Source organism: Nodularia spumigena CCY9414 (genome assembly GCF_000340565.2).
Classification (GTDB): Bacteria; Cyanobacteriota; Cyanobacteriia; order Cyanobacteriales; family Nostocaceae; genus Nodularia; species Nodularia spumigena.
In genome coordinates this window covers 3,775,651-3,833,321 of record NZ_CP007203.1, presented here as the reverse complement: position 1 = coordinate 3,833,321, position 57,671 = coordinate 3,775,651, and the positions used below count along the sequence as shown (strand labels likewise).

The following is a 57,671-nucleotide window of genomic DNA, read 5'->3' as shown; positions in this document are numbered from 1 at the left end:
CCTATCAACTTATTCCCAATTTTAAAGGCAGGCAAGATGCCTGCCCCACAAGAGAATACAATTAATTCAAGGCTGAGTGCAAATCACTGTGCCGGAAACTTACTCGCATCGCGTCCGCCGGCTTGGGCTAAATTAGGTCTCCCTGCAATTGAATTGCATCGACGCGCAAACATTAAATGACCCCTAACTGTTGATTTACAACAGGCGATCGCCAAAAAATGGCCGAAATAACTCGCAGGCGAGACTTGACATTTTACCATGCAAATGCATTAACCCCATCTTGTACAACTGAGAGGCTTGCACCGCCTCAGAATATACAAGATTTGATTGCCTGACGATTTCTGTAAACAATGGTAATAAATCGGGATAGCGTTGCAGGTTCCACCATTGTTGTTCTAGATGCTCTGCATAGATGGTAGTGGTGAATGCAGAATTTTCTAACAGTTCTTCCAGGGTTATTGTCTGCTGATGTAGGTGATAAAAAGCCAACTGCAAGCGATAGGGATGTCCTCCCAAAAGGGTAATCAATTGCTCAATTTGTTGCACCGTCATTTCCTCTCCCCACCGATTTGCCAATTCCTGCACCTGAGCCGGGGTAAACTCAGGTAACTCAATAACCAGCCCAGTATTCAATAGTGAGGGATTGATCGAGGGAGGCATCAGGATTTCAGTAGAATGAACCGTCACCAGTCGCAGCCTGTGCCAAGGATTAATGTCTGCATCGCTTTCTTTGGCTCGCTCAGACCAGGTTCGCAAAAGTAGGAGAAATTCACGAGCAATGTCCGGGTAGGCAAAAAGCTCGTTGAGTTCATCGATGGCAATCACCAGGGAGCGATTCTCTCTTGGAGACCCTGCGCGATTGAGTTTGGCTAAGAGAATCTCCTCTAAGTAGTCCGTGGCGTTGGATTTGCTACCCAAGGAGTTATCCCAAAAAGTTGCCATTGAACAAAGGGCAATGGCAACTGGCAAGTCTAACTGCTTGCTGGCTCTGACACAGAACCATTGTAGGAAGCGTTCTAGGTTCTGTAAAATCTCGTCGTTGGCAAGTTGCAAATTCAGGGAAACAGTGCGATTGCCCAGGGAGTTACAGTAAGCCAGGATGCTGGTCATGAGGGAGGTTTTGCCCATTTGCTTGGGAGCGCGGATGTTGACCAGCGCACCAGGTTCCTGGATGGCTTCATAACAGAGGGATTCGAGGATGGGACGGTCAATGTAAAAGACAGAATCCAGGGGCATCTGCCCTCCTGGTACGGTTGTGGGACGAAGTTGCAGATCGTCAGGCGTTCGGCTCTGCCGTCCCTTCGGGAATCGTTCCACTCTGTGGGTTTGAGGGGGATTGGTGCGAGAATCGCAGACTGGTTCGATGGAACAACAGTTTTCATTGGTGGACATTGAGCCAATCTTGCCAAGATTGTCTTTATCTGACTCCAGGTAGAGATAATCGTCCTTTAACAAAGTTAGATTAAAGGCATTGAAGCAGCACTCCAAGGTTCGCTTATCGACTCCAGTTGCGGAATTAAAGACCTTGCTGAGGGTATTGGGGGTTAAACCTGTTTTTTCACTGAGGGCTTCGAGAGTGTATCGCTTAAAGTTTTGCTGAATTTCTACCTCAGCTTTTGCCTGATTGAGTTTCTTGAAGCCTTGAGCAGTTAAAGTCGCACCCCGCCGCCGTAGTTGATTTTTTGATTGTAATTGCATTTTGAACTCTCAAATAAAGTATAAAATATGCTTAGTAATCTGCTTAATAGTTATGGGTGAATACTGTTATTAGTTATGCACTTTACAAATTTACGCAGCATAGCTACAAATACTATGGATGCGATTCCCTATCCGAAAAGTTTATTTTGAACACGCTTATACTTGACAAATACAAAAAATTTCTATATTGTCAATACTCCTAAATACATAAATATATAAGCTTTGAATTGAAGTTTTCTATGGTAAAGGTAAACGGAAGGATAGCTCTTAAATTGGGGTTTTTTCCAAAGTTAAGAGCTATGTTAACTAATGGTTGCGAGATTCTTAAATTTTCGGTAACTGAAACCAATATGGGGAATTGGTTTGGGGATTTGCTGGTGCTAAATCCTTAACTTTTTTCTTAAAGTTGCAAACTTTGGTGGCTTGCTTTTGGTTGACAAAGATATCATCAGAGAGTCAAGGCGCTTCTAAACGATAAGTTCGGCAGAAACGTTCTACTTAATAAGAGGTAATGAGTAACATGGCAACGAACGATCCGACTCCAAATCCTCAGATTTCAGATATCGTTAAACTCGTTAATCTGGAAGATGAAACCGTTTTAATCGCTAAACTAACTGTACCTCCAGGTAATATCCCTTCAGGTACAAAAGTTAAAGAGATTAGTATTACACTAGATCCTCCTCTTCCTGGTGGTGGCTGGTGCGTAATTAATATCTGATAAATTTTGCTTAGGTACTTAGCTCTCTTCTGTTACTTGAGGAAATTTTAACGAAAGCAAGCCATTTCAGCCAACGAACAATCAGAGATTCACCTCACTCTGACAGAAGAGAGTTAATTCCTTTCGTACACGAAATGGAATTTAGAAAACATGGAGAATTTAATAATGTTGCAACGTTCTCATTACAATTACTTTGTTAAACGTCAAGAGGGGGTAATTGGTTACAATGCCCGAAAAGGCGTTTTTGCTTTGCTTTCACCACATATTGCTGAACTTTTGCAGGGCAATGAGCCAATTACAGAAGTACGTAATGAGCAGGAGTTTGTAACCATGGGATTTCTCCATTATGGAGATGAAGTTGAGCAAATTATCTCTAAGTTTGAGAATGCTAGACGCAAAAAAAATATCCTCAACTTTACAATCTTACCGACACTTGCGTGCAACTTTTCTTGTGATTACTGCTTTCAGGGAGACCACCAGCATGGGCAGTTTATGTCACCTGAAACTCAATCAGCAACCATTCGTTATATTCAATCTCTCATAGTAGAAGAGAACAGAGTATTTGATTGTAAGTGGTTCGGGGGAGAACCTCTACTAGCCAAGGAAACTGTGCTTAATATGTCTCGTCAGCTTAATAATTTAGCTGATGCAGTGGCAGTACATCCTCCGGGTATGCAGATTATTACAAATGGGATATTACTCAACTCTAATGCGGCTAGAGAGCTTTCCGAAGTAGGTATTAATTCTGCCCAGATATCATTCGATTCCCTTGTTTTTAAGAGCAGTAAAAAGCGAGGGGTAATGGATGCCACTGGAGAACCCTCTATAATTTTGAAAAACATTATAGCTGCTCGTGAGCATTTAACGGTACTTATACGCATTAACGTCTCATCTGAAAATTTACACGAAGTACCCCAGATGATCGAATTTCTCAGCAAGCATGGGATTAGTAATGTTTATGCTGAGAGAATCCATGCTAATGAAAGTGAGTTTGGCTCGACTAATAGCCCTGATTGCACATCAGGTGCTTGTGGAGCGTGTGACTCCAAAGAAACGGTAGATGCTCAGTTTTCTAGTAGTTTAAGTCGTTCAGACTATGCAAGTTTTGAGAAAGAACATTTCTTGAATCGTCTCTTGGATCGTCCAGAAACTTTAAAGGATCTTGTAAAGAAGCTTGTACCCAAAACTCATGTTTGCGGCGCTACACTTGGCAATATGCACGTTATCGATCCAGCAGGATATGTGAGTCGTTGTTGGCATAGTGCTGGTTCGCCATCCGAAGCTATGGGAAATATTCATGAGATGAATCATTCCATAGATAGTTCAGATATAGCCCAACGTTGGCAAGAATTTTCTCCTTTTGCCTATCCAGCTTGTAAAAATTGTAATGTTTTGCCGCTATGTATGGGTGGATGCTCTCACCCGCGAGTTTTTATGGATGCGACTGAACCTCCATGCGATTCTATCAAGCAACAAATTCAATTCTGTGTTGACCAAGTAGGAGAAGTTATTCAAGTCCCTACAGAAAAACAAGAGCTTGTATCAAGATAAAAATAGGCAAGGAGATTTATCAACCATGGGTATTAAAGACGAACAAATAAAGCAAATTACATTTTTTCAACAAGAAAAGTTTAACTTCTGTGGTCCAGCTTGTAGCCAAATGTTTCTTTCTCACTTTGAGATAACGAATACTCAACAAGATACAGCGTATGAAGAAATACAGAAACTAAATACTGAAAATAATCCTGTAGCATTTTACTCCAGCCCTGAAGGTCTCAGTGATTATTTAGATAAAATCATCCCAGATAATGTATTGGGTGACATAGATGTTTTTTCTTCAGATACATTGCAAGAAAATTTAGATAGAATTTATAATACAATTCGTTTTGCCCAAATACCTTGTATTAGTCTCGTTAATAAAGGCGCTCACTGGACTGTGATCGATGGAATTCGATTTAATGAAGGAGAAGATGGAAAAATAGAAATTACAGCAGTTCATTATTTAGATCCTTCTGATAAATCTCCTAGTGAAGGATATAAATTTATGGCTGCCCTTCAACAACAATTTTTCTTGCCAAATACATATGGAAACAAATGGAAAAACAAATTAGTTGTTTTATCTAAGAAAACAGACGAAAAATTTAAACCAATCCAAACCGAAGCTAAAACATTAACTATTCAAGGCGGTGGGACTGGAACCCCGATAGATATAGCTTTAGCCAACCTAGATATTTATGGTTTTAATGATATACAAAAAATTCCTGACATAGGCGGTGGTGCGCCCGTCACCGAGCCTATATTTATTACAGGCTTAGATGGAGCTTCAAACTTTACGATTGTTCCTCTTGATGCTAAAGCAACAAAAGAATTTCAAGATTTTATTTATGTTGCGGTTGAAGAGGGAACAAATAATTTACTAGAAATAGCAAGCTTCTCCAAGGTATTACAAATTGATAATGACCAAGAAATGGAAACAAAATTACAAGAAAATTTCCCAGGAGCATCATTTGAAATCATACCCGGATATTTTTGGAAACAGTGTTTTGAATTAAGAAGTCGTTTAAGTGTCGCACGCCAATTCAGATTGGAAAACAAAGAGATGTTTTTGCTTCCCAATGGAAATGTCACCGATCTCTTAACTGAATCTCTTGTTGGAGGAGGATAGTTCTCTAAAGATAACTTACTGAGATATTAAAAATGAATATGGTAAACATTGCCATAGATTGCTTAAAAAATCAAGGCTTTGAAAACATTAAAGCTATTGATCCTGATACAACTGATGTTCCTGTCTCAAAGCCTATATATGTTACAGATTTAGATGGGAATTCAAACTTTACTATTGTTCCTCTTGATGCCAGTGCAACAAAAGAATTTTACGATATTATCTACGTGGCAATTAAAGGGGATACAAATGAATTACTAGAAGTGGCAAGTATATCAAAATCTCCCAAAATATATAATGACCAAGAAATTAAGTCACAATTAAAACAAAAGTTCCCAGAAAATTCGGTTGAAATTATACCAGGATATTTTTGGAAATCAGAAATAAGAAGTTTTTTAAGCACTGTGCGCTGCTTCAAAACTGGTAATAAAGAGATGTTTCTCCTTCCAAATGGAAACACAACTGATGATTTGAATGAATCTACTATGGGAGGATGAAAGTGTCAGTGCGATCGCTCTTTTGTAGAGACAATCTTAAAATGAATGCGATCGCTTTTTGGTATGGGTTGTGGAGTGCGATGTTTGTTCTCAAGAGTGCGATCGCTTCACTTGTGGTTATAATCTATTCTTTTCCGAGTAACTCAAAGAACATTTCTTTATCAATACCAATATCTTGAATCATACCCATTAGAGTCCCTTGTTTTAGGTCTTTTCCCGAATGTATAGGAATTACAACCCTTTGTCCATGACTATCTTTATAAATAGCATGACTCCCCTTTTGACGGTCAAAATAAAAACCTAATTTTTCGATTACTTTTATAAATTCTTTAGCTTTGACACTGGGAAAATTACTTATGCTAAGATGCTTAGTGGCTTAACAATTAAATTTTCTCTAGGAATTGACAGATTATCAGCCTTTAAGCTTTCAATATATAATTCAATTGCTTCTGTGATATTATCAATGGCTTCTTCAAAAGAATCTCCTTGAGAATGACAGCCTTTTAGGATCGGACAAAAAGCATGATAACCTCCATCTGATTCTTTTTCTAGAAGAACTGTGTAATTGTAAATTTGCTTATCGTTGTTGTTCATATATTTCCATCTTGTTTACGCTCTATCTACTTTTAACTTACGACTTATCCCATAATAAAGACTTTTAGGTGATGTTGGTTAAATAGTGCGATAATATTGATTTAGTCAGTCGTTGGATCGGGAGCAATCGTGGTTACACAATTCAACATCAATAATACATTGTTACAAGAGGCACTTGCCCTGGACGACCAGATAACCGTTGATGTCCTGGTCGAAACTGCACTACGCGAATATATCCAACGTCGCAAGCGACTCAAAGTGTTAAACCTCTTTGGCACTATTGATTATGACCCAGACTACGACTACAAACAGCAACGTCAGCAAGCATGAGCGTCATAAAAGTCTTGTTCTGATTAAAAATATCAAAGGCAGGCAAGATGCCTGCCCCACAAGAGAATATAATTAACTCAGTGCTGACTGTAAATCACTGTGCGCCTTGGCTAAGGCTTCTGGTAACTTATTCGCATCACGTCCGCCGGCTTGGGCTAAATTCGGTCTTCCACCACCGCCACCGCCGCAAATTTTCGCTACAGCACCGACAAATTTACCCGCTTGCAGTCCCTTTTTATTCACCTCTGCACTGAAGGCTGCAACTATACTTACCTTCCCAGCTTCCGGAACCGAACCCAGCACCACAGCACCGTTACCGATTTTTTGCAGTAGCCTTTCCGCCGCAGTTTTCAATGATTCTGGGTCAACATCTTCCATTTGCGCTACCAAAATTTGATACTCGCCTACAGATTCTACTGTTTGCAGCAAACTGTCAGATTTAGCGATCGCCAATTGTGATTTCAGTGTGGCTAATTGTTTCTCACTATTTCTCAGTTCAGTTTGCAGAGTGGTGATTCTCTCTGGTAATTCTTCGGGTTTAACTTTAAAGCGATCGCTTAAATCCTTAACTACTTTATCGCGAACATTGAGATAATCCAAGATCGCCGGACCAGATACAGCCTCAATGCGTCGCACCCCAGAAGCCACACCCGCCTCAGAGATAATTTTAAAGATGCCAATTTCCGCAGTATTACTTACGTGAGTTCCACCGCAGAGTTCCATTGACACACTAGGGAAATCAATCACCCGCACTTCTTCACCGTATTTTTCCCCAAACATCGCCACAGCACCCCTAGCCTTAGCCTCTGCTATAGGTAATACTTCTATGTTTGCAGTATGTGCTTCAGCAATCCAAGTATTTACCTGTGCTTCAACTTGTTCCACTTCTGCTGCTGTCAAACCACGGGGACAGTTAAAGTCAAAACGCAATCGATCAAAGGAAACCAAAGAACCGGCTTGAGATATACTATCATCCACAAGTTTCTTTAACGCCGCTTGCAATAAATGGGTTGCAGTATGATTCGCTTGGGCGCGACGACGACAAGTCCGATCAATTTGAGCAGTCACAGAATCTCCTACTCGGATTGTACCGCGTTCGATGCGTCCAAAGTGGATAAAAAAATCAGATTCTCTTTTCACATCTTCCACACGCACCAATACCCCATCACCGGAGATATAACCTTTATCCCCAATTTGTCCCCCAGACTCGGCATAAAATGGGGTTTGATTGAGAACAATTTGAATTTCTGTCCCCGCTTCTGCTTCCTCTTGGGCAATGCCATCTATTAATATGGCTTCTACATTTGCTGTCCCCACAGGTTGGGTATAACCGATAAATTCCGTCGCTTGGATGTGTTCGGCTAACTTATCCAGGGAACCTTGCACAGTTAAATCAATGGTTTCGTGGGCAGCTTTGGCACGTTCCACCTGCTTTTGCATTTCGGTGTTAAATCCGGCTTCATCCACAGTTAGCTGATTTTCTGCCGCGATTTCTTGAGTCAGTTCTAGGGGAAAACCAAAGGTATCGTATAAAGTAAAGGCACTTTCACCGCTAATAGAGGTTTTGCCTTGCTGTTTCACCTCTTGGATGATTTCTTCTAAAAGTTTCTCGCCTCTATCCAAAGTTCTGAGGAAATTGGCTTCTTCCCGTTGCAACTCCGCTTTAATTGCGGCTTCCCGTTGCCTAACATTAGGGTAAGCTGATTCTGACAGGGAAATTGCAGTTTCGGCAACTTGGGTAATAAATTCGCTGTTAATTCCCAATAATCGCCCATGACGTACCACCCGCCGAATTAATCGCCGCAATACATAACCCCGTCCCACATTGGAGGCGCGAATTTCATCGGCGATCATTTGTACCACAGAACGGACATGATCACCAATAACTTTTAATGAAACTTGGGTGGTTTCGTCGCTTTTGTGGTAATCAATGCCGGCAATTTCGGCTGCTGTCTCGATAATCGGGAAAATTAAGTCAGTTTCGTAGTTATTCGGCACTTGTTGGAGGATTTGTGCCATCCTTTCCAAACCCATCCCGGTATCGATGTTTTTGTTTTGCAGAGGTGTTAAATTTCCTTCTGCATCCCGGTTATATTGCATAAACACGAGATTATAAAACTCGATAAACCGGGTATCGTCTTCTAAATCAATGTTTTCATCTCCCAATTCTGGGTGAAAATCATAATAAATTTCCGAACAAGGACCACAGGGGCCTGTGTGTCCAGATACCCAAAAGTTATCATCTTCGCCCATGCGCTTAATTCTGGCTTCGGGTACGCCAATATCATCGCGCCAAATATTATAGGCTTCATCATCATCTTCAAAGACGCTGACAACGAGCTTTTCTGGTGGTAAGCCGAAAACTTGGGTGGATAATTCCCATCCCCAGGCGATCGCTTGTGGTTTAAAATAATCACCAAAGCTGAAGTTACCCAACATCTCAAAAAATGTATGATGGCGTTTGGTGCGTCCCACGTTTTCGATGTCGTTGGTACGGATGCACTTTTGCGATGTGGTGGCGCGATTAAATTCTGCTGTGCGTTGTCCCAGGAATATCGGTTTAAATGGTAGCATCCCCGCAATAGTCAGCAGCACAGTGGGGTCTTCGGGGACGAGGGAGGCGCTGGGGAGAATTTGGTGTCCTCGTTGGGCGAAGAAGTTAAGAAATATGTCGCGAATTTCGTTACCGCTCAGTTTTTGGGGATTTTCAGGCATGGGTTGAAAAGTTAGTTTCAATAATAGTCGTTTTTACAGGAAAAGTATGCCCCAGGATAGGGTGTCTATGCCATAGGTTGGAAATCAAGAGATCATTAACCACAGATGGACACAGATAAACACAGATAACTCTTTAATTTATCTCAATGAAAGCTGCTGTATCTCTATTTTGGCATTTTGTTGGAGTTTCCTGCCAGCCATTTTTGCCCGTGGGGTATTATGTGCAGCCATTAGACATCAGTAGAGACGTTCCATGAACGTCTCTACAACGGTATTGATTATCACGCATATTTTATTTTTTCCAGACATTGATTGTCTACGTCTGTGTCTGTGAATTCTACGTTTACCTAACTTTAGTCGGATGTGCGATCGCTATCTTCAGTCATAATTAGGACTTACGCAAGAACTCTCTGAAACCTTCTTAACTTCGTGTCCTTCTCCCTTGGCGCTAGCCTCTCCCTTTTGGGAGAAGGGGAGAGGCTGAACGCKTCTYAACTTCGTGTCCTTCTCCCTTGGCGCTAGCCTCTCCCTTTGGGAGAAGGGGAGACGCTTCGCGAACGTGGTTCGTTTTTCCATAATTTTGCGTAAGTCCTGATAATATTGGTTTAATCAACAAAAATCAAATTCCTAACTAGGAGAAAGGATTTTCTCCACTTTATATTGAAAACATACCGGCAATTTTACAAAACAACATAAATATTTATATTAGGTTTTAAAATTTGTTATTTTTAAATATCACGTAATAATATGATATTTATAATTGTGATATTATTGTAGTTAATTCCTGTCCATAAATTAAACTTTTTAGCTGGTGTAAAATATCGGATATTTGCCCTTTCAAAAATTAATAAACCTAGCCGGGATTTATGAGTAATCAAAGTTATCCAAGTTAAATTAAATCAGTGAACAGTTATCACGCCGATTTAGTCAGGGATTTAACCCAATTTTGTCTGATAAGGGCTTACTCGAAATAAATTATCCGGCTTAACGAACCGCAGAGGCGCAGAGGACACAGAGGAATCAGGGTTTGGGAGCTTTTTTGCGTTAGGTGATTTCGTATTTTTTTATTTGGAAGTCCCTAACTGATAAATGATAACTCTTAAAAATCGGGTAATTTGCCTGTGACATAAATAGTGACTATTCCGCCTCTGTTTCCCATCTCAAAGCAGTCTCTTGATAAAAATTATCAAAAGAGACGCGGTGCATCGCGTCTGTACAAAGGGTTCATGCAGCAGTATGATCAATCATACGCTGACAATCGCTCACAGAGACGCGTTGTTGCATGGATTTAACTAAAGCTTCGTAACTAGACCAATTTTCTTGTAACAAAGTTTTGGCTTGGAGAAAATGAAACTTCTGTTTCTGCAAAGCAGCTGATTCAGAAAAACCCAAACCTGCTAAAACTCCAGCTAGCTTGTTTTTATCATCAGCCCCACCTTCAGCATGATTAAAAACTAAAGTTTCCGCCACAATACCCGCCATCCAAATTGTACAATAGCGGTCGATGATTTGGGTGCTGATTGTCCCCTGTTCTAATTGAGTTGCTAATTCTCCATCATCAAAGCTAACACCACCTTGTCCGGGTTGCCCTTGTTTCCAAGCTTCCCAAGCGCTGAGTGTATAGCCAGTTACAGGAATATCTAGTAGATACGCTGTGAGAAAATGACCCGCTTCATGGTGGATAATGCGATCGCGGTGTTGGGGAGAAAAACCCGCAATCCAATCTAAAATTATAGTACCGCCTTGCCCTTGCAAACTGAAATTATCAAAAGTGGCTATTCCCAAAATAGTCACCGTAGCAATGGCTGGTACTGCTGGAGACAAATGAATTAATGGTCCCAACAGCACCGATAAAGTCATAAGAAAGATCGATATTGCAACTAAATTTAAAGCAGTTTGACTCATGCGTTGTTTTTGAATGCAGCTTAATCTTTCTTCATTTTGACACTTACAGGAGTTTTCGGTTAATTAGACCACAGTGTAGGGACGTTGCATGCAAGGTCTCTACAGGGTTTTAACTTCTGTTGTGTGTGTCATGGCGTGTAATTGTCTGAGTTCTTTGCACTTAGCCTCTGCCGCCTGATAAGCTGCTAAATATGCAGCACCACCCAACATGACATCACCGTAATACTCATAAGGTGCATCACCATAGATGGGTAAGGGATCATCTTCGGGATAATCTTCTTTTGATTCCTCAATAATCGCTTTGAGTTGCTTAATCGTAAAGCTTTGGGCGGCGAAGTACCAAAGTTCTTGCGAAGTTTTGTGCAGGTGTGGTAAACTGGGGTCAATAATACTCACAATAAAATCACTTTCAGTTGCTTCGCTTAATTCTATCCAGCCATGTTCAATGGGTTGGTATGGCATTTGGGCAACAGCTAAAAATCCCTGGACATACTTGGCTTTTTCTGTGGCTAATACTGCTTTGTAAGCATTCTCAAATGGCTGATTAGCTTTGCTTTTTATGCTTTGGGCAATTAAGATTGAAAGCGTTTCATTCAATGCTTTGTTCATCTAGGGCGGGGATTAGAGCAATGACTAGAATATATTATCACGGTTGATAGCATCGGTTTCTGCGGGAAAGGTGCAGATTAAATGCGATCGCATATTCTCCCATCCCAAACGGTCTCTGCTGTCTGGGTTGAGGCTATTAAAAGGGACATTTCTCTGAATGAGGGTAGTTTAGTTAGGAGCCACCCTAGACTGAGAGAAAATCATTGTTAATCGGAACTGTTTTGCTCACTAGGCTCAGGGGTATTAATGATACTTTGTTCCGGTTCTAATTCTATTTCAATTTTATTTTCTATTTGAATATCTACCTCTTGAATATCTATCTGTTGGTTGACAGATTCAGGAGGAGATGGCATTTCTGTTTCTTGGGCTATAACCTTAGTGGGATTTAAGGCTGTAACTGATATAGTTCCAAATAGTAGGGCTAAAGCGACATTTCCTAAAGGCTTCATTAACTTACCTATGGCTAACGCCACGCTCCGCTATTATAAGTTGTCTATAATATTGTCAGCAATTTACAAATGGTAGTTCTCCAACTCAAGTTAGAACAGCAAAAATCTTGAGTTGGAGTTTCGTTAGGTGCTGCTAATCGGAACTATCTTCCTCCATAGACTCTGGAGTAGTAGTAATACTTTGTTCAGGCTCTAATTCTACTTCCTTTTCCTCTTCTATTTTAATCTCTACCTCTCCCATATCTATCCGTTGGTTAGTACCAGGTTCAGGAGGAGATGGCATTTCTGTTTCTGGGGTTTCTGGGGCTTCTTGAGCTATAGCCTGAGTGGGATTTAAGGCTGTAACTGACATAGTGCCAAATAGTAGCGCTAAAGCGAGATTTCCTAAAAGCTTCATATACTTACCTATGGCTAACGCCACTCTCCGCTTTGAAGTTGTGGTTTTATTGTCAGCAATTTTAAAATGGTAGTTCTCCAACTCAAGTTAGAACAGCAAAAATCTTCAGTTAGATTTTGATATTAAACTTAAATCAGTAAACAGTAAACAGTTATCAAGACCTATGGATTTAGACCCGCCACCAACGCCAGATATAGTAGGGGAATTAAACCCAATTGTGTCTCTTAACTGATAACTGATAACTGATCACTGATAACTGTTAAAGCTTGACCTCGATGGCTAATTGAGCCTTTCAATTCCCGCGACATCTGTGCAAAAGTCAATTGCTTTTCTGGGACATAAAATATCGGGTCGTAGCCAAAACCACCTTCGCCACGGGGTGCATGAAGAATTTCGCCGCGACATATGCCTTCGGATTCTAAAGCTATTGTACCATCAGGACGAGCGATCGCCACGGCACAGACAAATTGGGCTTGGCGATTGGTGGTGTTACCTAATTCTCGCAATAACCGAGCAATGCGGTCTGAGTCGCTGCTACCATAACGTGCCGAATATATTCCGGGTGCGCCATTTAGGGCATCTACTGCCAAACCCGAATCATCTGCGATCGCCCATTGTCCTGTACCTTGAGCAATTTGGGAAGCTTTGAGACAAGCATTAGCGGCAAAGGTTTCGCCTGTTTCTTCAACTTCTAATTCTGCTGGTTTGAGCGTTAATTCCCAACCAGAATTAGCCAGATAAGCTTGCAGTTCCCGCAATTTACCGGTATTTCCTGTAGCTACTACGAGTATTTTATTCATATTTGCAGTTATCAGTTATCAGTTATCAGTTATCAGTTATAGCAATTCCCATTCCAGTGAGGTACAAGCAGTAATAATTAAACGCAGATGGACGCAGATAAACGCAGATAATTTTGTACTTTATTAGACTAGGAAATGCCTGATCACTGACAACTGTTAACTGAGATTATTCTGCCCAATTTTTCGCCCAAGCCAAGGTTTGATGCACTTGTGCAATTGTCGCTGCTTCGCAATATAGGCGTAATACTGGTTCTGTACCGCTAAACCGAATCATTAACCAGCTGTTGTCAGCTAGGCGGAATTTATAGCCGTCGATGGTTTGACAATCAATGACGGTTTTACCGGCAATTTCGGTTAATGGTTGGGTTTGCAGTTGTTCTAAAAGACGCGATCGCACATCCATACTGGCTAAGGGTAAATCAATGCGATCATAAGCTGAGGTGAAACCTGTTTTTTCTTGCAAAGAGTGATAATAATCGCTTAAATCTAACCCAGATTCCACAATCGCCTCTAGAACATACAAGGCTGATAACAGTGCATCACGTTCGGGAATATGGCTACCATAACCGATTCCTCCTGATTCTTCCCCACCTAATAATACATCTGCGGTTAACATTCTATCAGCGATGTATTTATATCCGACGGCAGTTTCAAAAAGTGGCAAGTTATGCAATGCGGCGACACGGGGAATTAAATCAGAACCACTGACAGTTTTGACGATTTCACCACTAAAGCTGCGCCTTTGGGTTAAGTGGTCGATTAAGATGGGAATTAAGATTTGGGAACTCAAAAAGTTAGCGTTACCATCCACTGCGGCGATGCGATCGCAGTCACCATCGAATACTAACCCCACGGCTAAACTTGATTTATCTGTTTGTCGGTAAGTTTTGATCGTCGAGAATAAACGAGATAGGTATTTTGGTAATGGTTCGGGCGCACCACCTTCAAATAAAGGATCGCGATCGCTGTTAATTTCTTGGACACCATCCCCCAGTAATCTCCCTAATCCCCCTGCTGCTGCACCGTGCATGACATCAGCAAATAATCTCAGTTTACCAGAGGCGATCGCTGCTTGAATTTTGCTAATATTAACTTTAGCTTTTAGGGCTGTAGTGTAACTCGGCCAGGGATTCAAGGGCTGTTGTTTTCCAGGGGTAGCCACTGGCTCAGGTACACCCGCAGATAATAATGCTTCTATTTCTTTGGTTACTTCTGAGGGTACTGAACCACCAAAAGCACCCTTGACTTTTAACCCTAAATATGCTCCGGGGTTATGACTAGCTGTAATTACCAGCGCTCCTAAAGCATTCAGGTCTTTTGCAGCCCAACTAAAAGCCGGAGTTGGTGCAAAGGTTTCGCTGAGTAAAACATCAAACCCGATAGCGGTGACAGAATCCGCCACAGCACGGGCAAAGTCTTCTGCCATAAATCGGCGATCGTAGCCGACAATAATTGTTTTGTTACCAACTGTCGAATAATATGTAATATACAATACTTGGGCGGCAACTGGCGCGACTAGGGCTAGGCGTTCAAAGGTGAACTCATCACCAATTATGCCTCGCCAGCCGTCTGTACCAAATTTAATCGATTTAGCAGCAACTGGCATTGAGGTATCCTCTCTGTTTACGTCAGGATTTTAGCATTTATTTCATAAATTCCAGGAGTGGCGGAATTAATCCACTGGTTCAATATTAGGAAGAAACGAACCACAGAGGACGCAGAGTACACCGAGTCATGAGAGTTTGAGAGGTTTTTACGTAAGTCCTGCATAAATAAATTAATTATGGATTTCTTCTAGTTACAATTGAAACTTTCTACGGTTAAGTGGTATTAAATATTTCTCAATATAGTGTTTCCGGATTTAATATGATATAATTACCAAGCTTTAATTATTTATACCGATAATGGGTAAGGTGATTACAAATTCGGTTCCTTCACCGAGTCGAGAATTGACAACCAGTGAACCGTGATGTTTTTCTTCGACAATTTGACGGGCGATCGCCAGTCCTAATCCTGTACCTTTACCCACTGCTTTAGTAGTAAATAAATGGTCAAATATTCGCTGTTTCACTTCTTCACTCATGCCAATTCCATTATTAGCAATGGCAATTTTTACTTGCTGATCTATAATTAAGGTTTTGATAAAAATATAAGGAGGATGAGCTTGAATCTCTGCAAAACTGCGTCCTTTATTCGATTCTTCTAATGCGTCAATGGCATTGGCTAAAATGTTCATAAATACCTGGTTTAATTGACCAGGAAAACATTTAATCTCCGGTAAATTACCATATTCAGTTATCACTTTAATTGCGGGACGCTGTTCATTGGCTTTGAGACGATGTTTTAAAATTAAAATTGTACTATTAATGCCTTCGTGGATGTTAAATGGCACTTGATAAACTTGATCAGCACGGGAAAAAGTGCGGAGACTGGTGCTGATATTTTTGAGGCGATCGCTAGCCATGATCATCGAGTCAATCATCTTGGGCAAATCTTTTAAACTATAATCCAAGTCAATTTCTGCTGCATGGTCTAGAATTTCCGCCCCTGGCTCTGGTAGTCTGGCTTGATATAGTTGCAAATGTGTGAGCATCTCTGCAAACATCGGTTTAATTTGTTGCAGAGTCCCACAGATAAACCCCAAGGGATTATTCATTTCATGGGCGACACCAGCGACTAAGTTACCCAAGGCGAACATTTTCTCACTTTGCACCAGTTGTAATTCTGCTTGTTGTAAATTTTGTAATGCTTGTCCAGCTTGTTGATAAAGTCGGGCATTTTCTAAGGAAATAGCAGCTTGAGTACAGAGAAAATTGAGAATAAGAATGCGATCGCTCGTAAACACCCCACTGGTGGAGCGATTATGTAAATACAAAATCCCAATTAATTTTCCTTGATTGAGAATCGGCAAACACAGTATACTTTTTGGTTGCTGTTGGATTAAATATTCATCAATCACAGGTAGCTCCGTTTCCAGATTATTAATCACCACTAATTCTTGAGTGTTTTTCACATACTGAATCAGCTTCACAGGCACATGGAGATTGCCCTCTAAAGGTTCAGAACAAAGTTTTTTGCTATCCGGTGTAGCCATAGCTTTCACCCGCCAGTTACCATCACTATAGGGCAGAATTAAGGCACAGCGATCGCCCCCGGAATTTTGCAAAATAATCTCAGTTAGTTGGTGCAGCAGTTCATCCAGTTTAATCGTACTAGAAAGACTTTGAGAAGCTTTGATAATCGCTGCAAAATCTAGCACCGTATTCATGTTATAATTGGAAGAAATGCTCGCTGTTGTAGAAGCGTGAATCGAGATAATTAATTCTGTCAGAGAATGCGATCGCTCTGTGGGACAATTCAACTTATCAGCAACCAACTGATTTGTATCACCGAAGCTCAGGGGGAGGAGGGTAATGGTATTGACAATCTTGCCAGTTTTCTTCAGTTCCTCCACCGTCAATATAAATGGGTGGGTAGCTTCTACCTCATTATCTCGATAAGCGCCCAACAACAGCAAATAACTCTGCTCTTCCATCAGCAGTTTGATCAACTCTAGGGAAGCAAAATCCGCCCACTGTAAGTCATCGAGAAACATCACTAACGGATGTTCTGCGGTGCTGAATACTGCAATAAACTTTTGGAATAATAAGTTAAATCGGTTCTGTGCTGCTGTTCCCGATAGTTCTGGTGTCGGGGGTTGTTTGCCGATAATTCTTTCTAGTTCGGGAATCACCGAAATTAAAACCTGTCCATTGTCTCCCACAGATGCGAGAATTTTGCCTCGCCATTGCGCCAATTGCGCGTCAGATTCCGAGAATAATTGCCCGATTAAATCCCGCAGGGCTTGTACAAAGGCAGAGAAGGGAATATTGCGATTAAATTGGTCAAATTTCCCTTTAATAAAATAGCCTTGCTGACGAGTAATTGGCTTGTGGATTTCATTGACAACGGCGGTTTTACCAATACCTGAAAATCCTGCCACTAGCATGATTTCGGTTGTACCGTTTGCTACCCCTTCACAGCCATTTAGTAATGTTTTAACTTCCGCTTCTCGCCCATACAGTTTTTCGGGAATCAGAAAGCGATCGCATAAATCCTGCTGACCAATTTCAAAATCTGTAATTTTCCCAGTATTCTTTAATTCATACCAACACTTGTTTAAATCATGCTTTAATCCCAAAGCACTCTGATATCTTTCTTCGGCGTTTTTCGCCATTAATTTCATCACAATATCCGAGACTACCTGGGGAATCTCTGCTGTGTTGCCGATTGCCGATTTCTTGTTTACCAAAGGGGTGGGCATTTTCGCAATATGACCATGTACCAATTCCATCGGGTCATCAGATATAAATGGTAACTCTCCTGTCAATAATTCATAAAATGTCACCCCCAGAGAATAAAAATCGCTGCGGTAGTCTATGCCTCGGTTCATCCTACCAGTTTGTTCCGGTGAAATATAAGCGAGTGTTCCTTCTAAAATATGAGGATTTTTGAGTTCTTGGGTTTCTTTAGAAAGTAATGAAGCGATACTAAAATCAATAAGTTTAACTGTTTTGCTTTCTGGATGAATGAGAATATTTGCAGGTTTAATATCTTTATGAATAATATGGCTGATAATCAAATCATCAATAATATTAGTTAATTGAATAGCAATTTCTAAAAATTCCACAAGGGAGATAATATTGGTTTTGATGTATTCTCCTAAAGAAATCAACCCTATATCTTCCATCACCAAAATGTAAGCATTACCATAGGGTTCTAATGATAAGGGCTGAATGATACCGGGAATGTTGAGATTTTTGCTAATAGTATATTGGTTGCGAAATTGCAACAATTCGTTAAAGCCGGGATATTCAGAGGTAAGCAGCTTAATCACCACTGGGAGTTGATCTTGCTCTCGGATAGCTCGATAAACTACAGTTCTGTAGCCTGCGTACAGTTGAGAGTTAATTTTATATCCGGGAATGATGGGGGTGCAGTCCGCAGTGGTCATTGATATCTACCTCATGGTGCAAATTCGTTTTTGCTTCATTCATAGTATTCCCTTGACACTCCCCGATCTAAAGGTGCGGGGATTCTTGGTTCAACGAGTCCACTTAGATTAGACTCCTTGCGGTATCTAACCCAGAGGTGGTTCTCTCCCCCGACGCGCAGCCATGCCCGAAGGGCTTTAGCGTTAACTTTCCCCCGGCGGGCGAGGTAGTTGCGTTACCGCAAATTTTGTTTGAGTTAAATTCTGTGTCGTCTAGTACCTGTAAATCTTTTACCTACTTCCAGGTGATACTAGAACTACGAAGTAGAACCCCATAGATTTATTTGTCTTGGCGAAGCCTCTCCCTTTGGGAGAAGGTACAGATTGCCGTGAGGCACTTGGGTTTTTATACAGGTTAATTACCGTTCCTGTGACAATTATTTTACCACAAAGTCACCGAGGCGTAAACGCCTTAGCCGGCTTCCATCCCTTGTCTAAAGCACGTTTAAGTTTTTCCGCCATGCTCCAAAACTTAACCTCAAGGGTTTTCAGCCTGTTTTCTTATAATCGGACAAGGACTTCAGGTATCGATTGAATGCGTAGCACCTTTAGGTACAGTATATCTTTTTTTACAGTTAACAGTTATCAGTTATAGCAACGGACAGGGCGCTTAGGACATGACAAAATTCTCAAACAAATTCACAGCAAGCATTTCACTGATTTCATTCCTGCAATGCTTGATGCAATTGCTCTGCTGATAAAGATTTTAACAGACTCAGATTCAGAGGTGCTTGACTGAGATATTGAGCATAAGAGGGTTGTAAATAAGAGGCGTATTCGGGGCGGTTGAGCAGGTGTGTTTCCCAAAAAGCCACGTTTAAAGCTTTCAGATAAGCATAAGCCGGCGCACGGTTGGGGCCTAGTAAAGCTGATGGTATCGGTAACACGTCATTTCCAGAAGTTGCTTCGGTCAGTACACTGAAATGAGTCCCGTTTTCAATTAATACCAAATACTTATTAGGGGTAGTAAGCCAGGTGAAAGGGCGAACCTGCTCGGATACTATTGGGGTAGCAATATCCTGACTATTTGCAACTAGCATTACAGGAACTTGAATTTGGCTGACCTCACTTTTGCCAAAAATTGAGCTAGATAAAGGATTAATAGCCAATACTGCTTTAATGCGCTCATCTTGGAGTTGGTAATCTTTGGCTTCTAACTCAGTGACTTGACACTGCAAAAACAGCGACAAATTGAAAGAGGACATATTGGAATTACAGTCTTGTTGCAGTTGCTCAAAATTTATCTTAGCTCCTGCCAAACTTAAAACAGTATAACCACCAAAAGAATGCCCAATTGCCCCAACTTGCTCAAAATTGAGTTTTCCTTGGAGAGCAGGATTGAATTTTTCCATGATTTCCAGTTGATCAAGCAGAAATTTAATATCTAAAGGTCGGTTGACAAATTCTTTTGCTTCTAATGGCCCAGCTAAACCTGTTAAGTAGCGCTCAACGCGTTCCGCATTACTACCAGGGTGTTCTAATACAGCCACCGCAAAACCGTAGGATGCTAAATGTTCCGCTAAATAGGCAAAAGAAGAACGGTCTGAAGCTACACCATGAGAAATTACAATTAGAGGAAAGGGAGGTGAGGGATTTTCTGGGCTGGTTGATGGTGTTGCTGCTGGTAAATAAAGATGGGTGGGAATTATGCGATCGCGAGACTGATCTAAAAGTATAAATTCTTTTCGCCGCCAAGTAAATGCACCAGGGGATGTTAAATCTGGCTGTTGAGCAAAGTCAATGGTAGGATTGGTAACTGCTGCATTTAGGGGAGCAATTGGTGTAGCGCGAGCGATCGCTTTTTGTTGAATCCAAGCCACAACCTCATCTCTTTTCTGCAATACTTGGGATAAGTCATCAACTAACTTTAGCCCCTCGGTAAAATTTAGCCGCAGCGTAGGTGAGGGAAACTGACGCAGAAAATTCACCACTGTTAAACCTTCTGGATTAGCAGCAGCCAATATCAAAGCACTTCGTAGGGCATAAAAGCCATTTTGCCTAGATTCCGTGCGGATTAAGCCCCCTAAACGTTGTATGAGGTCTTCGCCTATCGGTGAGTAAGTAACCTGAGACACAAGGGTAGGAGTGACATTAAACTGCTGCTGGAGCAGCTCTCGTAATTGAGCCAGTTGCTGGGGATTGGCTCGACTCGCATAAAAAGCCAATTCATCGGTGATTGTACCTTCTTTCGCGAAGATTTCCAAAGCGTCAACGCTCAAAGAGAACTCACCATAGGGAGGGTAAAAAAAGTTAATCCGTTCCGCCCCCAATCCCGGAGTAGCCGTGAGCAAAGTAGATAGTATCCCTAAACTTAAATATCTGAAAAATGTTTTCATCAGAAAAACCCACAGTTTACACCATCCCAACAAGTTTGGGTTAAGAGGATGTCTGAGAAGTATCAGTTTTATCCATATCCCCCCTTACCCCCCTTATTAAGGGGGGGGAAATTAATCAAAGTCCCCCTTTTTAAGGGGGATTTAGGGGGATCTACAAGTGTTTTATGCAACAGGAAAAAGTTTTCAGACATCCTCTTAAGAGGAACTGGTTTACATAGTTATTTATATCACATTATTAGCAGCGAATTAGTTTAAAATAATTATCACATTTAAATATAATTTTTTCGATAAATTTAGAATAATTAATATAATATTGTTCCAGTTAATCAAGCTAAATTTATTTGCAATATATATGGTCAAAATTCCCGCAAACAATAGCCAAAAATATAGGGTTGACAATAATCATGCCCACCCCCTGTTAATTTACTAGGTGCAAACTTATTTTTTTGCCTGGGGTTTTTGACCTTGAGAACAACGATCAAACCACTCCTGATATTTGTTTTGCAGCGACTCATCTGTAACAGCAATTGTGATTTTCACCTGCTGACAACCGTGATTGTGTTCGAGAGCGATCGCATTTAAAAGTAAACTAGCAATTTTCGGTGAACTAAAATCACCACTCACTGTTAAATGACTATCCAAAATTGTCCCTTCAGGTCTTTCTCCTGCCATAAACTCAATACCAGAAATCTCACCTTGTCTTAAGTCAATTTCTGCAAGTTGTTTATTTTCTGGGCTAACTTGTTCCACAATTAATTTTTCCCTGCGGACAGGTACTTGTACCATCCGAGTTTCAATTTTCTTGCGAACAATCACTTCACCAATTTTGTGTTGTTTATGATCAGCTATCAGTCGTTCTTCTATTAAACTAACAATATCTTCATCATCAAGTTCTGCTGCATTGACTGTTTCAATTTGACTTTTGCTCATTTGCTCATTCATATTTGGTGCAGTTAATTCATCCACTGTTATTTGACTATCTGATGTTGCGGCTTCTAAATATTCAGGCATATGCTCTACTTCTGATTTGTCTATATCTAGGAGAATACATCGGTCACCATTATTGATTTTGTTGATTTTTTGGCTCAACAATAAAACTAAACGATGTGAATTGACATCTGGTGTACCATGATTTTTGCGATTTTTTTGATTCGTCTGTTGAGATATCACTAAATTCAGCCGACGATTAGCATCCAAAATTAAATCTTTGACCTTACCTACTATTTGACCTTGCCTATCAGTTACAACAAAATCTCGAACTTTGTTTTTTAACGTTTCTAACAAGGTGTGGATATTAGTCTTCTTGTGGACTTGTTTAAGGTTATTTGCCATTGGTTGGCTATTCATAAAAAGAATGATCAAATGCTTTTATAAAACCAAGTTATATAATTTGTATGCTTGAGTGATCACAAGTGCAGGCAAAGCTAATTTAAAAACCCCACCTGCACTGCGTCTCATTATTCATATCAAGTTACCCTGAATACTTATAATAAAATCCATTTTTGTATTTGGAGTTATAGCTAGCTTCCCCGGAATAATACAAATGATTTTCAGTGTTGGGTTTTTTCTCAACCCAAGGGACTTTAATTATAAGTGATGAGCCGAACCTGATATGATTAGCTCATGGCTAATTGCTTTTTTCTGATTGATTAACGTTCTTCAACTGGAAGATTGGGAGCATTGATATCTAACTCTTCACGTCGCACAGTGTCTTGAGTCTCAACTGTCTCTTGCTCGACAACCTTTTTAACTCTCACTTCTTCACGCAAAACGGCCTCTTTGCGAACTTGAGGTGTTTCTTCATGGATTTCTACACGAGCAACTTCGCCTTCACGGAAATTAGCTTCGCTAGGAGAAACAACCCTACCCGCATCTTCTGGAGTCACACGCTCAATTACAATATGCTCTTTTTCTATTGGTACTGAAACTCTTGCAGTTTGTGTTTCAACGTGCTTACCAATTGCGACTTCTCCAGTTTTTTCGCGTCTTTTGCTAGCAATCAGCCGTTCTTCATACAAGCGTAGAGTTTGATGGTCTTGCTGATTTAAGTTGTACAAAGAAGGTTCATGCTCGTAAGTATAACTTTCACGGGTGTAAGTTGGTGTTGATGCTTCTACCGCACCGGAAGCATATTTAGTATCACGATAAACCCCGCGTACCTGTTCTTCATAGTCGTAATCCAGCGTTCTACCTTCTTCAAATTTTGGTAAATCTTCCGCTTGTTGTCTAGTCATACCCAGAGCGTAAACGCGATGAGCATCATAGTCAATGCGAGAACGTCCAACTGGGAGTAATACTTTTTTTCCAAATATCCAAAAACCTAAGTCAACAATTAGATAGCGGAAACGCCCTTGTTCATCAACTAAAACGTCGGTGACAGTACCAATCTTTTCATGACCTACGTCTGTGTAGACACCTAATCCTTTAATATCATTACCTTGAATAGTTTCGCGGTAATTGGGATCAAATTCTGCTAATCTGTGAAGAACCATTATAGTTACCTCTGAGTTTTCATACCATCTCTTAATAACTAAGATAAATATTTATTGGCTGATTTATCTCCTACTATTGAATGATATCTGTTCAAAAAAACACATCAAAAGTTATAAATATTTTTTGTTTAAGCAGATAAAAAATATCAAGATTCTATTTGTTTGATGATGATTAGAAAAATTAAAAATAAAAGTACAGGCAGAGGTAAAACTTTCCCTTCCCTGCCTGCATTATTTAAAATAAATCTCCAAAGCAAATTTCTTACCCAGCTACTCAAACAGCTTCTTCTCTTTGTGTACCAGTTTCATCCACATGCAATTCTCCTGTAGTATCAATATCTAACTGTTCTCGACGAATTGTGTCTTGTGCTTCTACTGTGTGGCGGTCTACAACTTTTTTCACTCTAATTTCTTCGCGCACAAAGGCTTCTTTGCGAATTTCCGGCGTTTCTTCGTACAATTCTATGCGTGTTACTTCCCCTTCTTGAAATTTGAGAGCGTTGGGGTCTACAACTGTTCCTGCTTGTGTTGGTGGAACTCGTTCGATCAAAACACGTTCTTTTTTAACAGGGACTGTCACCCGTGCAGTTTGTGTTTCAATGTGCTTACCAACTGCTACTTCCCCAGTCTTGATGCGATGCTTGTTAGCAATCAATCGTTCTTCATACAGTCTGAGGGTTTGATGATATTGTTCATTTAAATTATATAAATCTGGTTCTCGTTGGTAAAGAGATGTCTCGCGTTCAGAAGCTCCATCTTTGCTTTCAGGACGAAAAACAAGGCGCACCTGTTTTTCGTAATCTTCATCAACAGTCATGCTTTCCTGATATTCAGGTAAACGTTCAACTTGTTCTTTACTCAGCCCATCAACATAAACACGTTTGGCTAGATAATTGATATGGGAAAGTCCAATGGGGAGTAATATCTTTTTGCTAATAGAGTCCAAGCTGCTGTCAATAACTAAATACCGAAAACGTCCACCTTGGTCAACCAAAGCATCAGCTACAGACCCAATTCTTACACCTCCTTCGGTATAAAGGTCTAAAGCTTTAACATCATCACCGCCAAAGGTTTGTCGGTAGTTAGGGTCAAATTCTTCCAGTTTGTAAAGAGGCATATATTTCTAGGTGTAGAATATCTATACCTATCAGCCTAAAAATTATTATCTTGGCTTCCCTCTGGCTGGCGGCTGAATTTAGGGAATATATTTTATGATTGAAATATGAATATTTTTACCCTGAATTAATTGCCTATTTGTATATAACTTAAGATATAAATTTTGCATCTGTCAAAATATTCCACAAGTAAGAAAAAAGCAATCATTGGGAATAGACAAAAAAATTGGGCGTTGCTGAATCAGAAAATGTCAAAATTACCTTTGCGCCTCTGCGCCTGGAGCGTGACAAAAATTCATATTAGAAATCAGCAACGGCAAAAATTGAGTTAGTGCAATTAGAAGACTCGAAAAATGAACGGATAACGGAATGGTTCATCTGGCCGGCTAAAACAGTGCAACAGCGCCCAAATTGTCAATCCCCAGTGCAGAGCAAAACCCAACGCAACTACGGGAAAGAATAAAATTCCCCCCAAGCCAAAGGTGAGGAAAGATAGAATCCCAATTGGAACGCCAATAATAGTTGCCCAAAACCAAACATTGAAGTGAAAATTAATCGATTCTTTAGCGTTACTTTTCACCACTGGGTCGTCAGAAATTAAAGTAATGACAATTGGAACCCCAATAGAGAATAATGTTGTACTAAAGAAAATCGCCCCGTGACACAGCGATGATAGCAATTTACGCTTATGAGAATCGTATGCAACTGGCATTCTGGTGTCCTCTCAACTGAGTTTATAACTCTTATTGTAACGAAGACATAATATGTTGAGAATTCCAGTTTACCGTACTCTGGAAACTATTTCCACCGTCCTTAAGATAAACTAGAATATGAGGTTTACTTTAAAAAAGGGTCTAAAAAATGGGTCGCATCAACCCCTACACATTACAAATGCAGATTAGCCGGATGTTTGAGCAAGGGCAATCATTTTTTGCCACAACCAAGGTGCAGGACTGGTTAAAAGAGCGCAAACATGATCCATTAGATTATGACATCATTTTCCATCAGAAACCTGCACCTCCTGGTTCCAAAGAAGTTATAGCCATAGAAATTGAACTACGTCGCAAAGATGGACAGCCTGTAGACCCCTGGTTACAAGAGCAAGCCAACCTTCACGGCTGATGCAAGTATAAATAATGAGTCAAATAAAATACTTTTTCCAGACAAGTAGACAAGCAAAATTCAATGTATATAAAAAACATAAATTCCCCGTAGGGTGTGTTATGCCGTAGGCTAACGCACCTTGAATTGTTAAAGTCTCGACTCCTCTAGGCTGTAACACTGATCTCACCCGAAGTCGCGCAAATGTTGGGTTGCGCTGCGCTTAACCTAACCTACAATTTTGTTAACTGAACCGTATTGCTATATAGGACGTAGCACAGCCAAAGTTTTAAGGGACTACTCAGAAATAAATGAATTATCCATATTGTGGGCAAAGATACCGGCCCTGATTAAAGGACGGGTGGGGACACCCATCCCACAATAAAATTTGGAATGTTTTTTTATTTGTCAGTCGCTAATGGTGCGTTGCGCTGCGCGACAACACACCCTACAGTTAATTTTTCTTGACGTATTTTCGTATCTACTTACTGAACATTACAGTAGAGTTTAGCTTCCCTTTCTAGATACTTAATTTCTCTGCTCCATTGTTCAAGTCGGTATTCTCTCTCTCGTAATTCACCTGTTGTCGGGTTTCTGGAAGGGGGAGTATTTCGATTAGGTAAAATGCCATTATTGGCCAGCCAGATTGGCGAAAATACCTGCCAAAGAAATACATGATCGTGCTTATCGCCACCCAAACAGCGAATTTGTTTAACTGAAAGCCTTGATTCACCAAAAAGGATTTGCTGAGTTTGGGAATTATTAGGAAACAGGCGCGTTTCACTACCTCTTCCACGAAAAAATTCGACTACAAACAAGTCACCAAAATCGAATATACAAACCTCTGTAGGATCACTACCATCATCCTTTAGTAAATCGACATCACCTTGAATTTGATATCCTATGGCAATTTGTGATGTGCTGGGTAACAAAATGCGAAGCCGTTCAAAGCGGTTACTGTAGTTAGCCCAAAATTCTCTGCGACTACGTAGCCTATTTGACTCGAAGGATTCTAAAGCTATCCGGCTCAATATTACATCTACTAACCTTTGGAAATCACCATAATTAATGCCGCCAATCCACTGTCGAAGTCTTCGCCTAGCTGGTTCGGAAAGTTTATACCAATTTTCCCCATTTCTGTAGTTATTTCGCAACCAATCAACTAAGAAAGAATAATTTTTTACTACATCATTATAAACACGGGTTAGTAAATAATCAACAGCGTTTATTTGCTGAGTATTTGACATTTCATTCAAGCAACTTAACAACCAGGTTACTTGCTGCTGATTTGGAGAAATCATTTTTACAAAATATGGTGTTATCTCTTCTATGAATTGGCTGAATGATGGAATCCAAACTGGTAAATCTCTTAGAATTATGTTAACTAATTCAGTTTGATTGACACGCTGTTCATCAGCAATTTTGGCTAATTCTCTCCCTGGTTGTTGACTGCAAAGTGCCCGCACAATTTGAACTGGTAGCAGGTGACTAACTAAGTTAGAATTAGCAAAGATATCAAAAGAATCAGCTAAAGACTTGGCTAATACCTGTTCTTGCTGATGATGAGAATAAAGAGCTAAACGCCACAATAGCTGATGTTGTAACCATGAGTTAGAAATTGCTACCTTCCAAATGGCTGCTGATGTTTTATGAGAACGGTCAGTATTTTGTTTATCCCACTGTGCTTTAGCATGGATGCAGTAAATCCAGTCTAATTGACTTACTTGATCAGCTTTACCCTGTTCAATAGCTGCTAATACTTTATCAACACTTGGTGTTGAGATTTTTGGCTCTGGTAAGTTACTTGTAAGCTGAATCAGTTGATTAGGAATACATTTTGGAGGTTCAGGTAGGGAAGGAAGAGAAAATTCAAAATTCAAGATTATTTATCCTTTAAAGTGAGGTTTCAGCGATATCTTTTTTTAACTCATCATTACGAAACTGAAAGCGGAAAACCACTTTGCGATCGCCTGGATTATCCCGACTGTGATCAGCTTCAACTTCTCCACGACCAGCAGCTAGTATTTTCTGGCTCAAAGCCGTTTTTGTAGGGAAATTAATGTCAGAAAAAATATATTTATAAACTGACAAAGACCGCATTAAACTCAGTTCCAGATTTATTTTTTCATCTCCTTCCGAGCTAGTATGACCTTCTATAACTACACGGCTAATTTCGTTTTCAAATTCTTCCTTTGAAAAAATTACCCCACTGTAAACAGGAATAAAACGGCTGAGAAAAGCTTTACCTTCTGGTTTTAGTTCGTTACTTCCCTGAGCAAACAGAATTGACTCCTGAATGCTGATATCTCCAGTTTCAGGATTAACTTTGACATTAATATTGTTACTTTTCATCTCGCCCACCACATTACCAATTATTAACCGTTTTGGTACATCCTTTTGTGCAAGTTGGAGTAATGCAGTGATAAATAGCAAAGCAAAAAACATCAGCAAACCAGACATCAAATCGCCAATAGACAGATAGATGCTAGAGTCATCATCCTCTATCATCTCTGCATCAATTTCATCTCTAATAAAATTATCCATGATTGCTTGCACCCTTACCAGATTGGTGGTGATCATTTGCAGCAACTAAAACTTCTGCCGTTCTGAGTAAATCTCCACAAACTCTAGCCATAGAAGTATCTGCTTGTTGGAAAAAATTCACCTGTAAGTCAACAGTCCTTTGCATAGAACGTTCAAGATGACTTTGCCAAGCATCCAGGCTATGATCAAACTTTTGATTCAAATTGCTGTATGAATTATCAACTATCTGTAATTGCTCGCCAATACTACGAGCTAGATTTTCTAGTTGCATGAGTCGTTGTCCATCGTTCAATCCAGCCGCAATGACTAATTTGTGAATTTGTGCGACAGATTCCTGAATTTTAGTCATACTTGCATCTACTTCTTGAGTCAATTCACTACGTCTTTGACATTCATCTCGGAATACTTGATCAAGATGGTTCACAACTCCAGATAATCCTTCCTGTTGTTTGCCTAGTGTATCCTCAAGTAAAGTATTTTGCTCTTCAAAAAACATCTGTAAATTCCGTTGATATTCTTTCCTAAACCTTGTCAAATCATCTTCTACTGTTTGGCGAGTGGCTGTGAGTCTTTCGTCAATATTTCCTAAAGTAGCCAAAAGATTATCCTTAGCATCATTCATCAATCCAGAGGCTTCTTCACCTACTGTTTTTAGAGTATTAGTTTGCTCATGAAAGGTTCTATTTGCTTGGGTGAGAATTTGGATAATTCCAGTTTGAGTAGCTTGAAGCATTTCTTGTTCAACTGTGGCGCGTTCTTGTAATGCTGTTTGCAGTTCTTCTCGAATTCCTCGGAAAGTATCAGCAGCTTGAACTGCACTGGCTTCAAAAGCACTGCGTTGGGCTGTCATTCCCTCAATACTCTGATCTACAGCGTGATGAATTTCTTGAGATGTTTGTTGTAAAACATCTCTTGTATCTGTTTTAAAATCATTTAAAGTGTCTCCCAAATTGTGAGCAAATCCTTGGAGTTGTACCAAAGTTTCTTGTTGAAAATTCTGAATTGTCAGGATGGAATTTGCCAAACTTTCAGAGATTCCGCCGAGATCTTGATGTAGATTCAGCACGGCTGTGGAAGCTTGCTGGGTTAACTCGGCACTTTTATCTAGTCGCTCTGCAATCGGTTCTAGTACCTGAATTCGCAAATCATTAATAAGTTCTTCTAAAACTCTCTGTCCCTGATTTTCTTGGAGTTCTCGAAGTCTTCTCTGTTCATTGAATATATTTCTCAAAAGTGGTGAAATTTGCTGCTTGACGGATTCTCCAATAGATTGGGGTGACAACTGATTTAAACCTGCGAATTGTTCTGCTATACTCTTACCTACAGCTTGACCAATATCTTCCGCTTTTAGCTGTTTGAACCCAGTCAAATTTTGTGCTACCAGCGTAAGTGCTTGAGCAACTTCAAGGTTATCATTCTCTGTGGTTTTTAAAGTTGCGATCGCCTTCAATTTATGACGCAAACTATCACGCCGTTTCTGCCGTACCAAATCACTCCCAAACAAAACTAAAGTAAACAAGCTACCAGAACCAAGCCCCATCAAGGAAGTAGAGAAAGCTGTTTTCATTCCTGCTAATAACTCTGTACTAGCAGTCATCAGTTGTTTACTATCTTCTGTAGATAAATTGATTCCTTGAAGTCCCTGTTGTATACCATAAAATGTCCCTAAAACACCGATAGCGGTACATAAAGTGGTGACAAAACGCAAGGAAGTTCGAGGAACTGGACGGGCTAAATCCGATGGATACTTTATAAATATGAATTTGCAGTTTTTGTCTCCTTTTTGACGAACTATGTTTATATCTTCGGGATCTAAATGTTCGTGTAACCAGGGGCTAACTTTTACATATTCACCCTTTTTATGACTCAAAAAATTAATCGCGGCTTTAGTTTTATCCAAATACTGCGATACTCTGCGAACTTCAATAATAGTTGCGACGACGAACACAACAGCAATTGCCAAATAAAAAAGTACGTTATCCGAAATGTTCCAAAGTTTAGTTATTTCCACACTGCACCCTTCTTGTTTATCTTGGTTATATCTTTTGGAATTGTTCTAATTCTTTATCTGTGAGAACTTTTTGTGCTACCCGTATTGGCAGATGTTCTGCATACTGGCGGTTTCCTATAGGTTCCCGCAGACGTAAACCATAAGCTGGTTCACCTTCTGATTCTGTATCCTCAATTAAATAAACCTGTTTTGGTGCATAACTTCGCAACAAACGAACCTGCAAACAGGTTTTTAAATCCCGTGAAGAAATAGATAGATGTGAATCTTCTCCAAATAATTCACGCGCGACTTTCCACGCGTGGTTAATTGCCACAATTTCCTTAACCAACTTCTCCACAGAGGGGCGCAACATTTCAGCCGCTTGATTTGTCAATGCTTTTACCCTATTTGCCTAAGCTTCAATAGGGTTATTGTTCCCAAAAATCGTTACTTTTTCACTTTTTTGCGAAAAATAGGGAAATTATATCGCCCGGATGCTTTCTTGTTTCTAAGATCATATTTAGTCTATTTTGTCAATATCTGATTCATAGGAATTACCCTTTTAAAGATGGGTAAAATTCCTCTTTACTCCGTGTCCTCTGCGTCTGCTGTAGTTAAATAAAATACTTTTTAAACCACAGAGGCACAGAGAACGCAGAGAGTCAGGATTTTAAAAGTCTCTGCGGCATACAAAAAGGCTAAATCCTTGTCTTGTTATCCCAAGTAATCAAAACAAGATTCAGCCTTATGAATGCGGAAGGTTTATAACATTGTGTAAGTAGTTCCTACTATACCATAAGCTTATTGACATTTAATAGCACTTTTTGATTCATTACTTCTTGAGCATTATAGATTTCCTCAGTACCAAAATGCTTGTAAGCTATACTTTACAAGCATTTTGCAGCTTTAATCATAAGTTAAGTTACAAAAATTTACATAAAATTAGTGACAAATAATTTCAATAAGTCTGATAATATGTTTTTAAGGTTTATTGAGATAGATACTCATTAGTTGGGTTCTTGATCTCAGGCATAGGCACAATTTCTCAGGAGCTAATGTGATGACAAGCATGGCTGTTCAAACATCGGAGTCAATTCCCTGGTGGTCGGGGAATGCCCGGTTAACAGAACTATCAGGGCGACTTTTAGGCGCTCATGTTGCTCATGCGGGGTTAATCGTTTTGTGGGCAGGTGCGACAACCTTGTTTGAAATCGCCCACTTCAACTCTTCGCAACCAATGTATGAGCAAGGTTTGATTTTATTACCCCATTTAGCAACTCTGGGCTGGGGTGTAGGTAGCGGTGGACAGGTGGTAGATACCTATCCCTACTTTGCTATCGGGGTAATACACCTAATTAGCTCTGCTTTTCTGGGTATTGGTGGCATTTTTCATGCCCTACGTGGCCCGGCTGTCTTAGAAGAAAGATTTTCCTTCTTTGGCTATCGCTGGGAGGATGCCAACAAAATGACAACTATTTTGGGCATTCACTTAATATTACTGGGTTTAGGTGCTGGCTTACTGGTTGCCAAGTCTATGTTTTTTGGCGGCTTGTATGATGCCAATTTGGGTGAGGTGCGAGTTATTTCTCACCCTACCTGGAATTCTACCGTGATTTTTGGCTATCTCTTTGGTGGTGGCGGTAGAAACTGGATTGCTGGAGTCAATAATCTAGAAGATTTAGTTGGTGGTCATATTTGGGTAAGTATTCTCTGTATCGCCGGCGGTATCTGGCACATTACAACTCAACCTTTTGCTTGGGCTAAAAAGCTGTTTGTTTGGTCGGGTGAAGCATACCTTGCTTACAGTTTGGGGGCTTTAGCTTTAATGAGTTTAATTGCTGCCTATTTTGTCTCTGTCAATACCCTAGCTTACCCAGTTGAGTTTTACGGACCAGCTTTGAATATTGGGTTTGACCGCTTCCCCTACTTCGAGAGTGGAGATTTACTATCTGCTCGCGTTTGGTTGGCAAATGCTCATTTTTGGCTAGGTTTTTTCTTTCTGCAAGGGCATCTCTGGCACGCCCTCCGCGCTGCTGGGTTTGATTTCCGTCAAGGTAAGGTCGTGCATTCAACTCGTGGAGAGGTAATGTAACAATGACAACTGCAACCATAACTCAGCGAGAATCTGGTTGGTGGGCAGGTAATGCTCGATTTATTGATATGTCGGGTAAGCTGTTGGGCGCTCATGTTGCTCATGCGGGTTTAATTGTCCTTTGGGCTGGGGCAATAACTTTGTTTGAAATCACCAAATATGATGCTTCTCGCCCAATGTATGAGCAGGGGTTAATTCTTTTGCCTCATTTGGCGACTCTGGGTTTTGGTGTGGGCAATGGGGGAGCAATTATTGATACCTATCCCTATTTTGTGATTGGTGTTTTACATTTAGTTAGTTCCGCCGTCCTGGGTGCTGGCGGTATTTATCATGCTCTTTTGGGGCCAGAAGTACTAGCCGAAAATAAAACCTTTTCTGGGTTCTTTGGCTACGACTGGGAAGATGAAGACAAAATGACTACCATTATCGGTATTCATCTCTTGCTATTGGGTTTTGGTGCTTGGTTATTGGTGGCGAAAGCACTGTTTTGGGGTGGTCTTTATGACCCTGATGTAGCAGATGTAAGGGTAATTACTGAACCAACTCTAAACCCTGGTCGGATATTTGGCTATCTCTTCGGTTTGTTTGGTAGTCAGGGGATGGCGGCTGTAAATAACCTAGAGGATGTCATTGGTGGACATATCTGGGTAGGAATACTATGCATTGGGGGCGGATTTTGGCACATCTTCACCGAGCCTTTTAGCTGGGCTAAAAAACTATTGTTTTGGTCTGGTGAGGCTTACTTGTGCTACAGTTTGGGCGCTTTAGCCTATATGGGATTTTTTGCAGCTTACTTTGTAACTGTGAATGATACCGTTTATCCCACAGTGTTCTATGGTTCTTTGGGATGGACTACCACTGCATCGGGAGTTGTGACAGTTCGCACTTGGTTAGCAACTAGCCACTTGGCTTTGGCGGTGGTATTTTTAGTTGGTCATATCTGGCACGCCTTAAGAGTTCGTGTGATAGCGGCGGGATTGAATTTTGAGCAGGGAGTTGTTAACTATTCTGGTATGCCAGAAATGGGTAATTTTGATACTCCTGTAAATGCTTCTGATATCACGCTGAACTTTTTGAAGTATCTGCCGATTTACCGTCCTGGTTTGTCGCCTTTTTCTAGGGGTTTAGAAATTGGCATGGCACATGGTTACTTTTTGCTGGGGCCTTTTGTGAAACTCGGTCCTCTGCGGAATACTGAGTTGGCAAATCAAGCGGGTTTATTAGCCACAATTGGTTTGTTATTGATTTTGTCTATTTGTTTGTGGCTCTATGGCAGCACATCTTTCTCAGATAATAAACCTGCTTCAGGGGAATTACCAGAAAACATGAAAACGGGTAAGTCTTGGAGTGAGTTTAATGCTGGATGGACTGTAGGCGGTTGTGGCGGTGCTTTGTTTGCTTTCTTGGTTTTAGCTAATAGCAGTTTGTTTTTCTAATCCCGATTCAACTGTGAATGGGTATATATGAGGAACGAACCGCAAAGTACGCAAAGTACACAAAGGAAAGAAAGAAAGAAAGAAAGAAAGAAAGTTAAAACTATTGATTAGGTGTCAAAATGTCGAAGAAAATTGGTTTGTTTTACGGTACTCAAACTGGCAAGACTGAATCTGCGGCTGAAATGATTCGGGATGCTTTTGGTGGTGATGTGGTGACATTACACGATATGGCTCAGGCTGAGGTTGCTGATTTTGATGAGTATGAATGTTTGATTGTTGGTTCCCCAACTTGGAATATTGGGGAACTTCAAAGCGATTGGGAAGGTGTTTATCCTGATTTGGATGATGTTGATTTTAACGGTAAAACGGTGGCATATTTTGGTACAGGAGACCAAATTGGCTATGCTGATAATTTTCAGGATGCTATCGGGATTTTGGAAGAAAAGATTTCCCAACAGGGTGGTAAAACTGTGGGCTATTGGCCAACGGAAGGGTATGACTTTAGTGATTCAAAAGCTGTGCGGAATGGTAAGTTTTGTGGTCTAGCCCTTGATGATGATAATCAATCTGACCTCACAGATGAGCGCATTAAGGCTTGGGTTGCACAGTTGAAGACAGAATTTGGTTTGTAGAAAATAATCAGTGAACAGTTATCCGTTACCAGTTACCAGTCAAGAGACATAATTGGGAGTTAGCCGCTATAGGCTTTGATAACTGTTCATTATTTACTGATTTAAGTCTCTTGATAACTGTTCACTATTCACTGTTCACTGATTTAAAATGTTTGAATTATTCCATGTTCTTTGGTTAAATGCTAGTCCCAGTTTGAAGCGTTTTGATCAACCATTGCTTCAACACTTGTCTGGGTATTTGCAAATCGCTCAGTGGGAATATCAACAAACAAGGGATGAAGCTAGTTCTATAGATCAAGCTGTGCTGTTGTTGCATGAATTTTTAGCTTCTTACCCGGATGCGGTGCATTTAGGTGGTCATGGAATTAGTGGTGCGATCGCATTATCTTATGCTAAACGTTATCCTGAAAAGGTGCGATCGCTGACTCTCTTAGCTGTAGCTTCTCAACCCGCTAATACTTGGCAGGCTCATTATTACTTTCAACGACAAATGTTTACTATTAGCCGTGAGCAAGTTTTAGCCAATAGTGTTCGCAGTCTGTTTGGTAAACAACCGCCTCAAACCACTAAGAAGTTAATGACGGCTTTAGACAAGGATTTAGAGCGATCGCCTTCACCCCATTCTCTTTTTAAAATGGTTTATTTACCCAAGGGAGGCGTTTCTATGCCGATGCTGGTATGTGGTAGTAAAACTGATTCGGTAGTTAATCCACCTGCTTTAGATGACTGGCGCAACTGGTTAAAACCGGAAGATAGACTCAGAGAATTTCCCCAAGGTTATCATTTCTTTCACTATTTTCACCCCCAAGAAGTGGGCGAACAAATTTTGAATTTCTGGGGTTGTTACCAGAGGCGATCACTCACAATATCTGCACAACCTTTCACTACTTTTATACATTAATGAAAAACTAGAGGGAGATGAAGCAATAATTCATCTTCCCAATTGCTAAAAACAGTTTTTTTAGTGACGGCGTAGCCCGAAATCACTTATTTTTTGCTGCTTAATTTACGCACCTATTTAAATTATTAAGTTTTGTAAAACCCCCTTTCTTTTTAATAAATACTTGCAATAAATTAAATGCAGAATGCTGAACAATTGGTTCACAGATTCAGCAATATAGTCTGATTTCATTGGGAAACAACGTCAAGTCCTGAAAGTATCAACCAATTAATTGAGTCCTTTTAGCAACAAATACTAACGAAGCAATGCAGACATACGACAATCCCAACGTCAAATACGATTGGTGGGCTGGTAATGCCCGCTTCGCCAAGCTCTCTGGCTTATTTATCGGCGCTCACGTCGCCCAAGCCGCACTGACAACTCTTTGGGCAGGAGCGTTTACATGGTTTGAAATTTCTCGTTACAACCCCTCAATACCAATGGGTGAACAGGGGCTAATATTGCTCCCCCATTTAGCCACCTTGGGCTTTGGAGTGGGCGCAGGTGGTCAAGTTGTCGATACTTATCCCTATTTTGTTATCGGTGCTTTACATTTAATCTCCTCAGCCGTTCTTGGTGCTGGGGCGCTGTTCCATACTTTCAAAGCTCCCAGAAATTTAGAAAATGCTAAGGGTCAAGCGCGTAAATTTCATTTTGAATGGGATGATCCTAAACAACTGGGTTTAATCTTAGGACACCACCTCTTGTTTTTAGGCGTAGCAGCTTTATTGCTGGTAGGTAAAGCCATGTTTTGGGGAGGAATTTATGACACGAATATTCATGATGTTCGCCTTGTAACTGAACCAACTCTCAATCCTTTTGTGATCTATGGCTATCAAACTCACTTTGCTACTGTTGACAATTTAGAAGATTTGGTTGGTGGTCATATTTATGTCGGTTTCCTACTAATTGGTGGCGGGATTTGGCACATTATTAAGGAGCCTTTTGCTTGGGCGAAAAAGCTTTTGATTTTCTCTGGGGAAGCGATTCTTTCTTACTCTTTGGGTGGTATCGCTGTGGCGGGATTTGTTGCAGCTTATTTCTGTGCTGTGAATACTTTGGCTTACCCGGTGGAATTTTATGGTCAAATTTTGGACGTGAAGCTTGGTGTTAGTCCTTATTTTGCTGATTCGGTTAAGTTGGCTGGTGGTGGTTATTCTGCTAGGGCTTGGTTGGCTAATGCTCATTTCTTTTTGGCGTTTTTCTTTTTGCAAGGTCATCTGTGGCACGCGTTAAGGGCTATTGGTGTTGATTTTAGACAGGTTGAAAGGTCTTTGAACGCTATTAGTAGCGAGTCGTAAGAGGAGGAGGAGGGAGGGTTTTTCTCTCTCTCTTATTTTATGTGTGTTTTTTAACGCAGAGGGGCGCTAAGTTAGCGCAAAGGTACGCGGAGTTTGGAGGTATGTGTTGTGACGGTTTCTATTGAGAAGAGTTTTGCGGCGGATACGAATTTATCTTGGTTGGTTGGTAATGCTCGTTTGACTGATTTATCTGGTCAGTTGTTGGGCGCTCATGTTGCTCATGCTGGTTTGATTATGTTTTGGGCTGGGATAACGACTATATCTGAGGTGCTGCGGTTTGTTCCTGGTGTGCCTATGTATGAGCAGGGGATGACTTTGTTACCCCATTTGGCAAGTTTGGGTTGGGGTGTGGGTATGGGTGGTGAGGTGGTCGATACTTATCCCTATTTTGTGATTGGAATGTTGCATTTAGTCGCTTCTGCTGTGTTGGCAGCCGGGGGTCTTTTTCATGTGTTTCGCTCTCCCAGAATTCTCTACAATGCTGGGGGACAGGTGGCGAAGTTTCACTATGAATGGAATGATCCTCAGCAGTTGGGTTTGATTTTAGGTCATCACTTGATTTTTCTGGGTTTGGGTGCATTTCTATTAGTGCTAAAGGCGATGTTTTTTGGCGGAGTTTATGACCCGAATTTTGGTGATGTTCGCCTGATTAGTAATCCCAATTTGGAGCCGATGACAATTTTTGGCTACTTGGTGGGGATGAAGGATGGTAGCTGGAATGTTTTGGGAATGGCAAGTGTTGATAATTTAGAAGATGTCATTGGTGGTCATATTTGGATTGGTTGTATTCTCATTATTGGTGGTGCGTGGCATATTCTTGTTTCTCCTTTTAATTGGGTAAGAAAGATTTTACCTATCGAAAATGGTGAGGAGATTCTGTCTTATAGCTTGCTGGGTTTAGCTTTAATGGCTTGGATTTCTGCGTCATTCGTAGGATATAACACAACTGTTTTTCCTAGAGAATTTTATGGTTCTGAACGTCTGGGTTTGGCAAACATTCAATTTTTTATTGGTGTATTGGCTTTCTTGGGTTACGTTTGGCACTCTTGGCGTTCGCGCCAGCGCTGACTTGTCAGTTCGCGTCAATTTAATAATTAATTAAGTTTCGCTCAACACTAGCTAAATAATTTGTCACGCCTGCGGTTCACAGCAGTCAACTGTAGGCTTTTTATTTGAATTTATTTGAGGCTCTCTCATGCTAGCTATGATTTTTTGCGCTTCATGTAGTTGGGTAATTGTAATTTTGTCTAGCTTTAGTATTTGGTTGACTTTGAAAAAAGGTACAAATCATTTAAAAAAGTTACATCAAATACCTTGCCATAATTGTGAATTTTTTACTAATGATTATCGCCTTAAATGCACAGTCAACCCAATTAAAGCTTGTTCTGAAGAGGCGATTGGTTGCATCGATTTTGAACCTAAGACTTGTAATTGTAATGCTTCTCAAAGGGTACGGCGCAAGCTTGGTTAAAATTTTATAACGCGATAATTTTTAATTTCTACTACTATTAACTTTCAAATCTAAACACCTATGAACCAGCCAAATAATTTCCTATCGGAATTATCTGATTTTCTTTATCCCCGACATCCATATTGCGGGGAGTTTAAACAAGAATACTTGGTGTTTAATGCTAATCTCCAAGATTTTTCTCAACGGGTAAGTTATATTTGCACTTTACAAACTGGTGGTAAGCTTTCCCCGGAGGAGGCTTACAAGCAAATTCAGATTCTTTGGAAACAGTTGAAAAGTAGTAAAAAAGACTTGGGGATTAGTTAACTATAAAAGCAGAAGCAAGGGTGATCAATTACCCATGTATCTGAATTCAGTAATTTAGTCTCGTAGTCGGGACTGGGTTATTGCTAATTTAATACGCGATATCGCCTGTCTAAAAATCCACAGTCAAACTTGGTAACATCATCTGTATAGCCCTACACCGCCTATGCTCACAGCCAGGGGAAACCTTAAAAGATGCCAAGTAAATATGCCTTAGCTAGTTAAAACTGTCAGGATCAAAAAGTAGAAAGTAAAAGTCATTTTCTTTTACTTTTCACCTTTTGTTCAACTCCCACAACAGGAGGTTTAATCTTGACTAAATTAAAAGTTGGTATCAATGGCTTTGGTCGGATTGGACGACTTGTGCTGCGCGCTGGCATCAATAACCCCAATATCGAGTTTGTGGGGATTAATGACCTCGTACCACCAGATAACTTAGCTTATCTATTTAAGTACGATTCTACACACGGTCAGTTGAGAAGTAAAGTTGAAGCCAAGCCTGATGGTATCGTCATTGATGGGCATTTTATCCCTTGTATGTCCGTCAGGAATCCGGCTGAGTTACCTTGGGGTAAATTAGGTGCAGATTATGTTGTCGAATCGACTGGACTCTTCACCGATTATGATGGAGCAGCAAAACATCTCCAAGCCGGTGCAAGGCGAGTCATAATTTCTGCGCCCACAAAAGAGCCAGATAAAGTACAGACGCTGTTAATGGGTGTGAATCATCACCTATTTAACCCAGCCAAAGATGTGATTGTCTCTAATGCTAGTTGTACAACAAACTGTCTAGCTCCCATAGCGAAGGTAATCAATGATAACTTCGGACTGAGCGAAGGGTTGATGACCACTGTTCACGCCATGACTGCGACTCAGCCAACTGTAGATGGCCCCAGCAAGAAAGACTGGCGGGGTGGACGAGGTGCAGCCCAAAATATTATTCCTTCTTCCACTGGGGCAGCAAAAGCGGTAGCATTAGTTTTGCCAGAATTAAAAGGTAAGTTAACAGGTATGGCTTTCCGGGTTCCTACTCCCGATGTTTCTGTGGTTGATTTAACTTTTAAAACTGCTAAAGCTACCAGTTACCAGGAAATTTGCGCGGCGATGAAGCAAGCTGCTGAAGGTGCGCTAGCGGGAATATTAGGCTATACAGACGAAGCCGTAGTATCCACAGATTTTCAGGGTGATACTCATTCGAGTATTTTCGATGCAGGTGCTGGTATTGAGTTGAATGCCAACTTTTTTAAGGTGGTGGCTTGGTATGACAACGAGTGGGGCTACTCAAATCGGGTGCTTGATTTAATGTTGTCGATGTCAGAGAAAGAATAACTCACTAGTACAGCATCGGCGTAAATAAAACCCCTAAATAATTCAAAAGTCTATTCTATAAGCCTTTTGACTTTTGACGAACGCCTTGCGGTGCGGGTGCTTGATGAGAGACGCGATAACCCCACAGACGTGATTTATCGCGTCTCTACAATAGAAATGGTTTGAGCCAATTGGTAAGTTGGAAACAACTGATTTAATTAAAGTGCATTCCATTGGACAGCCAATTTTGGGAGAACGCACCTAAAATAGGGCTGTGGCTAATTTCAGCTAGCCAATGTGGGCAATGTTTAAGAAAAATTGCCAAAATCGGAATTCTGAGGAACAGTCAAGAGTGTAAACAAGTAAGGAATTAAGTACGTCCGAAACCAGCACAACTCACGGAGAAAAATATGTCTAAAACTTTACTAGAACAATTACGCCAAATGACCGTTGTGGTGGCGGATACAGGGGATATCAAGGCTATTGAGAAGTTTACACCCCAAGATGCTACTACCAATCCTTCTCTGATTACGGCGGCGGCACAGATGCCCGAATATCAGGAAATTGTTGATCAAACTTTACTTCAAGCGAAGAAAGATGCTGGTTCGGCTGCTAGCCAAGCAGATATCGTGACTTTGGCTTTTGACCGTCTAGCAGTGGCTTTCGGTTTAAAGATTTTACAAATTATTCCTGGTCGTGTTTCGACAGAAGTAGACGCTCGTTTGTCTTTTGATACCGAAGCTACTGTGAGCAAAGCTAGAGAATTAATTGCCCAGTACAAGGCGGCTGGTGTCGATCGCGATCGCGTCTTAATTAAAATTGCCACCACTTGGGAAGGCATTCGCGCTGCGGAAATACTGGAGAAAGAAGGTATTCATTGTAACTTAACTTTATTGTTTGGTCTGCACCAAGCGATCGCCTGTGCGGAAGCCGGCGTTACCTTAATTTCTCCCTTCGTCGGTCGGATTCTCGACTGGTACAAAAAAGATACCGGACGCGATAGCTATCCAGCCGCCGAAGATCCAGGGGTATTGTCTGTAACCACAGTCTACAACTACTACAAAAAATTCGGCTATAAAACCGAAGTTATGGGAGCCAGCTTCCGCAACATTGGCGAAATTACCGAACTGGCTGGTTGTGACTTGTTGACCATTTCTCCGGGACTGTTAGCGGAATTGCAAGCAACTGAGGGAGAATTGCCACGCAAACTTGATCCTGCTAAAGCAGCAAACATGGAAATCAAAAAGATATCCGTTGATAAAGCTACCTATGACAAGATGCACGCTGCTGACCGCATGGCATCTGACAAACTAGCAGAAGGTATTGATGGCTTTACCAAAGCTCTGGTTTCTTTAGAAAAACTATTAGCAGAGCGACTAGCTAGCCTTGAAGGAGAAGCAGTGGCCAGCCATTAGGATGTAAATGGTAGAAGGTAGTTAGTTGTTAGTGGTCAGTTTTAATAAAAATATCAACCATTAACAACTGACCGCTTCAGCTGATTTCTAATTCTCATCAACATCTAAAGTTACCTCTATTACTTGACATACCTCCTCGTCCTCAAGTTCGAGGATTCCTTGGCGTTTTGCGTCTATCGCTTAGAGTTATTGAGTAAAAGAAAAAGTAATGAAAATACTAGTATTAAATGCTGGATCTAGTAGCCAAAAAAGTTGTCTGTATGAAATTGCGGATAATTGTTTACCCACGGTCGCACCCCAACCTCTGTGGTCAGGAAAAGTTAACTGGACTCAAGACCGGGGTGTGGCAGAAATTGAAGTGAAAACAGCTACGGGTGAAACGCTGCAAGAATCAATTTATGGCGACTCGCGACGCGCACACGTCGCCTATATGCTCTATACTCTGACTCGTGGTGCTACCAAGGTAATCGAACATCTCTCAGAAATTGATATGGTGGGGCATCGTGTAGTACATGGTGGTCAGGAATACAGAAAGAGTGTGGTAATCACTGAAGAGGTAAAACAAACGATCTCCAAATTATCGAGTCTAGCGCCAGCACACAATCCAGCCGCTTTAGAAGGCATAGAAGCCATTGAGCAAAGCTTGGGAGATGTCACTCAAGTAGCGGTGTTTGATACCGGATTTCATGCCACTCTCCCGGATGCCGCCGCCATTTATCCTGGTCCCTATGAGTGGGTAGAGGAAGGTATTCGCCGCTACGGTTTTCATGGTATCAGTCATCAATATTGCTCAAATCGTGCGGCTCAAATCCTCGACCGAGATTTAGCATCCCTGCGCTTAATTACCTGTCATTTAGGCAATGGTTGCTCGTTAGCGGCGATTAAAAATGGACGCAGTATTGATACGACTATGGGATTCACTCCCCTAGATGGGTTGATGATGGGTAGCCGTTCTGGTTCAGTTGATCCAGGGATTTTAATTTATTTATTGCGGCAATCTAACTACTCTGCGGAAAGGCTAGACTATGTATTAAATAAAGCTTCTGGATTACGAGGAATTTCGGGTGTATCCAGCGACTTACCCCAGGTGATAGCGGCGATCGCCCAAGGGAACTACCGCGCTCAACTAGCTTGGGATATGTACGTACATCACTTACGGTCTGGTATTGGCTCCATGCTAGCCAGCTTAGGCGGATTAGATGCATTAGTATTCACAGCAGGTATAGGGGAAAAATCGCCAGGAATACGCCAAGCAGCCTGTGAAGCCTTTAGCTTTTTAGGCTTAAAAATTGACCCATCAAAAAATCAACAACAGCCGATTGATCAAGATATAGCCACAGATAACTCTGCTGTGCGGGTATTAGTAATTCGGACTCAAGAAGACTGGGCGATCGCCCAACAATGTTGGCAACTCATGCAAAAAAAATAACCAAACTCCGCGTACCTTCGCGTTAACTTAGCGCCCCTCTGCGTTGAAAAACACCAAGGGGCGGGCAATCCTTGCCCACCCCACAAAACCAAAGTGTCTGTGTGTAATTTTAGACAGAACCGCCAGCCGCTTGGAAGCGAGCGCGGGCGCGTTTAAAGGCTTGGGTTGCCTGAATTTGGGCTTGTTTTTCGCCTGGAGTCACTTGATTGAGACGTGTTTGTGCTTGATTAAAAGCAGCACGAGCATCTTCAAGTTTAATCGCGTCGCCACGTTCAGCACCGTTCACCAGAATGGTTACTTCATCTTCTTCAACTTCAGCAAAGCCACCCAGTAGAGCGATCGCTTGCCAATCTTCGTTTTTGCTAGCACGGACGCGCATCACACCTGTATCCAAAGCTGTCAACATCGGTGCGTGTCCACTGAGAATACCTAACTGACCAGTAGTGCTGGGTAGAACTACTTCTTCAGCTACAGCATCCCATACTGTTTTATCTGGGGAAACTACACGAACGGTTAGAGTCATTTTTCAGTTGTCAGTTGTCAGTTATCAGTTATCGGTCATTGAATTATCAATGAACAGTTATCACTTTTTTTCTGATCACTGTTCACTGATAACTGTTCACTGAGCCTATCCTTTCATCTTCTCAGCTTTAGCGATCGCTTCGTTAATATCGCCTACCAAGTAAAAAGCTTGCTCTGGTAATTCATCCAATTCACCAGACAGAATCATTTTGAAGCCCTTAATGGTGTCTTCCAACTTCACATACTTACCAGGAGAACCGGTAAATACTTCCGCTACGAAGAAAGGCTGAGACAAGAAGCGTTCAACCTTCCGCGCCCGTGCTACGATCAGACGGTCTTCTTCAGACAATTCATCGAGACCGAGAATGGCGATAATGTCCTGAAGTTCTTTGTAACGTTGCAGAGTTGATTGTACAGCACGAGCAGTACTGTAGTGATCATCACCGACAATTTCCGGCTGCAACATGGTCGAGGTAGAACCTAGTGGGTCAACTGCGGGATAAATACCCTTAGAAGCCAAACCACGAGATAATACTGTGGTTCCATCCAAGTGAGCAAAGGTAGTTGCAGGTGCGGGGTCAGTTAAGTCATCCGCAGGTACATATACAGCTTGAATCGAAGTAATGGAACCCTCTGTTGTGGAGGTAATCCGTTCTTGTAATGCACCCACGTCGGTTCCTAGTGTAGGCTGATATCCTACAGCAGAAGGCATCCGACCCAACAGTGCTGATACTTCAGAACCTGCTTGGACAAACCGGAAGATGTTGTCAACAAACAGCAATACGTCCTGCTTACTCACATCACGGAAGTACTCAGCCATAGTCAAGCCTGACAGACCAACCCGCATTCTGGCTCCGGGTGGCTCGTTCATTTGACCATAAACTAAGGCAATTTTGGATTCGTTGAGGTTATCTTTGTTGATTACCCCAGATTCCATCATTTCGTTGTAAAGGTCATTACCTTCACGGGTGCGCTCACCCACGCCAGCAAACACAGACACGCCACCGTGTTGTGTAGCGATGTTGTTAATCAATTCCATCATGATGACGGTTTTACCAACACCAGCACCGCCGAACAGACCAATTTTACCACCACGTCGATAGGGGGTGAGAAGGTCAACAACTTTAATCCCAGTTTCAAACACTGAAGGTTTGGTTTCCAGGTCAGTGAATTTAGGAGAAGGGCGGTGAATGGGTAAGGTTTGTTCCGCATTCACAGGCCCTTGATTGTCTACGGGTTCGCCTAGAACGTTGAAAATCCGTCCCAAGGTAACTTTACCAACTGGGACGCTGATGGGAGCGCCTGTATCAACCACTTCCAGACCACGGATTAAGCCGTCAGTGGAACTCATCGCCACAGTTCGCACTTGGTTGTCGCCCAGCAACTGCTGCACTTCAACGGTGAGTTTGATTTCCTGTCCAGCTTCATTGCTGCCTTTGATGGTCAAAGCGTTGTAGATTTGGGGTAGTTTTCCACCGGCAAATTTAACGTCTACAACTGGGCCAATGATTTGGGTAATGTAGCCAATGTTTGTTTTTTCTGCTGTTGTTACCATGCTGCGCCTAATATTTGTAGCTATATTTCAGATAGGTTCTGGGAAGACATAAGATTATGCAATGTCATCTTACACTCTAGCACTGGAGGGGGACACAACTCCCTTAGTAATTCCTTAAAAAAGGAGTGGGGAGTGGTCCGTGGTCTGTGGTCCGTGGGGAGTAGGTGATATGATGTCCCTGTTTGGGAAACCTCAAAATAAAAAACTGCCGTGTCTTTCAATGGCAGTCCAAACGTTTTTCAATTAAATGGGTAATGGATTATACTGGAGCAATAGTTTTGTATTGTTGTTTGCGCTTCAACCCGGTAGCAGCACCAAAAGCACCGAATGCCAACAGACCCAAGATAGTGGTTGGTTCAGGAACAGAGGCGACTGGAGAAAGTACTGGTGTTGGTGTTGGCTCTGCTGCGAAAGTACCACCTTCAAAAAACACAGCCGAATCCAAAGCAGTATCAGATGTATCTGCAATTGCCAATTTAATTGTATTGGTACTACCAGGAACTAATCCTGTGGCTTGAGCAGTGAATATTGTGGTAAAACCATCATATTCAATATTGAAAGCGCCTGTGCTGTTGTCGATGAAAAACTGAGGGTTGGTAGCGTCAGTACCTATTGGGTTGCCACCATTAACAGTATTGATGGAAACTGGGGTGGTAGTTCCAGGAATTAAGGCAAGATTTTGCCCATTCAAGAAGAAAGCAAATACATCATTGAAAGGACTATTCACAAATTCGGGGTATTCTTCTGATGCAAAAACGTAGTTGAAGAAGAGATTCCCACTGTCTGAGACAAAATCAAATTCCAGAACAGAGGCATCTAAAGTATTTCCAGGAATTAAGCTGTCTAAGTCAGCATCTCCTGGTAAACCGTTGCTTTCTCCTGCGCTTCCAGCGTTATTTGGTCCGACTGCCAGGTTAGCGTCACCACTGGTGAGAATTATACCATTACCTATGCCTATTCCTGAAGATAAGCCGTTGGTGAAAATACCAGAAGCAGCAGGTGCGCCTGTGTATGTAGCATTGGAAAAAGTGATACCACTGCCCACAATTTGGTTAACTAAAGCGTTAGCCTCGTCAGTTGTATTAACTGTAAGGGCGTGAGCGGGAACTGTGGCTATACCTAAACCGACTAATGTGAATGTGCTGTGTGACAAAAATTTGGTCAATGAGTTCATTGTAATTTTCTCCCCAATAACTGTGAACTTTAACTATGGAAGTACATCTCAAAGGTTTTGGCCTAGTTTCCCGTGAAATTAAGCACCACTTCTAGGTGGTGACAAGGTAAAACTAAATGTTCAGCAGCGATCGCACGTACTGAAATCAGATAAATTCCTGAATAATTTCCACTTGTCTGACTTTTTACAATACCTTAGAGATTTTAACTTGATGACAGTCATACTTAGTTTTTTTATTTCACTAACTAATAGCTTCACCAGGGCATATCACACAATACTGGTGAATCTATATTTTTGCTACTAGTACACTGAATGTTTATATAAAAAATACATAATCAAGCTAGATGAAAAAATGTCTTAGACTTGGATATATCAAGTATTTTAGCGTATTTTCGGATATATAGACCCAACACACAATTTTCTGTTTATGAAGATTGTGTGTTGATTTGCTGAAGTTCTCACAAATCAGAGGCTTACAGGCTTAAGGTAAGAATGAGTATATCAAGACATCTGCTGTCAGAAATGTCCCAAGATGTTGCTGATTCATGGGATTATGTTTGTGATTTCGCACCCAGGCTGGAAAAGTATACCTTGAGCGCTACTGCCAAAACTTAATTCCTAGTCAAGATTTTTACCAAATAATGCGATCGCGCCATTTTTCTGTACTCTTAGTGCTAATTCCTGATACTCTGGTTAAATCTGCTAGAGATGTAAACTTTTGCTGCTGACGAGCAATTATAATTTTTTGGGCTAATTGCTCACCTATTCCCGGAAGAGTTACCAATTCTTCTAGAGTCGCAGTATTGATATTTACGGGTTTAATTTCTAGAAACTTGCTAGATGTCTGACTGATTATCTGAGGACATTGTTTTTCTTCTGCGGAAATTTTTTGTTGAACTGATAGCGGTACACCAAGTTTAGCATCAGCATAAAGACGGTTAAATTCTCGCACATAATGGGCGGCAATGGTCGGATTTTCCACTATTAATACTGTTTCATCATTACCATGATTGGCAGCTTTTGACCAATTATGAGAACCTGTAATTACTGTTTGTTGATCAATTACGCCAAATTTATGATGCAATAAATCACCTCTAGCTAAGGTAGGTACACCCACAGTAGTTAGGGGATTTTGCCAAGGATTATTATCTAGTTCATATTTACAATTATTACTCAGCGCTACTCCCATCATATCCATAGCGTCACTATAGTAACGATAAGCAAATTGTGAATCAATCAAAGCCCGGATAGAAACATTTTTTTGATGGCGGGTTTTAATAATATTAGCTAAACGCTGTTCAGAAAAAACAAACAACGCCATATCAATAGATTTAGTTGCGGATTTTAAAGTTTCTCCCATTAAACCATTGCTAGATTTATTCCAAGGTTGGGTGGAGGAAGTAGGCGAAAAATGGACTGTTATTTTGGTGTCACCTAATGTGATATTTTGAGGCGCTCGCATCGGTTTTTGCAACCCAAATCTACTATCTGGCTTACCTCCTGGGCCATCACCCCACATAATATTAAACTCCTCAGTAAATAAAACAGCTAATTCTGGGCTATCAATCTTTAAAAAATTATTGGCATTGCCTAAACTGCTAAGATTTGTATAATCGCCGTGAATATCACTCAAAGTAAAATTAGCCGAAGTTTTAATTACCCAACGATTATCCACAATCACAAATTTGTGATGCATTAAATTACTACCGGCTGAACCATCAGCCCGGTCATCTATCCAAGGAATTTTGGCATTATTTAAAATTATTAAAGCATCTCGTTGATTAATTTCTTCGGGGCTGAGTTGATTATCTTGGTTCAAGTCTACAAAATTACGAAATTCTTGATAACGGGCTTGTTCTCTAGGCGTTAACTTTTGAACTTCCGCAGGTGTTAAACTACTCAAAGGGCGACTGTAATTATCTTCTAAAATTACCCTCACTTTCACACCCGCTTTTTGTCTCTGGGCTAGTGCTTGGGAAATTTTAGGTAAACGTAATTCTTGAATGGCTACATCCACTGTGCTTTGAGCTTGAGAAATAGCATCAATAATCTGTTGTTCTAAGTTATCCCCCAGGCGAGTTTGCTGGCGGTAAGGTTCTTTGTATTCTGAAGCCTGAGAATGGTTAAAATAAACTTGAACTAAGGAATCTTGTGGTAAAGCTGCTAAAAGCTGATTTTGGGGTTGGGCTTTTTGACAAGCAATGGCGAAAATCAGAAAAAAAATCAGGAAATATTTTCTTGGTGGAAAAATCTGCACGGTAATTTGCTAAAAGTGGATTGGGGATGAACACATTTATACTATATCCACAGATAATCAAATCCACCTCTTAATACAGAAGTCTTCAGGTTTTTTCACAGAATTATTGATAATATGCAAATATATTTAGATTACAGCGCCACTACTCCCACTCGTCCAGAAGCGATCGCAGCTATACAGACAGTCCTGAATCAACAATGGGGCAATCCTTCTAGTTTACATGAGTGGGGACAACGCGCCGCCACAATTGTCGAACAAGCCAGAATCCAAGTTGCAGGTTTAATTCATGCGGCTCATCCAGAATCTATAGTTTTTACTGCTGGTGGTACAGAAGCCAATAATTTAGCCATTATGGGCATTGCCAGATTATACACTGTACCGCAACACATAATTATTTCCCAGGTGGAACATTCGGCTATTTCGGAACCAGCGCGGTTGTTGGAAATGTGGGGTTGGGAAGTCACACGCTTGGGTGTAGATACTAAAGGTAGAATTAACCCCCAGGATTTAACAGCAGCTTTGCAAAATAACACTGTTTTAGTTTCGGTGATTTACGGACAAAGTGAAATCGGTACTATCCAACCAATTATAGAACTGGGAAATATTACCCAAAAACATGGTGTTTTATTTCACACAGATGCAGTCCAAGCTGCGGGACGTGTACCCATAGATGTGCAGAAAATGCCAGTAGATTTACTCAGTCTTTCCAGTCATAAAATATATGGTCCTCAAGGGGCTGGGGCGCTGTATGTGCGTCCGAATATCGAATTAGTGCCTTTGTTGGGTGGTGGGGGACAAGAAATGGGATTGCGTTCTGGCACTCAAGCCGTACCTGCGATCGCTGGTTTTGGAATTGCTGCGGAATTTGCTGCCGTAGAATTACTGAGGGAAATCCCCCGGTTAATGAAGTTGCGCGATCGCCTATTTGCTAACTTAGCAGATATTCCGGGTTTAATTCCCACAGGCGATCGCGATCATCGCTTACCTCATCATGTGAGTTTCTGTTTAGAACACGCTGATGGTAAAAAAATCAGTGGTAAAGCCTTAGTCCGACAAATGAATTTAGCTGGTATTGGTATTAGTGCCGGTTCTGCCTGTCACAGTGGTAAACTTAGCCCTAGTCCTATACTCTTAGCTATGGGTTATCCAGAATCAGCTGCTTTGGGTGGGGTGCGCTTGACTTTGGGGCGTGATACTACGGAGGCTGATGTTGATTGGGTGGCGATGGTGTTTAAGCAGGTTTTGCGGAGACTGTCACCGGATTAGGTTAAAAATATGAATTTTCCTTCTCAACTCCAACAAAAAATTGAACAATGGGCAAGTATTCAGGGAGTTTCGACTGAAAAATTTATGTTGCAAGCGATCGCTAAAAAGATTAATGCTTTAAGTCAGCAAACAAGTGAAACAGTTGTATTTTTAAGAGTAGCAATGTAAAATTTTGGTCATCACTAAAAAAAAATTATGTTTAAACAAGTTACACTTAAAAACTTTAAAACGCATAAACTGACTACTGTAGAGCTTCATCCAGTAACCTTGCTGATTGGTAATAATAATTCAGGCAAGTCTAACCTTTTAACAGGGATACAACACTTTTGTAGGCTAGTAAGAAGAGGTCGTCCTGGAAATATTAATAAAACAGTTAATGTTCATAGAGACTTATATCCTCATCGTTATAGGCTAGCTGCTGATAATGAACCAATGGGATTTATAATAACTTGGAATAACTTAAAGGGAAGTATTATCTATGAAATGGAATTATATGAAAATAGGCATTTTCCAGAATCTGCTAGCTGCAAAGAAAAAATAACAATAAGGCTAGATAGTGCAGATGAAAAGATAATTACCAGTGGACATGACCAGTCAACTAACTTAATGGCTTTAAGGCAAGACCTTGAAGACAATGCATCTTTGCAAACAGCAGAAAAACAATTGTGTAAAGAGTTTTTTGGAGATTTTGCCAATACATATAGTTATCACTTTCAACCTGCTTTTCTCAAAGGTTTAGTTAAAGATGAGCAAATGGGGAATCTTGATGATGCTCCTCATGAAATAGGAAAAAGTGATTATATTAAAATTCCTGCTGAATTAGGTAGTACAGGGCTGGGACTGCAAGCAGTTGTTAAATATATTAAAGAAAAAGAGGAACGGACATTTACAAGATTTACAGCGTTAATGAGGAGATTTGAAAATAATTTTCAAGGTGTTCGCTATAATGAAAAAATTTCTAAACTGGTTTGGGAGTTTGATTTTGGCAGAAAAACCACTGTAGAGGAGTTCACTCCAGATTCGGTTTCAGATGGATTTATGAAAGCGGCGGCTATTAGTCTTCTAGCTTCTCTTTATAGACCACCAAGTTTAATACTTTTAGAAGAAATTGAAAATGGTGTAAATCCTGGGAATATTCAAGAACTAATGCATTGGATTTGGCAAATGACATCTCCAACTTCAGACGGATATACATCTCAATTTATTATTACTTCTCATAGTCCCTCTGTCTTACGTGAATTTCATAATTACTTAGATCATGTTTATACAGTTCGCTTAGAAAAACGTAATAGCACAAGTGATGTCAGAAATCTAAATACATCTCTGGAAACACTTGTAGGTATAGGTACTGTAGAAGGTGAGATAATAGATGATGAAACTACAGGGAAACGGATAGTACAAATACCAAAGTATCAATTAGCAGAACTTTGGTACTCCGGGACAATTGGGTAATTAGGTAAAATGTAATGCCAGAGAGAAATATAGGGATTATTGGAGATGGAGCTACTGATAGGGCGATTTTTAGAAAAATTTCTGAATGTATTCTATCTAATGGTTATGAAAATAATGTGACTCTTAACTATTTTGAATTAAAAAGGCAAACACTGCATGATCCAGTAGAAAAATATTGTAGAGAAGTGGGAAAATTAAATAGTGGTTGCTATCTAACAGGTAAACAAGCTGCCGATTTTAGAAATGCAGTTACACATACTCTTTACGGTGCTTTTGCCGAATTTGAAAAAGAAGTTACGGAAGTTAGTAACCGAGATATCATACTACTCACTGCTGATAGTGAACATACGCTTACTACGCCTGATGAATACTTTAAGGATTGGAGATTCAGTATATCTAAAATATTAGTAGGAGGAATAGAAACATTTTATGGAGTAAAGGCAATACAAGGTTATAAGCACGAAGATTTACCTTTAGTAATTCCACTTGTGACATTTCCCTCAACTGAGATATTTATCGCTGCCGCAAAAGACTTAATTGGCAAAAAACCGTGGAAGAACCCAGGAGAATTAAAACAATTACTTTACGGTACTAAAAATCTTCAAACTCTTCGAGAAGAAGACCTTCAGAGCAAAGCATTAGATTTTATAACAATGGAAAGTATAGGCAGAATTTTTTACCATGTTCCTGAATCTCGTACTTTTATTCAAACTTTATCTCTTGGGAAGTATTCGTGACAAGTTATTATAAGCAATTGTTACTTGTTAATAAACTTGAATAAATCGCCGAAAATTCTATATTATATATATCCAAATATTTGACAATTTATTTTCTGAATATATCTCTGGAAAATCCCTAAATGGCTCGTACACCCACTTTAAAATTTGATCGCGGTACATTAATTTTACATCCACCACCACGGGGTAAGGGTTGGATGGATTATGCTACTTGGGATGATCGGGTGGAAAAGTTTCGCATTCCCGCGATGAGATATCGAGCTTTGGTGGAAGCGCTACAAGCTGAAGATGTTTATTTTGTGGATGAGGCTAAGGAATTTTATCCGGTGGATTTAATTCCGAGTATGGAAATGGAACCTTATCCCCACCAAATTGAGGCTCTAGCCGCTTGGAAGCTGGGGGGAAGACAGGGGGTTGTGGTGCTGCCTACGGCGGCGGGAAAGACTTATTTGGCGCAAATGGCGATGCAAGCGACACCCCGGACTACTTTAATTGTGGTTCCAACTTTGGATTTGATGCATCAATGGTATGCTCATTTGGTAGCAGCGTTTCCTGATGCTGAGGTGGGTTTGTTGGGGGGAGGTTCACGCGATCGCACTGCAATATTAGTGGCTACTTATGATAGTGCGGCGATTCATGCGGAAACCTTGGGAAATAAGTATGCTTTGCTGGTTTTCGATGAATGTCATCATTTACCTACGGATTTTGGGCGGGTAATTGCGGAGTATGCGATCGCACCTTATCGTTTAGGATTATCAGCGACACCAGAACGCACTGATGGGAAACACGCTGATTTAAATATTCTCATTGGTCCGGAAGTGTATCGCAAGCGAGCTGAGGATTTGGCGGGGGGTGCTTTAGCTAAACACGAAATTGTCCAAATTAAGGTGAAGTTATCACAGAATGAGCGAGAAAGATACAATCAATTAATTCAAACTCGCAACGATTTTTTACGCCAATCTAAAATTTCTTTGGGGAGTATTCAAGGTTGGCAAATGTTTGTGAAAATGAGTGCGCGATCGCCTGCTGGACGTAGGGCTATGTTAGCACACCGGGAAGCGAAAAACATTGCTTTGGGGACTGATGGTAAGTTAAGAATTTTAGCTAATTTGTTGGCGGAACATTTCCCGGAACGGATTTTAATTTTTACGGCTGATAATGCGACGGTTTATAGTATTTCTGAAAAATTATTAATTCCGGCGATTACTCATCAAACTCCTGTGAAGGAACGCCATGAAATTTTAACTAAGTTTCGGGAGGGGGAATATAATACTTTGGTGGCTTCTCATGTTTTGAATGAGGGGGTTGATGTTCCTGCTGCTTCTGTGGCGATTATTTTGTCGGGGACTGGTTCTACTAGGGAGTATGTTCAGCGTTTGGGTAGGGTTTTGAGAAGGGGGAATGTGGCTAATAAGCGGGCGATTTTGTATGAGGTGGTGGCTGAGGATACTAGTGAGGAGGGGACTTCGGCGCGACGTAGGGGGGAAGAGAGGAGAAACGAACCGCAAAGACGCAAAGGACACGAAGGGAAGAGGGAGAAGAAGGGGAATTTGCAGGTTGTTTATGGGGGTGGGAAGGGTAGTACTCCTAAAGCTGCGGAACAGGTAGAGATTAAGTATTCAACGGATAAGAAGAATGTTACCGACGGATTTACTGAGTCATCGCCAAAACGGAGAGGAAATTATTCCGAAGAGGTTGAAGATTGATCACAAAAGTATGGAGTTGGGGAATGAGTTGATTGCTTGTTTTGAGGAGGCGAAGGGGAAGTCTCAGGGGGTGTTGGAACGTCAACTTTTGGATTTGGAAGGTGATGCTACTGATTATCGGGTGAAGCGGGGTTTGGCTTATATTCTTAAGAGTAGTTTTTGTACTTTTGAGGTGGTGAGTCCTCTGGAACCGCCTATGTTACGGGAACGGGTGTTTGCTTTGGCGGCGAAGTCGGTTCCTAGTGGGGAGTCTACTCAGGTAACTTTGACGAAGATTGCTGATGAGTTAAGTCAAGAATTGGAACGTGAGGTGTTGTTGGAACAGGTGCGCGATGGTTTATATGCTGATTTGGCTGAAAATAAGATTTTAACTAATTTTGATGCGCCTGGTCCGGTGGATTTATTAAATAGATATAATTTGTCTCAGGTACAGGGAATTTTTTATAAAGCCAGTAAGTTAGTTTTAAATGCTCATCGTAATGTTCCTGGGGAATATAAGCTGTTGTTTCGTTATTTGAAGTTGTTTCAATTAATGGCTTATATTGAAGGAGATGCTGACCACGGGTTTACAATTACCGTTGATGGACCGACGAGTTTATTTAATCCTAGTACAAGATATGGACTGGCGATCGCCAAATTAATTCCCGCGTTACTTCATGTCACCAAATGGAGTCTTTCTGCGACGTTGCAAACTCGTGATCCTTACACAAAAGCTTGGAACACGGGAAGATTTACCCTCAATTCCGAATGTGGTTTAGTCTCACACTATTCCAAGGGTAAACCTTACGATAGTATGCTAGAGTCATCCTTTGCCGATAAATGGGATGCACTTAAAACCGAGTGGGTATTAGAGCGAGAAGTGGATTTATTACCGGTTCCTGGTAGTGTAATGATTCCCGATTTTCGGTTAGTCCATCCTGATGGTCGTGATTATTTATTAGAAATAGTCGGTTATTGGCGACCAGAATATTTACAAAAGAAATTTTATCAAGTGCGGACTTCCGGCTGTGACAATTTAATTTTAGCAATTTCCGAAAGATTAAACTTAGAAAAAGCGGGAGTAAAATTAGATAACGTCCCCGCCAAAATTGTTTGGTTCAAAGATAAAATATTACCAAAAGCCGTATTAGCCGTAATCGAGGAAGACGTATGAAAAGTATAGAAACAATAGCCACAGTCACAAAAGACGGTAAAATCACAGTGCAATTACCACCTGATATCCCAGCAGGTGTTAGCTTTAATAACTTCTTTTCCTCACAATAAAACCCCTCAGCGAACCTTTGCGCTAACCTCAGCGAACCTTTGCGTTAAAAAAACTCCATCTGACTCATCCTCCCCTCCAACAAATCCAATAATTCATTGATATCCTTCCCCACCTCCTCAAAACAAACCGGAGGAAGAGGTTCAGGCGCAAACTGAATCAACTTCAATTCACCCTTACCAATCCCAATCATCACCACTTCCATTTCCGGCTTATGATGATCAACAATACCCAAAATTTCCTGAAGCCGATTATCAACCTTATTATTTAAATCTTCTATCGCCCCTTGAGGACAATAAATAAAATGTGGGGTTGGCTGCAAATCAATTCCCACAGTACCCTGACTATTGCCATTTTCCAACCACAACCCCCAAAAAAGCGCCGCCAAATCGCGCTGATTTTCCTTGACAAACCTATCCAACTGACCACGCCACTTGCTATTCCCTGTCTCCGGTTGACTACTTCCAAACATCATAAAATCTCTGCGTCTCTGCGCCTCTGCGTGACACCTATCTTACCCCACTTTGCACACGCCAGAGACCTGCATAAACCCCATCTTTATCCAACAAATCCTCATGAGTCCCCGACTCAATCAACTTCCCATGTTCCATCACATAAATGCAATCAGCATTACGGATAGTAGAAAGACGATGAGCGATCGCAATTGTAGTTCTATCTACTGTAATCCGGTCAAGCGATCGCTGAATAGCCGCTTCCGTTTCATTATCCACTGCTGAGGTAGCTTCATCTAAAATTAAAATCGGCGGATTCTTTAAGACTGCACGAGCGATCGCAATTCTTTGTCGTTGTCCACCAGATAACTTTTGACCACGTTCCCCCACAATTGTCTCATAACCTTGGGGCAGTTGCATAATAAATTCATGCGCCTCAGCCACCGTAGCCGCTTTCATTATCTCTGAATCTGTAGCCTCAAAGCTGCCATAAGCAATATTCTCAGCCACCGTACCATGAAACAAAAACACATCCTGACTCACCAAACCAATACAGCGCCGCAAATCCCGCAAATTTAAATCTGGTAATGCAATTCCATCTACGGTAATTTTACCAGATTTCACCTCATACAACCGCAATAAAAGTTTAACTAAAGTACTTTTACCAGAACCCGTAGAACCCACAATCGCAATTGTATTTCCGGATGGAACTCGCAAAGACAGATTTTCCATCACTGGTAATCTATCTTGATAAGCAAAACTGACATTGTGAAACTCCACTTCCCCCCGCACAGCATCCACAGGTAAAGCGATGTTTCCGGGATGAATTGCAAAAGGAGTGTCTAATAAATTCATCACCCGATTAGTAGAAGCCATCGCCCGTTGATATAAATCAAAGGTATCGCCTAACCTAGTTAAAGGCCAAAGTAAACGCTGAATTAAAAATATTAATACACTGTAAGCGCCTACAGACATTCTCCCAGCCACTGCTTCCATTCCCCCAAACAGGAGTAAAGCTGTAAAACTGATTAAAATCAACATCCGAATCAACGGAATAAAAGCCGCAGATAGTGCGATCGCTTTCGAGTTACTTTGTTTATAAGCTAGACTTTCTATCTCTAAACGTCCGGCTTCATACTCCTCAGCCGTGAAACTCTTAATCGTAGTAATCCCACTCAGATTATTAGACAAACGTCCATTGAGTAAACCTACCTTTTCGCGGACATCAGCGTAACGTGGTGCTAGCAACTTCTGAAAAGCTACCGAACCCCAGAGAATAAACGGCATCGGCAAAATTGCCATCCACGCTATACTAGGAGCCAAAACAAAAAATGCCCCGCCAATAATTACCACAGTTGTGGTGACTTGAATGATGTCATTTGCGCCCACATCCAAAAACCGCTCTAATTGGTTCACATCATCACTGAGGATAGACATTAACCCCCCTGTGCTGCGTTCCTCAAAATAAGCCAATTCCAACTCTTGCAGGTGTTTATATGCATCCAAACGCAAATTATGCTGAATCTTCTGTGCTAAGTTACGCCACAATAACTTATAGCGATATTCAAAAAATGATTCTAAAATCCAAGTAATCACGGTGAGTAGAGACAGAATCAAAAATTGCCCAAAGACATCTTGAACACCGAACTGAGCAATGATAGAATCCTGCTGCTGAACTACAACATCCACCGCAATTCCAATTAGTGCTGGTGGTGCTAAATCAAAAAGTTTATTCAGGATAGAACAAACAATAGCCAGCCAAATTTGTTGCCGATACTCGTGTCCGTAGTCAAGCAAGCGCTGAAGAGGATGTACTGAATGCCTACGTCTTTTTGATGCCTGATGAGATTTAAATGCTATAGCCACAGTCATTTACGGTTGCGTGACACTGATGTTACCACAATAAGAGGCAGGGGGGCAGGGGGCAGGGAGCAGGGGGGAGAAGAAGCAAGGGGGTAGGGAGCGGGGGGGGAGAAGAGGCAGGGGGGCAGGGAGCGGGGGTAAGATAGGTAAAAAAAGTAGCAGGGAACATGGAAAAAGAACCAATTAAAAGTCATGAAGACTTGGAAGTTTACAAAATGGCATTTGATGTTGCCATGAAAATTTTTGAATTATCAAAGAAGTTTCCTGTAGAAGAGAAGTATTCATTGATAGATCAAATTCGTCGTTCATCTCGTTCTGTTTGTGCAAATCTTGCAGAAGCATGGAGAAAGCGTCGTTATGAAGCAGCTTTTGTAGCTAAACTAAGTGATTCTGAGTCCGAGGCAGCAGAAACGCAAACTTGGCTTAAGTTCGCGGTTAAATGTAATTATTTAGACGTGGAAACAGGTAGAGAACTTTATGGAGCCTACAATCGCATTTTAAGCATTCTAGTAACTATTATCAACAACCCAACACCTTGGCTGTTAAAACGCTAATTCCCTCCCCCTGCGTCTTCTCCCCTGCTCCCTGCTCCCTGCCCCCCTGCCTCTTTTCCCCTGCGTCTTCTCCCCTGCTCCCTGCTCCCTGCCCCCCTGCATCTTTTCCCCTGCGTCTTCTCCCCTGCTCCCTGCTCCCTGCCCCCCTGCCTCTTTTCCCCTGCGTCTTCTCCCCTGCTCCCTGCTCCCTGCCCCCCTGCATCTTTTCCCCTGCGTCTTCTCCCCTGCTCCCTGCTCCCTGCCCCCCTGCATCTTTTCCCCTGCGTCTTCTCCCCTGCTCCCTGCTCCCTGCCCCCCTGCATCTTTTCCCCTGCGTCTTCTCCCCTGCTCCCTGCTCCCTGCCCCCCTGCATCTTTTCCCCTGCGTCTTCTCCCCTGCTCCCTGCTCCCTGCCCCCCTGCATCTTTTCCCCTGCGTCTTCTCCCCTGCTCCCTGCTCCCTGCCCCCCTGCATCTTTTCCCCTGCGTCTTCTCCCCTGCTCCCTGCTCCCTGCCCCCCTGCATCTTTTCCCCTGCGTCTTCTCCCCTGCTCCCTGCTCCCTGCCCCCCTGCATCTTTTCCCC

The 57,671-nt window shown here is 41.2% G+C and carries 50 protein-coding genes; 24 read left to right on the top strand and 26 right to left on the bottom strand.

Annotated elements, in window-relative coordinates:
- Positions 1-195: 195 nt before the first annotated feature.
- Complete coding sequence (locus NSP_RS16710) at positions 196-1,698, bottom strand: AAA-like domain-containing protein (RefSeq protein WP_006198804.1); 1,503 nt, start codon at positions 1,696-1,698, stop codon at positions 196-198.
- Between the two features lie 520 nt (positions 1,699-2,218).
- Here NSP_RS16710 and NSP_RS16705 point away from each other — a divergent pair.
- From NSP_RS16705 to NSP_RS16690, 4 genes are all read left to right on the top strand, one after another.
- The gene (locus tag NSP_RS16705; RefSeq protein ID WP_006198805.1) at positions 2,219-2,416 is read left to right on the top strand and encodes a hypothetical protein; all 198 of its coding nucleotides are present in this window, start codon (positions 2,219-2,221) and stop codon (positions 2,414-2,416) included.
- A 150-nt stretch (positions 2,417-2,566) separates the two neighbouring features.
- A complete protein-coding gene (locus NSP_RS16700; RefSeq protein ID WP_082209971.1) occupies positions 2,567-3,967 on the top strand; it encodes a radical SAM/SPASM domain-containing protein in 1,401 nt (466 codons plus the stop codon).
- Complete coding sequence (locus NSP_RS16695; protein ID WP_006198822.1) at positions 3,954-5,081, top strand: C39 family peptidase; 1,128 nt, start codon at positions 3,954-3,956, stop codon at positions 5,079-5,081. The genes NSP_RS16700 and NSP_RS16695 overlap by 14 nt, the downstream gene beginning before the upstream one ends.
- A 38-nt stretch (positions 5,082-5,119) precedes the next feature.
- Positions 5,120-5,575 carry a hypothetical protein gene (locus NSP_RS16690; protein WP_006198823.1) on the top strand — a complete coding sequence of 152 codons (456 nt, stop codon included), beginning with the start codon at positions 5,120-5,122 and terminating at the stop codon, positions 5,573-5,575.
- A 124-nt stretch (positions 5,576-5,699) separates the two neighbouring features.
- On the opposite strand, the gene NSP_RS24385 is transcribed toward NSP_RS16690, so the two are convergent.
- Positions 5,700-5,897: a type II toxin-antitoxin system HicA family toxin gene (locus tag NSP_RS24385; RefSeq protein ID WP_269454144.1), complete on the bottom strand. Its 198-nt coding sequence runs from the start codon at positions 5,895-5,897 to the stop codon at positions 5,700-5,702.
- Positions 5,898-5,929: 32 nt separating this feature from the next.
- A complete protein-coding gene (locus tag NSP_RS16685) occupies positions 5,930-6,169 on the bottom strand; it encodes a type II toxin-antitoxin system HicB family antitoxin (protein ID WP_006198827.1) in 240 nt (79 codons plus the stop codon).
- A gap of 129 nt (positions 6,170-6,298) precedes the next feature.
- Here NSP_RS16685 and NSP_RS16680 point away from each other — a divergent pair, with 129 nt between their 5' ends.
- Positions 6,299-6,499, top strand: coding sequence for a type II toxin-antitoxin system VapB family antitoxin (locus tag NSP_RS16680; RefSeq protein ID WP_006198828.1), 201 nt, complete (start codon positions 6,299-6,301; stop codon positions 6,497-6,499).
- Between the two features lie 72 nt (positions 6,500-6,571).
- Here NSP_RS16680 and alaS read toward each other — a convergent pair whose 3' ends face one another.
- The 13 genes from alaS to NSP_RS16610 form a co-directional block, all read right to left on the bottom strand.
- On the bottom strand, positions 6,572-9,214 hold the full coding sequence (alaS, locus tag NSP_RS16675) for an alanine--tRNA ligase (protein ID WP_006198829.1): 2,643 nt from the start codon (positions 9,212-9,214) through the stop codon (positions 6,572-6,574).
- A gap of 1,224 nt (positions 9,215-10,438) precedes the next feature.
- Positions 10,439-11,119: a hypothetical protein gene (locus NSP_RS16665; protein ID WP_006198832.1), complete on the bottom strand. Its 681-nt coding sequence runs from the start codon at positions 11,117-11,119 to the stop codon at positions 10,439-10,441.
- Positions 11,120-11,218: 99 nt separating this feature from the next.
- A complete protein-coding gene (locus tag NSP_RS16660; protein ID WP_006198833.1) occupies positions 11,219-11,728 on the bottom strand; it encodes a hypothetical protein in 510 nt (169 codons plus the stop codon).
- 206 nt (positions 11,729-11,934) lie between these two features.
- Positions 11,935-12,201, bottom strand: coding sequence for a deoxyribonucleotide triphosphate pyrophosphatase (locus tag NSP_RS16655; RefSeq protein ID WP_231859488.1), 267 nt, complete (start codon positions 12,199-12,201; stop codon positions 11,935-11,937).
- Between the two features lie 109 nt (positions 12,202-12,310).
- A complete protein-coding gene (locus tag NSP_RS16650; protein WP_006198835.1) occupies positions 12,311-12,574 on the bottom strand; it encodes a hypothetical protein in 264 nt (87 codons plus the stop codon).
- Positions 12,575-12,798: 224 nt separating this feature from the next.
- Complete coding sequence (gene rdgB, locus NSP_RS16645) at positions 12,799-13,374, bottom strand: RdgB/HAM1 family non-canonical purine NTP pyrophosphatase (RefSeq protein WP_006198836.1); 576 nt, start codon at positions 13,372-13,374, stop codon at positions 12,799-12,801.
- Between the two features lie 166 nt (positions 13,375-13,540).
- Positions 13,541-14,980 (bottom strand): phosphoglucomutase/phosphomannomutase family protein, encoded by a 1,440-nt coding sequence (locus NSP_RS16640; protein WP_006198837.1) that lies wholly within the window; start codon positions 14,978-14,980, stop codon positions 13,541-13,543.
- A 279-nt stretch (positions 14,981-15,259) separates the two neighbouring features.
- Entirely contained in the window at positions 15,260-18,367 is a 3,108-nt protein-coding gene (locus NSP_RS16635) for a trifunctional serine/threonine-protein kinase/ATP-binding protein/sensor histidine kinase (protein ID WP_017804251.1), read from the bottom strand.
- Between the two features lie 701 nt (positions 18,368-19,068).
- Positions 19,069-20,742 carry an alpha/beta hydrolase gene (locus tag NSP_RS16630; protein ID WP_006198861.1) on the bottom strand — a complete coding sequence of 558 codons (1,674 nt, stop codon included), beginning with the start codon at positions 20,740-20,742 and terminating at the stop codon, positions 19,069-19,071.
- A gap of 438 nt (positions 20,743-21,180) precedes the next feature.
- Entirely contained in the window at positions 21,181-22,074 is an 894-nt protein-coding gene (locus tag NSP_RS16625) for a YsnF/AvaK domain-containing protein (RefSeq protein ID WP_017804250.1), read from the bottom strand.
- Positions 22,075-22,391: 317 nt separating this feature from the next.
- Positions 22,392-23,234 (bottom strand): DUF2382 domain-containing protein, encoded by an 843-nt coding sequence (locus tag NSP_RS16620; RefSeq protein WP_006198863.1) that lies wholly within the window; start codon positions 23,232-23,234, stop codon positions 22,392-22,394.
- A gap of 274 nt (positions 23,235-23,508) precedes the next feature.
- A complete protein-coding gene (locus tag NSP_RS16615; RefSeq protein WP_006198864.1) occupies positions 23,509-24,351 on the bottom strand; it encodes a DUF2382 domain-containing protein in 843 nt (280 codons plus the stop codon).
- Positions 24,352-24,686: 335 nt separating this feature from the next.
- On the bottom strand, positions 24,687-25,061 hold the full coding sequence (locus NSP_RS16610) for a DUF4870 domain-containing protein (RefSeq protein ID WP_006198865.1): 375 nt from the start codon (positions 25,059-25,061) through the stop codon (positions 24,687-24,689).
- 149 nt (positions 25,062-25,210) lie between these two features.
- Here NSP_RS16610 and NSP_RS16605 point away from each other — a divergent pair, with 149 nt between their 5' ends.
- Complete coding sequence (locus NSP_RS16605; RefSeq protein ID WP_006198866.1) at positions 25,211-25,471, top strand: hypothetical protein; 261 nt, start codon at positions 25,211-25,213, stop codon at positions 25,469-25,471.
- A 464-nt stretch (positions 25,472-25,935) separates the two neighbouring features.
- On the opposite strand, the gene NSP_RS16600 is transcribed toward NSP_RS16605, so the two are convergent.
- The 4 genes from NSP_RS16600 to NSP_RS16585 are packed head-to-tail and all read right to left on the bottom strand — an operon-like array spanning position 25,936 to position 30,378.
- On the bottom strand, positions 25,936-27,330 hold the full coding sequence (locus NSP_RS16600) for an EH signature domain-containing protein (protein WP_006198867.1): 1,395 nt from the start codon (positions 27,328-27,330) through the stop codon (positions 25,936-25,938).
- Positions 27,331-27,343: 13 nt separating this feature from the next.
- Positions 27,344-27,994 carry an OmpA/MotB family protein gene (locus NSP_RS16595; protein ID WP_006198868.1) on the bottom strand — a complete coding sequence of 217 codons (651 nt, stop codon included), beginning with the start codon at positions 27,992-27,994 and terminating at the stop codon, positions 27,344-27,346.
- Positions 27,987-30,005 (bottom strand): hypothetical protein, encoded by a 2,019-nt coding sequence (locus NSP_RS16590; RefSeq protein ID WP_017804249.1) that lies wholly within the window; start codon positions 30,003-30,005, stop codon positions 27,987-27,989. The genes NSP_RS16595 and NSP_RS16590 overlap by 8 nt, the downstream gene beginning before the upstream one ends.
- 25 nt (positions 30,006-30,030) lie before the next feature.
- Positions 30,031-30,378, bottom strand: coding sequence for a hypothetical protein (locus tag NSP_RS16585; protein WP_017804248.1), 348 nt, complete (start codon positions 30,376-30,378; stop codon positions 30,031-30,033).
- A 675-nt stretch (positions 30,379-31,053) separates the two neighbouring features.
- Here NSP_RS16585 and NSP_RS16580 point away from each other — a divergent pair.
- The 11 genes from NSP_RS16580 to NSP_RS16530 all read left to right on the top strand — a co-directional run bounded on the left by NSP_RS16580 (position 31,054) and on the right by NSP_RS16530 (position 42,311).
- A complete protein-coding gene (locus NSP_RS16580; protein ID WP_006195135.1) occupies positions 31,054-32,076 on the top strand; it encodes a chlorophyll a/b binding light-harvesting protein in 1,023 nt (340 codons plus the stop codon).
- Positions 32,077-32,078: 2 nt separating this feature from the next.
- Positions 32,079-33,512 (top strand): chlorophyll a/b binding light-harvesting protein, encoded by a 1,434-nt coding sequence (locus NSP_RS16575; protein WP_006195136.1) that lies wholly within the window; start codon positions 32,079-32,081, stop codon positions 33,510-33,512.
- A 119-nt stretch (positions 33,513-33,631) separates the two neighbouring features.
- A complete protein-coding gene (gene fldA / locus NSP_RS16570; RefSeq protein WP_006195137.1) occupies positions 33,632-34,144 on the top strand; it encodes a flavodoxin FldA in 513 nt (170 codons plus the stop codon).
- A 148-nt stretch (positions 34,145-34,292) separates the two neighbouring features.
- On the top strand, positions 34,293-35,045 hold the full coding sequence (locus tag NSP_RS16565; protein WP_006195138.1) for an alpha/beta fold hydrolase: 753 nt from the start codon (positions 34,293-34,295) through the stop codon (positions 35,043-35,045).
- 305 nt (positions 35,046-35,350) lie between these two features.
- Positions 35,351-36,385: a chlorophyll a/b binding light-harvesting protein gene (locus NSP_RS16560; protein ID WP_006195139.1), complete on the top strand. Its 1,035-nt coding sequence runs from the start codon at positions 35,351-35,353 to the stop codon at positions 36,383-36,385.
- 108 nt (positions 36,386-36,493) lie between these two features.
- Entirely contained in the window at positions 36,494-37,453 is a 960-nt protein-coding gene (locus NSP_RS16555) for a chlorophyll a/b light-harvesting protein pcb (protein WP_006195140.1), read from the top strand.
- A 127-nt stretch (positions 37,454-37,580) separates the two neighbouring features.
- On the top strand, positions 37,581-37,856 hold the full coding sequence (locus tag NSP_RS27010; RefSeq protein WP_006195141.1) for a hypothetical protein: 276 nt from the start codon (positions 37,581-37,583) through the stop codon (positions 37,854-37,856).
- A 60-nt stretch (positions 37,857-37,916) separates the two neighbouring features.
- Positions 37,917-38,162, top strand: coding sequence for a DUF7219 family protein (locus tag NSP_RS16545; RefSeq protein ID WP_006195142.1), 246 nt, complete (start codon positions 37,917-37,919; stop codon positions 38,160-38,162).
- A gap of 309 nt (positions 38,163-38,471) precedes the next feature.
- On the top strand, positions 38,472-39,488 hold the full coding sequence (gap, locus tag NSP_RS16540) for a type I glyceraldehyde-3-phosphate dehydrogenase (RefSeq protein ID WP_006195143.1): 1,017 nt from the start codon (positions 38,472-38,474) through the stop codon (positions 39,486-39,488).
- 389 nt (positions 39,489-39,877) lie between these two features.
- Positions 39,878-40,882: a transaldolase gene (locus NSP_RS16535; RefSeq protein WP_006195144.1), complete on the top strand. Its 1,005-nt coding sequence runs from the start codon at positions 39,878-39,880 to the stop codon at positions 40,880-40,882.
- A gap of 208 nt (positions 40,883-41,090) precedes the next feature.
- Positions 41,091-42,311, top strand: coding sequence for an acetate kinase (locus tag NSP_RS16530; RefSeq protein ID WP_006195145.1), 1,221 nt, complete (start codon positions 41,091-41,093; stop codon positions 42,309-42,311).
- Between the two features lie 109 nt (positions 42,312-42,420).
- Here NSP_RS16530 and atpC read toward each other — a convergent pair whose 3' ends face one another.
- The 4 genes from atpC to NSP_RS16510 form a co-directional block, all read right to left on the bottom strand.
- Positions 42,421-42,834 (bottom strand): ATP synthase F1 subunit epsilon, encoded by a 414-nt coding sequence (gene atpC, locus NSP_RS16525; protein ID WP_006195146.1) that lies wholly within the window; start codon positions 42,832-42,834, stop codon positions 42,421-42,423.
- A gap of 105 nt (positions 42,835-42,939) precedes the next feature.
- Positions 42,940-44,388, bottom strand: a complete 1,449-nt coding sequence (atpD, locus tag NSP_RS16520) for a F0F1 ATP synthase subunit beta (protein WP_006195147.1) — start codon at positions 44,386-44,388, stop codon at positions 42,940-42,942.
- 259 nt (positions 44,389-44,647) lie between these two features.
- Positions 44,648-45,562 (bottom strand): choice-of-anchor L family PEP-CTERM protein, encoded by a 915-nt coding sequence (locus NSP_RS16515; protein WP_006195148.1) that lies wholly within the window; start codon positions 45,560-45,562, stop codon positions 44,648-44,650.
- 631 nt (positions 45,563-46,193) lie between these two features.
- A complete protein-coding gene (locus NSP_RS16510) occupies positions 46,194-47,819 on the bottom strand; it encodes a DUF655 domain-containing protein (RefSeq protein ID WP_006195149.1) in 1,626 nt (541 codons plus the stop codon).
- A gap of 114 nt (positions 47,820-47,933) precedes the next feature.
- Here NSP_RS16510 and NSP_RS16505 point away from each other — a divergent pair, with 114 nt between their 5' ends.
- From NSP_RS16505 to NSP_RS16485, 6 genes are all read left to right on the top strand, one after another.
- Positions 47,934-49,085, top strand: coding sequence for a cysteine desulfurase family protein (locus tag NSP_RS16505; RefSeq protein WP_006195150.1), 1,152 nt, complete (start codon positions 47,934-47,936; stop codon positions 49,083-49,085).
- Between the two features lie 9 nt (positions 49,086-49,094).
- Positions 49,095-49,253, top strand: a complete 159-nt coding sequence (locus tag NSP_RS26365) for a hypothetical protein (RefSeq protein WP_006195151.1) — start codon at positions 49,095-49,097, stop codon at positions 49,251-49,253.
- A 27-nt stretch (positions 49,254-49,280) separates the two neighbouring features.
- Positions 49,281-50,537, top strand: coding sequence for an AAA family ATPase (locus tag NSP_RS16500; protein WP_006195152.1), 1,257 nt, complete (start codon positions 49,281-49,283; stop codon positions 50,535-50,537).
- Positions 50,538-50,551: 14 nt separating this feature from the next.
- Positions 50,552-51,274 carry a hypothetical protein gene (locus tag NSP_RS16495; RefSeq protein WP_006195153.1) on the top strand — a complete coding sequence of 241 codons (723 nt, stop codon included), beginning with the start codon at positions 50,552-50,554 and terminating at the stop codon, positions 51,272-51,274.
- Positions 51,275-51,396: 122 nt separating this feature from the next.
- Positions 51,397-52,980 carry a DEAD/DEAH box helicase family protein gene (locus NSP_RS16490; RefSeq protein WP_006195154.1) on the top strand — a complete coding sequence of 528 codons (1,584 nt, stop codon included), beginning with the start codon at positions 51,397-51,399 and terminating at the stop codon, positions 52,978-52,980.
- Positions 52,910-54,133, top strand: a complete 1,224-nt coding sequence (locus tag NSP_RS16485; RefSeq protein ID WP_042201828.1) for a DUF790 family protein — start codon at positions 52,910-52,912, stop codon at positions 54,131-54,133. The genes NSP_RS16490 and NSP_RS16485 overlap by 71 nt, the downstream gene beginning before the upstream one ends.
- A 154-nt stretch (positions 54,134-54,287) precedes the next feature.
- On the opposite strand, the gene ccmS is transcribed toward NSP_RS16485, so the two are convergent.
- Together ccmS and NSP_RS16475 are read right to left on the bottom strand one after the other, a co-directional pair.
- On the bottom strand, positions 54,288-54,716 hold the full coding sequence (ccmS, locus tag NSP_RS16480; protein ID WP_006195157.1) for a beta-carboxysome assembly chaperone CcmS: 429 nt from the start codon (positions 54,714-54,716) through the stop codon (positions 54,288-54,290).
- 34 nt (positions 54,717-54,750) lie between these two features.
- Positions 54,751-56,565: an ABC transporter ATP-binding protein gene (locus NSP_RS16475; protein WP_006195158.1), complete on the bottom strand. Its 1,815-nt coding sequence runs from the start codon at positions 56,563-56,565 to the stop codon at positions 54,751-54,753.
- 158 nt (positions 56,566-56,723) lie between these two features.
- Between NSP_RS16475 and NSP_RS16470 the strand changes: the two genes are divergently transcribed.
- Positions 56,724-57,110, top strand: a complete 387-nt coding sequence (locus NSP_RS16470; RefSeq protein ID WP_006195159.1) for a four helix bundle protein — start codon at positions 56,724-56,726, stop codon at positions 57,108-57,110.
- Positions 57,111-57,671: the final 561 nt, after the last annotated feature.

Coding starts and splice junctions, on each gene's coding strand:
- NSP_RS16710 (WP_006198804.1), bottom strand. CDS start 1,698: ATGCAATTACAATCAAAAAATCAACTACGGCGGCGGGGTGCGACTTTA.
- NSP_RS16705 (WP_006198805.1), top strand. CDS start 2,219: ATGGCAACGAACGATCCGACTCCAAATCCTCAGATTTCAGATATCGTT.
- NSP_RS16700 (WP_082209971.1), top strand. CDS start 2,567: ATGGAGAATTTAATAATGTTGCAACGTTCTCATTACAATTACTTTGTT.
- NSP_RS16690 (WP_006198823.1), top strand. CDS start 5,120: ATGGTAAACATTGCCATAGATTGCTTAAAAAATCAAGGCTTTGAAAAC.
- NSP_RS16685 (WP_006198827.1), bottom strand. CDS start 6,169: ATGAACAACAACGATAAGCAAATTTACAATTACACAGTTCTTCTAGAA.
- alaS (WP_006198829.1), bottom strand. CDS start 9,214: ATGCCTGAAAATCCCCAAAAACTGAGCGGTAACGAAATTCGCGACATA.
- NSP_RS16665 (WP_006198832.1), bottom strand. CDS start 11,119: ATGAGTCAAACTGCTTTAAATTTAGTTGCAATATCGATCTTTCTTATG.
- NSP_RS16660 (WP_006198833.1), bottom strand. CDS start 11,728: ATGAACAAAGCATTGAATGAAACGCTTTCAATCTTAATTGCCCAAAGC.
- NSP_RS16650 (WP_006198835.1), bottom strand. CDS start 12,574: ATGAAGCTTTTAGGAAATCTCGCTTTAGCGCTACTATTTGGCACTATG.
- rdgB (WP_006198836.1), bottom strand. CDS start 13,374: ATGAATAAAATACTCGTAGTAGCTACAGGAAATACCGGTAAATTGCGG.
- NSP_RS16640 (WP_006198837.1), bottom strand. CDS start 14,980: ATGCCAGTTGCTGCTAAATCGATTAAATTTGGTACAGACGGCTGGCGA.
- NSP_RS16635 (WP_017804251.1), bottom strand. CDS start 18,367: ATGACCACTGCGGACTGCACCCCCATCATTCCCGGATATAAAATTAAC.
- NSP_RS16630 (WP_006198861.1), bottom strand. CDS start 20,742: ATGAAAACATTTTTCAGATATTTAAGTTTAGGGATACTATCTACTTTG.
- NSP_RS16625 (WP_017804250.1), bottom strand. CDS start 22,074: ATGGCAAATAACCTTAAACAAGTCCACAAGAAGACTAATATCCACACC.
- NSP_RS16620 (WP_006198863.1), bottom strand. CDS start 23,234: ATGGTTCTTCACAGATTAGCAGAATTTGATCCCAATTACCGCGAAACT.
- NSP_RS16615 (WP_006198864.1), bottom strand. CDS start 24,351: ATGCCTCTTTACAAACTGGAAGAATTTGACCCTAACTACCGACAAACC.
- NSP_RS16610 (WP_006198865.1), bottom strand. CDS start 25,061: ATGCCAGTTGCATACGATTCTCATAAGCGTAAATTGCTATCATCGCTG.
- NSP_RS16605 (WP_006198866.1), top strand. CDS start 25,211: ATGGGTCGCATCAACCCCTACACATTACAAATGCAGATTAGCCGGATG.
- NSP_RS16595 (WP_006198868.1), bottom strand. CDS start 27,994: ATGGATAATTTTATTAGAGATGAAATTGATGCAGAGATGATAGAGGAT.
- NSP_RS16580 (WP_006195135.1), top strand. CDS start 31,054: ATGGCTGTTCAAACATCGGAGTCAATTCCCTGGTGGTCGGGGAATGCC.
- NSP_RS16575 (WP_006195136.1), top strand. CDS start 32,079: ATGACAACTGCAACCATAACTCAGCGAGAATCTGGTTGGTGGGCAGGT.
- fldA (WP_006195137.1), top strand. CDS start 33,632: ATGTCGAAGAAAATTGGTTTGTTTTACGGTACTCAAACTGGCAAGACT.
- NSP_RS16565 (WP_006195138.1), top strand. CDS start 34,293: ATGTTTGAATTATTCCATGTTCTTTGGTTAAATGCTAGTCCCAGTTTG.
- NSP_RS16560 (WP_006195139.1), top strand. CDS start 35,351: ATGCAGACATACGACAATCCCAACGTCAAATACGATTGGTGGGCTGGT.
- NSP_RS27010 (WP_006195141.1), top strand. CDS start 37,581: ATGCTAGCTATGATTTTTTGCGCTTCATGTAGTTGGGTAATTGTAATT.
- NSP_RS16545 (WP_006195142.1), top strand. CDS start 37,917: ATGAACCAGCCAAATAATTTCCTATCGGAATTATCTGATTTTCTTTAT.
- NSP_RS16535 (WP_006195144.1), top strand. CDS start 39,878: ATGTCTAAAACTTTACTAGAACAATTACGCCAAATGACCGTTGTGGTG.
- NSP_RS16530 (WP_006195145.1), top strand. CDS start 41,091: ATGAAAATACTAGTATTAAATGCTGGATCTAGTAGCCAAAAAAGTTGT.
- atpC (WP_006195146.1), bottom strand. CDS start 42,834: ATGACTCTAACCGTTCGTGTAGTTTCCCCAGATAAAACAGTATGGGAT.
- atpD (WP_006195147.1), bottom strand. CDS start 44,388: ATGGTAACAACAGCAGAAAAAACAAACATTGGCTACATTACCCAAATC.
- NSP_RS16515 (WP_006195148.1), bottom strand. CDS start 45,562: ATGAACTCATTGACCAAATTTTTGTCACACAGCACATTCACATTAGTC.
- NSP_RS16505 (WP_006195150.1), top strand. CDS start 47,934: ATGCAAATATATTTAGATTACAGCGCCACTACTCCCACTCGTCCAGAA.
- NSP_RS26365 (WP_006195151.1), top strand. CDS start 49,095: ATGAATTTTCCTTCTCAACTCCAACAAAAAATTGAACAATGGGCAAGT.
- NSP_RS16500 (WP_006195152.1), top strand. CDS start 49,281: ATGTTTAAACAAGTTACACTTAAAAACTTTAAAACGCATAAACTGACT.
- NSP_RS16495 (WP_006195153.1), top strand. CDS start 50,552: ATGCCAGAGAGAAATATAGGGATTATTGGAGATGGAGCTACTGATAGG.
- NSP_RS16490 (WP_006195154.1), top strand. CDS start 51,397: ATGGCTCGTACACCCACTTTAAAATTTGATCGCGGTACATTAATTTTA.
- NSP_RS16485 (WP_042201828.1), top strand. CDS start 52,910: ATGTTACCGACGGATTTACTGAGTCATCGCCAAAACGGAGAGGAAATT.
- ccmS (WP_006195157.1), bottom strand. CDS start 54,716: ATGATGTTTGGAAGTAGTCAACCGGAGACAGGGAATAGCAAGTGGCGT.
- NSP_RS16475 (WP_006195158.1), bottom strand. CDS start 56,565: ATGACTGTGGCTATAGCATTTAAATCTCATCAGGCATCAAAAAGACGT.
- NSP_RS16470 (WP_006195159.1), top strand. CDS start 56,724: ATGGAAAAAGAACCAATTAAAAGTCATGAAGACTTGGAAGTTTACAAA.